This is a genomic window from Empedobacter sp. GD03861, assembly GCF_029840885.1.
GTDB lineage: Bacteria > Bacteroidota > Bacteroidia > Flavobacteriales > Weeksellaceae > Empedobacter > Empedobacter falsenii_B.
Genome location: NZ_JAOCDJ010000008.1, coordinates 1 through 57671 on the forward strand (window position 1 = coordinate 1; position 57671 = coordinate 57671).

53 protein-coding genes, 1 tRNA gene and 1 pseudogene (1 of these 55 running past the window's edge) are annotated in these 57671 nt (G+C 31.5%); 26 read left to right on the forward strand and 29 right to left on the reverse strand.

Annotated features, from left to right (window positions below):
• The first annotated feature begins 319 nt into the window (after nucleotides 1-319).
• A complete protein-coding gene (locus N5D03_RS06115) occupies nucleotides 320-3346 on the forward strand; it encodes a SusC/RagA family TonB-linked outer membrane protein (protein ID WP_280051181.1) in 3027 nt (1008 codons plus the stop codon).
• Between the two features lie 14 nt (nucleotides 3347-3360).
• Entirely contained in the window at nucleotides 3361-4842 is a 1482-nt protein-coding gene (locus N5D03_RS06120; RefSeq protein WP_280051182.1) for a RagB/SusD family nutrient uptake outer membrane protein, read from the forward strand.
• A gap of 59 nt (nucleotides 4843-4901) precedes the next feature.
• On the opposite strand, the gene N5D03_RS06125 is transcribed toward N5D03_RS06120, so the two are convergent.
• Genes N5D03_RS06125 through recF form a run of 3 tightly spaced genes read right to left on the reverse strand, consistent with a single transcriptional unit; the run spans nucleotide 4902 to nucleotide 7234 of the window.
• The gene (locus tag N5D03_RS06125) at nucleotides 4902-5855 is read right to left on the reverse strand and encodes an alpha/beta fold hydrolase (protein ID WP_280051183.1); all 954 of its coding nucleotides are present in this window, start codon (nucleotides 5853-5855) and stop codon (nucleotides 4902-4904) included.
• Nucleotides 5856-6158, reverse strand: coding sequence for a DUF721 domain-containing protein (locus N5D03_RS06130; RefSeq protein ID WP_280049006.1), 303 nt, complete (start codon nucleotides 6156-6158; stop codon nucleotides 5856-5858).
• Nucleotides 6155-7234 carry a DNA replication and repair protein RecF gene (recF, locus tag N5D03_RS06135; RefSeq protein ID WP_280051184.1) on the reverse strand — a complete coding sequence of 360 codons (1080 nt, stop codon included), beginning with the start codon at nucleotides 7232-7234 and terminating at the stop codon, nucleotides 6155-6157. Before recF ends, N5D03_RS06130 begins: the two co-directional genes overlap by 4 nt.
• Before the next feature lie 162 nt (nucleotides 7235-7396).
• Between recF and hisS the strand changes: the two genes are divergently transcribed.
• The 4 genes from hisS (at nucleotide 7397) to N5D03_RS06155 (ending at nucleotide 10483) form a co-directional block, all read left to right on the forward strand.
• Nucleotides 7397-8773 carry a histidine--tRNA ligase gene (hisS, locus tag N5D03_RS06140; RefSeq protein ID WP_280051185.1) on the forward strand — a complete coding sequence of 459 codons (1377 nt, stop codon included), beginning with the start codon at nucleotides 7397-7399 and terminating at the stop codon, nucleotides 8771-8773.
• A 41-nt stretch (nucleotides 8774-8814) separates the two neighbouring features.
• Complete coding sequence (locus N5D03_RS06145; protein WP_280051187.1) at nucleotides 8815-9735, forward strand: PfkB family carbohydrate kinase; 921 nt, start codon at nucleotides 8815-8817, stop codon at nucleotides 9733-9735.
• Nucleotides 9736-9813: 78 nt separating this feature from the next.
• Nucleotides 9814-10038 (forward strand): hypothetical protein, encoded by a 225-nt coding sequence (locus N5D03_RS06150; RefSeq protein ID WP_280049009.1) that lies wholly within the window; start codon nucleotides 9814-9816, stop codon nucleotides 10036-10038.
• Between the two features lies 1 nt (nucleotide 10039).
• Nucleotides 10040-10483, forward strand: coding sequence for a hypothetical protein (locus N5D03_RS06155; protein ID WP_280051188.1), 444 nt, complete (start codon nucleotides 10040-10042; stop codon nucleotides 10481-10483).
• A gap of 42 nt (nucleotides 10484-10525) precedes the next feature.
• Here the strand turns inward: N5D03_RS06155 and N5D03_RS06160 are convergent.
• From N5D03_RS06160 to N5D03_RS06170, 3 genes and pseudogenes are all read right to left on the reverse strand, one after another.
• Nucleotides 10526-10599, reverse strand: a tRNA-Arg gene (locus tag N5D03_RS06160).
• 85 nt (nucleotides 10600-10684) lie between these two features.
• Nucleotides 10685-11314, reverse strand: a pseudogene (locus tag N5D03_RS06165) (LURP-one-related family protein); the annotation flags it as partial.
• Between the two features lie 43 nt (nucleotides 11315-11357).
• Nucleotides 11358-12053, reverse strand: a complete 696-nt coding sequence (locus tag N5D03_RS06170; RefSeq protein WP_125350778.1) for a YjjG family noncanonical pyrimidine nucleotidase — start codon at nucleotides 12051-12053, stop codon at nucleotides 11358-11360.
• 51 nt (nucleotides 12054-12104) lie between these two features.
• Between N5D03_RS06170 and N5D03_RS06175 the strand changes: the two genes are divergently transcribed.
• The 4 genes from N5D03_RS06175 to N5D03_RS06190 are packed head-to-tail and all read left to right on the forward strand — an operon-like array spanning nucleotide 12105 to nucleotide 16543.
• Nucleotides 12105-13364 carry an oligosaccharide flippase family protein gene (locus N5D03_RS06175; protein ID WP_125350777.1) on the forward strand — a complete coding sequence of 420 codons (1260 nt, stop codon included), beginning with the start codon at nucleotides 12105-12107 and terminating at the stop codon, nucleotides 13362-13364.
• Nucleotides 13357-14493, forward strand: a complete 1137-nt coding sequence (locus tag N5D03_RS06180) for a glycosyltransferase family 4 protein (RefSeq protein WP_125350776.1) — start codon at nucleotides 13357-13359, stop codon at nucleotides 14491-14493. Before N5D03_RS06175 ends, N5D03_RS06180 begins: the two co-directional genes overlap by 8 nt.
• On the forward strand, nucleotides 14490-15737 hold the full coding sequence (locus N5D03_RS06185; RefSeq protein ID WP_280049013.1) for a polysaccharide biosynthesis C-terminal domain-containing protein: 1248 nt from the start codon (nucleotides 14490-14492) through the stop codon (nucleotides 15735-15737). Before N5D03_RS06180 ends, N5D03_RS06185 begins: the two co-directional genes overlap by 4 nt.
• A gap of 2 nt (nucleotides 15738-15739) precedes the next feature.
• Nucleotides 15740-16543: a class I SAM-dependent methyltransferase gene (locus N5D03_RS06190; RefSeq protein ID WP_125349542.1), complete on the forward strand. Its 804-nt coding sequence runs from the start codon at nucleotides 15740-15742 to the stop codon at nucleotides 16541-16543.
• Here the strand turns inward: N5D03_RS06190 and N5D03_RS06195 are convergent.
• A complete protein-coding gene (locus N5D03_RS06195) occupies nucleotides 16540-17415 on the reverse strand; it encodes a polysaccharide deacetylase family protein (RefSeq protein WP_280051190.1) in 876 nt (291 codons plus the stop codon). The two genes, N5D03_RS06190 and N5D03_RS06195, sit on opposite strands and share 4 nt — an antisense overlap.
• Before the next feature lie 106 nt (nucleotides 17416-17521).
• Here N5D03_RS06195 and N5D03_RS06200 point away from each other — a divergent pair, with 106 nt between their 5' ends.
• A complete protein-coding gene (locus N5D03_RS06200) occupies nucleotides 17522-18217 on the forward strand; it encodes a class I SAM-dependent methyltransferase (protein ID WP_185144150.1) in 696 nt (231 codons plus the stop codon).
• Here the strand turns inward: N5D03_RS06200 and N5D03_RS06205 are convergent.
• The 6 genes from N5D03_RS06205 to N5D03_RS06230 all read right to left on the reverse strand — a co-directional run bounded on the left by N5D03_RS06205 (nucleotide 18191) and on the right by N5D03_RS06230 (nucleotide 24010).
• The gene (locus N5D03_RS06205) at nucleotides 18191-19078 is read right to left on the reverse strand and encodes a hypothetical protein (RefSeq protein WP_219033877.1); all 888 of its coding nucleotides are present in this window, start codon (nucleotides 19076-19078) and stop codon (nucleotides 18191-18193) included. The two genes, N5D03_RS06200 and N5D03_RS06205, sit on opposite strands and share 27 nt — an antisense overlap.
• Nucleotides 19075-20304: a polysaccharide deacetylase family protein gene (locus N5D03_RS06210; RefSeq protein WP_280051191.1), complete on the reverse strand. Its 1230-nt coding sequence runs from the start codon at nucleotides 20302-20304 to the stop codon at nucleotides 19075-19077. Before N5D03_RS06210 ends, N5D03_RS06205 begins: the two co-directional genes overlap by 4 nt.
• A gap of 27 nt (nucleotides 20305-20331) precedes the next feature.
• A complete protein-coding gene (gene radC / locus N5D03_RS06215; protein WP_125349537.1) occupies nucleotides 20332-21030 on the reverse strand; it encodes a DNA repair protein RadC in 699 nt (232 codons plus the stop codon).
• A gap of 91 nt (nucleotides 21031-21121) precedes the next feature.
• The gene (locus N5D03_RS06220; RefSeq protein ID WP_125349536.1) at nucleotides 21122-22804 is read right to left on the reverse strand and encodes a glutamine--tRNA ligase/YqeY domain fusion protein; all 1683 of its coding nucleotides are present in this window, start codon (nucleotides 22802-22804) and stop codon (nucleotides 21122-21124) included.
• A 129-nt stretch (nucleotides 22805-22933) separates the two neighbouring features.
• On the reverse strand, nucleotides 22934-23458 hold the full coding sequence (gene rimM, locus N5D03_RS06225; RefSeq protein WP_280049017.1) for a ribosome maturation factor RimM: 525 nt from the start codon (nucleotides 23456-23458) through the stop codon (nucleotides 22934-22936).
• Nucleotides 23459-23482: 24 nt separating this feature from the next.
• The gene (locus N5D03_RS06230; protein WP_038336467.1) at nucleotides 23483-24010 is read right to left on the reverse strand and encodes a 30S ribosomal protein S16; all 528 of its coding nucleotides are present in this window, start codon (nucleotides 24008-24010) and stop codon (nucleotides 23483-23485) included.
• A gap of 325 nt (nucleotides 24011-24335) precedes the next feature.
• On the opposite strand from N5D03_RS06230, the gene N5D03_RS06235 reads away from it, so the two are divergent.
• From N5D03_RS06235 to N5D03_RS06245, 3 genes are all read left to right on the forward strand, one after another.
• A complete protein-coding gene (locus N5D03_RS06235; RefSeq protein ID WP_280051192.1) occupies nucleotides 24336-26414 on the forward strand; it encodes a S8 family peptidase in 2079 nt (692 codons plus the stop codon).
• Nucleotides 26415-26498: 84 nt separating this feature from the next.
• Nucleotides 26499-27098 carry an HD domain-containing protein gene (locus N5D03_RS06240; protein ID WP_219033870.1) on the forward strand — a complete coding sequence of 200 codons (600 nt, stop codon included), beginning with the start codon at nucleotides 26499-26501 and terminating at the stop codon, nucleotides 27096-27098.
• Nucleotides 27099-27131: 33 nt separating this feature from the next.
• Complete coding sequence (locus N5D03_RS06245) at nucleotides 27132-28724, forward strand: S41 family peptidase (protein ID WP_280038262.1); 1593 nt, start codon at nucleotides 27132-27134, stop codon at nucleotides 28722-28724.
• Nucleotides 28725-28818: 94 nt separating this feature from the next.
• Here N5D03_RS06245 and N5D03_RS06250 read toward each other — a convergent pair whose 3' ends face one another.
• From N5D03_RS06250 to N5D03_RS06260, 3 genes are all read right to left on the reverse strand, one after another.
• Nucleotides 28819-29430 carry a class I SAM-dependent methyltransferase gene (locus tag N5D03_RS06250; protein ID WP_125349530.1) on the reverse strand — a complete coding sequence of 204 codons (612 nt, stop codon included), beginning with the start codon at nucleotides 29428-29430 and terminating at the stop codon, nucleotides 28819-28821.
• Nucleotides 29431-29690: 260 nt separating this feature from the next.
• Entirely contained in the window at nucleotides 29691-30230 is a 540-nt protein-coding gene (locus N5D03_RS06255; protein WP_280036674.1) for a DUF6705 family protein, read from the reverse strand.
• Entirely contained in the window at nucleotides 30221-31408 is a 1188-nt protein-coding gene (locus tag N5D03_RS06260; protein ID WP_125349856.1) for a hypothetical protein, read from the reverse strand. Before N5D03_RS06260 ends, N5D03_RS06255 begins: the two co-directional genes overlap by 10 nt.
• Before the next feature lie 447 nt (nucleotides 31409-31855).
• On the opposite strand from N5D03_RS06260, the gene N5D03_RS06265 reads away from it, so the two are divergent.
• The 4 genes from N5D03_RS06265 to N5D03_RS06280 all read left to right on the forward strand — a co-directional run bounded on the left by N5D03_RS06265 (nucleotide 31856) and on the right by N5D03_RS06280 (nucleotide 35319).
• A complete protein-coding gene (locus tag N5D03_RS06265; protein WP_280051193.1) occupies nucleotides 31856-33106 on the forward strand; it encodes a site-specific integrase in 1251 nt (416 codons plus the stop codon).
• Between the two features lie 165 nt (nucleotides 33107-33271).
• A complete protein-coding gene (locus N5D03_RS06270; RefSeq protein WP_280036667.1) occupies nucleotides 33272-33628 on the forward strand; it encodes a YciI family protein in 357 nt (118 codons plus the stop codon).
• Nucleotides 33618-34832 (forward strand): DUF6596 domain-containing protein, encoded by a 1215-nt coding sequence (locus N5D03_RS06275; RefSeq protein ID WP_280036665.1) that lies wholly within the window; start codon nucleotides 33618-33620, stop codon nucleotides 34830-34832. The genes N5D03_RS06270 and N5D03_RS06275 overlap by 11 nt, the downstream gene beginning before the upstream one ends.
• A 1-nt stretch (nucleotide 34833) precedes the next feature.
• Nucleotides 34834-35319, forward strand: coding sequence for a DUF6265 family protein (locus N5D03_RS06280; RefSeq protein ID WP_280036663.1), 486 nt, complete (start codon nucleotides 34834-34836; stop codon nucleotides 35317-35319).
• Nucleotides 35320-35359: 40 nt separating this feature from the next.
• Here N5D03_RS06280 and N5D03_RS06285 read toward each other — a convergent pair whose 3' ends face one another.
• From N5D03_RS06285 to N5D03_RS06295, 3 genes are all read right to left on the reverse strand, one after another.
• A complete protein-coding gene (locus N5D03_RS06285; protein ID WP_034979496.1) occupies nucleotides 35360-35641 on the reverse strand; it encodes a helix-turn-helix domain-containing protein in 282 nt (93 codons plus the stop codon).
• On the reverse strand, nucleotides 35638-35934 hold the full coding sequence (locus N5D03_RS06290) for a helix-turn-helix domain-containing protein (protein WP_280049024.1): 297 nt from the start codon (nucleotides 35932-35934) through the stop codon (nucleotides 35638-35640). Before N5D03_RS06290 ends, N5D03_RS06285 begins: the two co-directional genes overlap by 4 nt.
• A gap of 355 nt (nucleotides 35935-36289) precedes the next feature.
• Entirely contained in the window at nucleotides 36290-36790 is a 501-nt protein-coding gene (locus N5D03_RS06295; protein ID WP_093363804.1) for a DUF3408 domain-containing protein, read from the reverse strand.
• A gap of 538 nt (nucleotides 36791-37328) precedes the next feature.
• Here N5D03_RS06295 and mobA point away from each other — a divergent pair.
• The 6 genes from mobA to N5D03_RS06325 all read left to right on the forward strand — a co-directional run bounded on the left by mobA (nucleotide 37329) and on the right by N5D03_RS06325 (nucleotide 43356).
• On the forward strand, nucleotides 37329-37763 hold the full coding sequence (gene mobA, locus N5D03_RS06300; protein ID WP_125349862.1) for a conjugal transfer protein MobA: 435 nt from the start codon (nucleotides 37329-37331) through the stop codon (nucleotides 37761-37763).
• Between the two features lie 4 nt (nucleotides 37764-37767).
• Entirely contained in the window at nucleotides 37768-39027 is a 1260-nt protein-coding gene (gene mobB, locus N5D03_RS06305) for a conjugal transfer protein MobB (protein WP_280051194.1), read from the forward strand.
• 169 nt (nucleotides 39028-39196) lie between these two features.
• Complete coding sequence (locus N5D03_RS06310; RefSeq protein WP_280049027.1) at nucleotides 39197-40753, forward strand: type I restriction-modification system subunit M; 1557 nt, start codon at nucleotides 39197-39199, stop codon at nucleotides 40751-40753.
• 9 nt (nucleotides 40754-40762) lie between these two features.
• Nucleotides 40763-41509 carry a DUF3800 domain-containing protein gene (locus tag N5D03_RS06315; RefSeq protein WP_280036653.1) on the forward strand — a complete coding sequence of 249 codons (747 nt, stop codon included), beginning with the start codon at nucleotides 40763-40765 and terminating at the stop codon, nucleotides 41507-41509.
• Nucleotides 41506-41991, forward strand: a complete 486-nt coding sequence (locus N5D03_RS06320; protein ID WP_280051195.1) for a hypothetical protein — start codon at nucleotides 41506-41508, stop codon at nucleotides 41989-41991. The genes N5D03_RS06315 and N5D03_RS06320 overlap by 4 nt, the downstream gene beginning before the upstream one ends.
• 138 nt (nucleotides 41992-42129) lie before the next feature.
• Entirely contained in the window at nucleotides 42130-43356 is a 1227-nt protein-coding gene (locus N5D03_RS06325; protein WP_280051196.1) for a restriction endonuclease subunit S, read from the forward strand.
• 4 nt (nucleotides 43357-43360) lie between these two features.
• On the opposite strand, the gene N5D03_RS06330 is transcribed toward N5D03_RS06325, so the two are convergent.
• Nucleotides 43361-44530, reverse strand: coding sequence for a restriction endonuclease subunit S (locus N5D03_RS06330; RefSeq protein ID WP_280051197.1), 1170 nt, complete (start codon nucleotides 44528-44530; stop codon nucleotides 43361-43363).
• A gap of 128 nt (nucleotides 44531-44658) precedes the next feature.
• Here N5D03_RS06330 and N5D03_RS06335 point away from each other — a divergent pair, with 128 nt between their 5' ends.
• Together N5D03_RS06335 and N5D03_RS06340 are read left to right on the forward strand one after the other, a co-directional pair.
• Nucleotides 44659-45582, forward strand: coding sequence for a site-specific integrase (locus tag N5D03_RS06335; protein WP_280036647.1), 924 nt, complete (start codon nucleotides 44659-44661; stop codon nucleotides 45580-45582).
• A 104-nt stretch (nucleotides 45583-45686) separates the two neighbouring features.
• The gene (locus N5D03_RS06340) at nucleotides 45687-48560 is read left to right on the forward strand and encodes a type I restriction endonuclease subunit R (RefSeq protein ID WP_280051198.1); all 2874 of its coding nucleotides are present in this window, start codon (nucleotides 45687-45689) and stop codon (nucleotides 48558-48560) included.
• Nucleotides 48561-49021: 461 nt separating this feature from the next.
• On the opposite strand, the gene N5D03_RS06345 is transcribed toward N5D03_RS06340, so the two are convergent.
• The 9 genes from N5D03_RS06345 to N5D03_RS06385 all read right to left on the reverse strand — a co-directional run.
• Entirely contained in the window at nucleotides 49022-50023 is a 1002-nt protein-coding gene (locus tag N5D03_RS06345; RefSeq protein WP_280036645.1) for an FAD:protein FMN transferase, read from the reverse strand.
• A gap of 128 nt (nucleotides 50024-50151) precedes the next feature.
• Nucleotides 50152-52341, reverse strand: a complete 2190-nt coding sequence (locus N5D03_RS06350) for a PepSY domain-containing protein (RefSeq protein ID WP_280051199.1) — start codon at nucleotides 52339-52341, stop codon at nucleotides 50152-50154.
• 1 nt (nucleotide 52342) lies between these two features.
• Nucleotides 52343-52834, reverse strand: coding sequence for a DUF2271 domain-containing protein (locus tag N5D03_RS06355; protein WP_125349871.1), 492 nt, complete (start codon nucleotides 52832-52834; stop codon nucleotides 52343-52345).
• A gap of 8 nt (nucleotides 52835-52842) precedes the next feature.
• The gene (locus N5D03_RS06360) at nucleotides 52843-54306 is read right to left on the reverse strand and encodes an ankyrin repeat domain-containing protein (RefSeq protein WP_280051200.1); all 1464 of its coding nucleotides are present in this window, start codon (nucleotides 54304-54306) and stop codon (nucleotides 52843-52845) included.
• 178 nt (nucleotides 54307-54484) lie between these two features.
• Complete coding sequence (gene hisIE / locus N5D03_RS06365; RefSeq protein WP_125349873.1) at nucleotides 54485-55096, reverse strand: bifunctional phosphoribosyl-AMP cyclohydrolase/phosphoribosyl-ATP diphosphatase HisIE; 612 nt, start codon at nucleotides 55094-55096, stop codon at nucleotides 54485-54487.
• Nucleotides 55093-55845 carry an imidazole glycerol phosphate synthase subunit HisF gene (gene hisF, locus N5D03_RS06370; protein WP_280051201.1) on the reverse strand — a complete coding sequence of 251 codons (753 nt, stop codon included), beginning with the start codon at nucleotides 55843-55845 and terminating at the stop codon, nucleotides 55093-55095. The genes hisIE and hisF overlap by 4 nt, the downstream gene beginning before the upstream one ends.
• Before the next feature lie 90 nt (nucleotides 55846-55935).
• Nucleotides 55936-56292 carry a four helix bundle protein gene (locus N5D03_RS06375; RefSeq protein WP_221410148.1) on the reverse strand — a complete coding sequence of 119 codons (357 nt, stop codon included), beginning with the start codon at nucleotides 56290-56292 and terminating at the stop codon, nucleotides 55936-55938.
• Nucleotides 56293-56367: 75 nt separating this feature from the next.
• Nucleotides 56368-57081, reverse strand: a complete 714-nt coding sequence (gene hisA, locus N5D03_RS06380) for a 1-(5-phosphoribosyl)-5-[(5-phosphoribosylamino)methylideneamino]imidazole-4-carboxamide isomerase (RefSeq protein ID WP_280051202.1) — start codon at nucleotides 57079-57081, stop codon at nucleotides 56368-56370.
• A gap of 75 nt (nucleotides 57082-57156) precedes the next feature.
• A protein-coding gene (locus N5D03_RS06385) for a S41 family peptidase (protein ID WP_280051203.1) crosses the window boundary here: on the reverse strand, nucleotides 57157-57671 show its 3' portion. Its footprint extends 2605 nt past the window's final position; 515 of the gene's 3120 nt are visible here — the last part of the coding sequence; its start codon lies off the right edge, out of view; it ends in the stop codon at nucleotides 57157-57159.

Sequence of the window (57671 nt, forward strand, 5' to 3'; positions counted from 1 at the left end):
TTATTATAAATAACATTTTATTAGATAGGCTACTGTTTTTACAGTAGCCTATTTTTATTGTCTTAAAGTTTAATTTTTAATATTTTTTATCTTTTTGTATCCAACAATATTCTAATATGGTTAATGAGATTTAAGTTGTATTTGATAAATATTGCATCTATTTTCGGCTTTTTATAGAAAATATAGGCTTTATTATTAATAATATACCTTTATGATGAAAAAAAAATTAAATACTTGATAAATAAAAAAAATACTTAACTTTTTGGAAATCTTAAAAAAAAGTTAGAGTTTTGTCTAAAATGTTATAAAAATTAAAACTATGAGGAGAAGATTAACATCTTTGGGTTTACTAGCTTTCCTAGGATTAGGAACAATGGCTTTTGCTCAAGTTACGGGTGTAGTTAACGATGCTAACAATTTTCCAGAGTCAGACGTAGAGGTTACTGTAAAAGGTACAGATAAAGTTGCGTATACTGACGAGAACGGAAATTTTAACATTGATGCTAAAGTTGGTGATACAATTATTATCAATGGAAAAGAATTTAAAGTAACTTCTACTAATTTAGGAGCTTTAAAATATGATACTGAATCTAAAGATATTTCTTTAGGGGAAGTTACTATATTAGGAGGTATTAAATTAGATCCTGCACAAAAGATTGGATCTTACGAAACAGTAAAAAAAGAAGCTTTTGAAAATACTCCTGTGGCTTCTGTTGATGAGGTATTAAATGGACGTGTCGCTGGTTTAAACTTTTCTACAGGAGGAGGGCAACCAGGATCAGCTAATATTATTGCTATTCGTGGAGCAGGATCCTTTGTTGGTACAACAAATCCTTTGTATGTAATTGATGGAGTTGTTGTTGGAAAAGGAGCAGATAATGCTGGTTTAATGACGTCATTTAATCCATTGTCTTCAATTGATCCTAATCAAATTGAAAATGTAACCGTACTTAAAGATGCTTCAGCAACTGCATTATATGGTGCTCGTGGGGCAAATGGTGTTATTGTAGTAACTACTAAACGTGGTAAGTTTAATCAGGCTACTAAATTTAATATTTCTACCGATTTTGCTGTTCAAGACGAAGCTTATAATGAAAATAAGTTCATGAATGCTCAAGAATTTATTCAATGGGGAGGTTTATTAAGATATAATTCTGGATTAGCTACTTCAAGAGAGGCAGGAGAGGAGTACTTTAAAACTTATACTGGATGGGATGGAGTAACTGATACGGATTGGAGAGATGCCGTACAGCGAAATACATCTACGGTTAAAACATATAATTTTTCAGCTCAAGGAGGTGGAGAAAACACTTCATTTAGAGCAGGATTTAGCTACTATGAAAATAACCCTTTAACTCTTTATAGTGGGTTTGATAGATTGAGTACAAGTCTTGCATTTGACCATAAAGCATCAGAAAAATTTAAGTTAGGTGCAAATGTTAATTTTACTACAGTAAAAAATAATACTTATATGGATGGTGGGGCTTTCTCTAACCCTTGGTTAACACAATGGACAGTAAGACCAATTACACCTATTTACAATGCAGATGGTTCATATAACGTTAATCTTGGTGGTGCAGGAGGTCATAACCCTGTAGCAGTACAGGAATATAGTCATATACAAGGTAATATTAATACATTTTTAACTTCTGTTTACGGAACATATAATTTTACTAAAGATTTAACTTTTGATACGAACTTTGGTGCACAATACCAAACTTTAGCAGAAGAACAATGGTATAACCCTTGGTATGGAGATGGTGTTTCTGTGAACGGACGTCTTTACGAAACAGATTCTAAATATTTTGATTGGAACTGGGTTAATACATTAGGATATAGAAAAGTAATTAATGAGGTTCATGATTTTCAAGCTAATGTTGGTATGGAATACCAAGAGCATAAAATGAAATATGCTTTTGCTCATGGAACAGATTTCTTAATTCCCAAGCCTCAAATGTCAAATGCAGGGACAATTATGGAGGCTGAATCATTTGACAGAAAATGGATTCAATATTCATACTTTGCAAGATTAAATTATATCTTTAATAATAGATTAACTGTCTCAGGACAAGTTCGTAATGATAATAATTCAACTTTAGGAGAAAATAATAAAGGAGGATGGTTTTGGTCTGCAGGAGCGTCTTATAATTTTGCAAAAGATATTAATTCATCTGCAATCGATGTATTAACTATTAGAGGTAATTATGGTGAATTAGGAAATATACCTTATGCAGATTCATGGGGGTCAGTATATAATGGAGTTTCTTTTATGGGAGTATCTAGTATATATGATGAAGACAAAGGTTTCATTGTATCTAATGTAGGAAACCCTGACTTAAAATGGGAAACAACAAAACAATTAAATATTGGTTTAGAATATGGATTTGGTAATGGATTAATTAGTGGTTCTGTTGATGTTTATAGAAAGTTAACAACTGATGCTATTTTTCCTTCTGAAATTTCTTATGATACTCCATCTCCAGTTAATAGAAGTTTTGCTAATATTGGAGAAATTGAAAATAAAGGTATTGAAGCAATTTTGACAGTTCGTCCATTTAATAAAGGAGACTTTAGATGGTCATTAACAGCAAATGCTTCTTATAATAAATCAGAAGTAGGTAAAATGTTAGATCCAGATGCCAGATATTTAGCAGGAGGTATGAAAGCTATACAAGAAGGACGTGAGTTTGGAGAATACTATACTTACGGATGGGCAGGTGTTGATAAAGAAACTGGAGCAGGATTGTACTGGACAGATGAGACAAAAACAGCAACTACAAGTGACAGAACTAAAGCACAACAATTCTTTCAAGGAACAACACCTTTCCCAAAATGGATGGCAGGTTTAAGAACAGATATGTCTTGGAAAAATATAACATTAAGCGCATTTTTTGCAGGTTCATTTGACTATCAAGTTTATGACTCTTGGCAATCTTACACTTTATCTGATGGTGCTTCTGTTACATATAACCAAAATTCGAGTGCATTATATGATTCTTGGACTCCAGAAAATACAGATGCTTCAAATCCTATTCAAACATGGGGGAATGGAACAAATTCAAGAGCTGCATCTTCAAGATATTTAAAAGATGGTGATTTTATTCGCCTAAAAGAATTAAAGTTGGCATATAGTTTTGGAGATAAATTAAAAAATGCAGGTATCGATAATTTAACGATTTATTTAAGAGGTCAGAATTTAATCACTTGGGTTTTTGATGATACATTAACATTTGATCCAGAATCTAATTCTAATGCTTACTCTTATGGCTGGCAAGGAAAAGGAGTGTTCGATTATACTTCTCCTATTATGAAAAGTTATTCAATTGGATTATCTATTGACTTCTAAAAAATTATAAAAAAATGAAAAAAAATATATTTGTATTATCATTATTTACTATAACTTTAGGTTTTACATCATGTAGTGAAGATGATTTGAACCAATTTCCTGATTACGGTATTGGTATGCCAAATGGAGGGAATCCTATAACTGATGAGACAACTATGGCAAAAGTATTAACAGGAATGTATCAACAAATGTCAACTGCTGATGCTTTTGCGTCAACAATCCCAGTTGTTGGTAGTGTTGCATCTGATGACTTTTTTGTTAGTACAAACAATAGTGGTTATTATTTAACAACGAGCAATTTATCTTGGACACCATCATCTTCAGATTTTACAGTTGCTTATAATGAGTTGTATGATGTTGTTGCTCAGGCTAATATTGTGCTAAATGCTACTATTGAAGAAACTACTGCAGTTAAAAAATATAAAGCACAAGCATATACTGCAAGAGGAATGGCTCACTTATATTTAGCAATGGGATGGGCAGAGAATCCTACATCTGGAAAAAACCAAGAATATGGTATAGCTATCTATACTGGTAATTTTGATCCAAACTTAAAATCACCTCGATCTACAGTTGAAGAAACATACAATTCTATTATCGAAGATTTGAAAAAAGGGATTGATTCTTCTAATGACACACCTGCAAGTAAAGCATATTTATCAGCTACATCTGCTAGATTATTATTAGCTAAAGCATATTTATGGAAAGGAGATTATGCAAACGCAATATCTATGGCAAATGAAGCTATTAATAGCGCTCCTGCTAGGTTTTCTTTACTAAAAAATAGTCAAGTTGTTAATTATTTTTATGGTGCAACAGGAGCTTCTGAGAGTGAGTTTGAAAATCAACCTGAGACAGTTTGGGAAGTAGGTTTAACAGCTTTAAATAACCCAGGTGTTAATACATCTATGGGTGTGTTATTTGATTATTTAGATCCAACAAATAGAACAGGTGCTGAAGCAGGTTTGAATGCAAGAAGATCAATTTTAGCAAGACAATCATTATATGATTTATACAATGATGGAGATGTTCGTAAATCATTATTTGTAAAAGATACACGTACTTTTGATACTCCTAGTGGTTATTTTATAAACAAGTATAGAAAAACTGTTGGAGGAGTTAATAATATTGGTAATATCAAAATTTTACGTTTAACTGAAGCTAAATTTATCAAGTGGGAGGCAATGGCTAAATCAGGTCAAGGAGCAACTGCTCTAGCTGAACTTAATACATTTGCATTAGAGAGAGGTGGAACTACTTATTCAGGGGACGCCTTAACAGCAGTTTTAACTGAGAAGAGAAAAGAGTTTGCTGGTGAAGGACAACGTTTTTATGATTTAAAACGTAATAATTTACCTATGAACAAAATCTCTAATGTTCCTGCAGGAGCTGTTTCTACTGTAGCGGCTGGAGATAAATTATTTGTTTTCCCAATCCCGTCTTATTCGATTAATGTTAATACGAATATGACACAATATCCTGGTTGGGGTAATTAATAAAATTGATAATCTCACAAAAACCTCGAAGTAGACTTCGGGGTTTTTGTTTTTTTATGTTATTTAACAAACTCCCAAGCTCTAATTTCAGCCCAAGAATGTTTATTGTTTTCTAAAGGGAAACCGCAATGACCACCGTATTTTGGCATTTCAAAAGTGCAGAATTTATGATTTTTAAAACGTTTGATAGGATAACAATCATTTCCTAAAAAAGGATCATTAGCTGCATTTACAATCAAACACGGTGTTTTGATATTGTCCAAAACAGTTGTAGGAGAAGCTTTGTGATAATAATCTTCTTTAGATGAATAACCATGTAAAGCTGCTGTAAAATATTCGTCTACTTCATCAAAAGTTTTGATTTTATCAATCATTTCTTCATTCAAAATACCTGGAAACTGTTTTGCTTTCGTTTTAAATTTTGGAACTAGTGTTCGCTTAAAATTTTTAAAATAAACAGTATTTGGAAATATTTTCAATGTATCGGCACAAGATTTTAGAGAAATAGGTGCAGAAAAAACAACAGCAGATTTTATCTTGTTCGAAACTTCATAACTTCCAAGGTAATTCAAAACCAAAGCACCACCCATCGAATAGCCAATCAAAGAAATTTCTTGATAATTTTCTTTCAACGCTTTTTCTATAACTCTGTGTACATCATCAATAGAACCATGATGATAAAGTCTGCAAGTTTTATTCATTTCGCCTCCACAAGTTCTGTGATTCCAAGCCAAAATATTAAATCCTTTGTTGTAAAAATAATCTGAACAGGAATTAAGATATGTTCGTTTCGAATCACCTTCTAAACCATGAAAAAGGATGATTAATTTGTCTTTATTATTTTGAAATCGCCAATCCAAATTAAGAAAATCACCATCGTCGGTTTTCATTTTTTCTCTTGTGTAATTTGGAATAGGATATTTCTTGAATTTCGCTGGAATAATGGTAGAAAGATGTGCGTTTCGATTAATGAAATTAGGTTTCGGATAACTCGAATGTTCTATGTAAGGCATTTAAAATATTTTTACGTCAATTAAGAAATCCTTTTTAATTTCCTCGTTTATATTAGCTAGAATTTTCGATTTTCCCATCAATAATTCTTGTCGCATTGCAGGAGAATTAATTTTTACATACAAAATCCTTTGCCTTACTTCAACTCGATCTGTATATTTCTCGAAAAACTTTCCCATCACCGTTTGCCAAGCCTCTTCTGCTTTCACTTCCCAAATCAATTCTTCCTTTCCACTTTGTTTAATGAAATGCTCTAAAGCTTGACCAAGCGTTTGCTGATTACTTCTTTTTTCGTACTTTTTCATAAACGGAAAACTTTACTTTCAGAATTAATTTGTTTAATGATTTGCTCCGTTCTTTCGGGATGTGTATCAGTGATAAAAATCTGTCCGAATCGTTCTTCGTTTACTAATTTAATCAATTGTGTCACACGGTGTTCGTCCAATTTATCAAAAATATCGTCCAATAATAACAAAGGAGTGATGTTTAATGAAGATTTGATGACTTCTAATTGGGCTAATTTCAATGCAATTAAATACGATTTTTGTTGACCTTGCGAACCAAATTTCTTGATTGGATAATTGGTAATCGTAAACAATAAATCATCTTTATGTATTCCGGCTGTCGAATATTGCGTCGAACGATCTTTGTACAAAGCTTTTTTCAGAACCGTTTCAAAAGGTGCATCATTTAATTGCGAAACATATTCGATGTTCACTTTTTCTCGACCTTCTGAAATTTCATTGTAATATTTTAGGAAAGCTTCCAAAAAAGTTTGAATAAATTCTTTTCGAACTTCATGTATTTTCTTTCCTAAATGAATCAATTCTTCATCATAAATTTCCAAAGAAGTTGAATCAAATGTATTATTTGCAGCAAAGTATTTTAGCAAGGCATTTCGTTGAACTAAAACCTTGTTGTATCGCATCAAATCAGCTAAATATTGCTTATTCGATTGCGAAATAATATTATCCAAAAATTTGCGTCGAACTTCACTTCCTTCTTTGATTAAATCACTGTCATAAGGTGAAATCATCACTAAAGGATATTGACCAATATGATCAGAAATACGATCATACGATTTAGAATTTCGTTTTAATTGTTTGGGCTGACCAGAACGAACCAAGCAAAAAATCACATCAGCAGATTCATTTCGATCAAAAGTACCTTCTAATGTAAAAAAATCACAATCAAACTGAATATTCATCGCATCCGAATGATTCAGATACGATTTACTTAAAGCCAAATAGTGAATAGCATCCAAAATATTGGTTTTGCCTTTTCCATTTTGTCCTACAAAAGCATTAATTTTTGGTGAAAATTCGAAATTATTTTCATCAAAATTCTTGAATTGTCGCGCTTTAAGTTCTTTCAAATACATGAAAGCAAAATTACGATATTAATTAAGATTTACGATTGACGAAGTTTGATTTATGATTTTTTATAATGATTTTCAATCCTAAAACAATGATTTTGAAACAAAATGTCGAGTTAAAAATCAAAATGATGTATTTTTGCATCTTTAAAAGAAAGATTTAGAAAAATGGCAATTCAAAAACCATCGATTCCAAAAGGGACAAGAGATTTCTCGCCTTTAGAAGTGAATCGTCGTCAATATATTATCAACACGATTAAAAAACAATTCGTGTTATTCGGATTTTCTCCAATCGAAACTCCATCATTCGAAAATTTATCAACTTTAACAGGTAAATATGGAGAAGAAGGAGACAGATTAATTTTCAAGATTTTGAATTCTGGAGATTATTTAGCAAAAGTTGATGAGCAATTGTTAACAGATAGAAACAGTCAAAAAGTAATTGCTCAAATTTCTGAAAAAGCGTTGCGCTACGATTTAACTGTGCCTTTCGCACGTTATGTGGTACAACATCAGAATGAAATTACATTTCCTTTCAAACGCTACCAAATTCAACCAGTTTGGCGTGCTGATCGTCCTCAAAAAGGTCGTTTCCGTGAGTTTTTTCAATGTGATGCGGATGTTGTAGGTTCGGATTCGTTGTTACAAGAAGTTGATTTTGTACAATTATATGATTCAGTTTTTACAGAATTAAAAACGCCAGTTGAAATTCATATCAATAACCGCAAAATTTTATCAGGTTTAGCAGAAGTAGCAGATATTTCGGCTCAATTGATTGATTTTACTGTGGCTTTAGATAAGTTGGATAAAATTGGTGAAGAAGCGGTGAAAGAAGAAATGCGTGGAAAAGGAATTTCTGATTCTGCGATTGAAATTTTATCACCTTTATTCTCAATGAATGGAGATTATAAAACACAATTTGCTCAATTAAAAGAAATTTTAAAATCTTCAGAAACTGGATTAAAAGGAATTGAAGAATTAGAATTTGTTTTTGAAAATACAACAATTATTGGTTTACAATCTGCTGAATTAGTATTAAACTTAACATTAGCACGTGGTTTAGATTATTATACAGGAGCTATTTTCGAAGTGAAAGCGAAAATTGGAGAATTCTCTTCATCTATTGGTGGTGGAGGTCGCTACGATGATTTGACAGGAATTTTCGGATTAAAAGATATTTCTGGAGTTGGAATTTCTTTCGGATTAGATCGTACGTATTTAGTTTTAGAAGAAAATAATTTATTCCCAGCTTTAGAAGATTCAACAAATATTCAAGCATTGTTCATTAATTTCGGAACGAATGAAGCTACTGAAGCAATGAAATTGGTGAAACAATTACGTCAAAGTGGGATCAATACAGAGGTTTATCCTGATGATGCAAAAATGAAAAAGCAAATGGGATATGCTGATAAAAAAGGAATTAAGAAAGTAATTCTTTTAGGAGAAAAAGAAATTGCAGAGCAAAAAGCGACGGTAAAAGATATGATTTCGGGAGAACAAACCGAAGTTGCTTTTGTTGATTTAGCGAATGCACTTATTTCTTAAAAGTTCTATATATTTGCAAACTATTTAATTAAGAATATAAAATGAGTTTATTAACAGTTGGTACAGTTGCCTTTGATAAATTAGAATCTCCTTTCGGGAAAACAGATAAAATCTTAGGTGGTGCCGCTACATATATCGGTATGGCGTCTTCTTTATTGGGCGTGGATACTGCAATCGTTTCAGTTGTTGGTGGAGATTTTCCACAAGAATACATCGATTTATTAATTTCAAAAGGAATTAATTTAGATGGTTTAGAAATCGTAAAAGAAGGAAAAACATTCTTTTGGGAAGGTAAATATCACAACGATTTGAACACACGTGATACGTTAGCAACAGAATTGAATGTTTTAGAAACTTTTAATCCAGTTGTTCCTCAAGATCGTAAATCTCCAGACGTTTTGATGTTAGGAAACTTACATCCATTGGTACAAAAAGGAGTGTTAACGCAGTTAGAAAAACGTCCAGGATTAGTTGTTTTAGATACAATGAACTTTTGGATGGATTGTGCTTGGAACGAGTTGATGGATGTGATCAAAGATGTTGATGTAATTTCTATTAATGACGAAGAAGCGCGTCAAATGTCAGGTGAATATAGTTTAGTGAAAGCGGCTAAAAAAATCATGACTTTTGGACCAAAAACTGTTATCATCAAAAAAGGTGAACACGGAGCTTTATTATTCCAAGGAGAACAAGTTTTCTTTGCACCAGCTTTACCATTAGAAGATGTATTTGATCCAACAGGAGCAGGAGATACATTCGCAGGAGGTTTTTCTGGATACTTAGCTAAAACGAATGACTATTCTTTCGATAACATGAAACGTGCAATTGTTTACGGATCTGCATTAGCATCTGTAACATGTGAAAAATTTGGTACAGAATCATTAGGAGCTTTAACGCGTGATGGTTTAGCTGAACGTTTGAAAGCATTCAAAAAATTAATGGATTTTTCAATTAATTTATAATAGAATTATTCATCAAAATATTTAAAGCCTTGCATTTGCAAGGCTTTTTTGTTTTATATTAGATTGTAAATAATTTATATGCAAGCTATTTTTGAAATAATTTTTATTGTGATTGGTGAACTTATAGTAGAAATTTTTGGAATAAGAGTTCGATATATTATTTTAAAACTATTTAATCCGAAGTTAAATTTTGAGGAATTTTCTCAAAATAAATCGGGTTGGCATAAATGTTATAATGCCGTAGTAGGTATGTTAATTCTAATTGGATTAATATTTGGTGTTGCTTTTTTATATTTTAATTAAAATGAAAAATAAAATTATTCACGTTTTGATCCTCGCATTTTCTTCATTGCTTTCGGGTATATTAATTTCGAAGATGTCTTTTATAGGGAAAATAGGAATCACAATTATTTATAACGAATACACAATTCTTAAATCTTGGTGGAAAACAGCCTTGTTATTATTCGCTATACAAGCCGTTATTTTTATTGTATTATCTATTTGGAATGAGAAAACAACGAAACGTTTTAAACGTTTGTTATTGCCTCTCATTTTCCTTTTTATGGGAATTATTGGATTAATTTATTGCTATTACGATTTTACTGAAACCTCGCATCGTTTATTGAAAAAGACGTTCCATTTCGGATTTTATATTTTTTGGTTCACGTGGTTTGGGAATTGTATATTCTTTATGACAAAAAAATCTCAAAAAGTAGAAGAAATTCCACAAGAAACAGAAGTGTATTAAAATAAAAAAAGCTCATCAAATCTTGATGAGCTTTTGCTTTTGTGACCGAGACAGGATTCAAACCTGTAACCTCTTGAGCCGTAATCAAGTGCGCTATTCAGTTGCGCCACTCGGCCATTCCTGATAAGAAACTATTGTTCTTATTTTGGACTGCAAATATACAGACTATTTTTGAATCTGCAAATATTTTTTTAAATAAAATTATCCTCGATCTCTGTCTGTAATTAACATCAAGATAAAACTCAATACAAAAAGTGTATCATTTTCGGATGATTGATATTGATTTAATTTAAATTTCCGTCCAAAAAATGAAGGTTCTTTTGATACTTCCATCATTTCTCTTCCTTGTAAATCAGTTAAAACATATTTTGGATTGAAAATATAACCTGAGAAAAATCCTACAACGGGAATTTCTCCAACCATTCCGTCCATCATACGTGTAAAACCACTACGTTCGTTGATTGTAAATAAATGATTATCATTTGCGTCGTAAATATGAAAAGTCGCTTTCCAAAAGGATTTGAAAGTTTTTCGTTTTGCTTTACCAACAACATTTCCGTTCGCATCTGTAATGGTAAAAGTTTGTTGAAAATCGATGATTTTATTCGAACGAAGTTGAAAAAGTTCTTCTTTTTTCGATGAATCACGGTAGATTTTAATCACATCTCGCCACGAAAGAATTTTTTCGCGTACATAAAATACAGGTTGATTATTAGCGTCTGTTACAGAAAAATCATTCGAAAAAGTTGCAATATGAAACTTTATATCAAGCGGAAATTTTAGGTTGCTTAAATTCATAAGTGTTGAGTAATTTTTATCAAAAATAGATTTTTTTCGGACATAAAAAAAGGTTCAGAATTTCTGAACCTTAAGTTTATAAATAATTTCTTACTTCATCTAAATGTGTAATCGTTGGAACATCATCCATCGAAAAATTATCATCTAATCGATCAAAGAAAATCGCCGACATTCCGAAAGCTTTTGCGCCAACAGCGTCCGCAATCCAATCGTCACCAATGTAAATTGATTCATCTTTTTTAGCACCAGATTTTTCCATTGCCAAAGAAAAAATACGAGGATCAGGTTTCAAGATTTTGATTTCGTCTGCATAAGTTACCGTATCAAAATAACCATTTAATTCTGATGTTTCAATTTTACGTTTCGAAACTTCGATAAATCCATTTGTGATAATGTGTAATTGATATTTTGGTTTCAAATAATCCAACAATTCCATTGCTCCATCCACCACTTCATTGTAATTGGTAATCGTTTCCATGTATTCTTCTTCAAAAATCTTTGCTAGAGCATCATTATCAATCCCAAGATTATCAAAAGCTTCTTTGAAACGACGAGCACGTAATTCTTCTTTTGTAATTTTTTTGTCACGAATCAAAGCCCAAAGACCTTCGTTGCTATCGTGATAAAATGGATGAAATTCCTCGAATGTAAAACCATATCTATTTTCTACATCATACTTTTTGTAAAGCTCATCTAGCGCGAGTTTTGCATTTTTTCTGAAATCCCAAAGTGTGTTATCAAGATCGAAAAAAACGTGTTTTATTGTGTTCATAAATGCAAAGCTAAGGATTTTATGTAGATTTGCTGATGAAGAAAATATCAATTGAAAGCGAAGTTAGAAAAATTTAAAACGAAGAATGCCAAAGGTGTTTTGTCTTTGTTGGCAGGTAACACAATTGCGCAAGTGATTATGTTTATTGGCGGAATTATTTTGGCTCGAATTTATGGTCCAGAAGCGTCAGGAACGTATAATGCTTTTTTAAGTTTTGTGGCCATTCTTTCTATTTTGACAACGTTTCGTTTAGAGAATATTTTCGTGATTTCGAAATCATCAAAAGCGATTCGAAATTTGTTTACAACCCTATTATTAGTGAGTAGTATTGTAACGATTTTATTCTTTTTGGGTTATGCTATTTTAGAAAAAATTTTCACATTCAAAACCTCCTTATTTATTGTTTTCTTAAGTTGTGTTGCAGGATTATTTACAGCTTGGAATAATGTTCAAAATACATTGTTTACGAAGTATAAATTATTCAAAAGTATTTCAACTGGATTTGTGATTAATGCACTGTTTTCGGTCTTTTTCCAGTTCATTTTTTATTGGATAGGCTACAAAGAAACAGGATTGATTTATGGAACAATTTTCGGAACTATTTTGTCTTGTGCATACTATTTTTCAATTACAAAAGGACGATTTTCTTCGATTGATTTTGGGTTGGCTAAACGAACAATTTCTAAGAACAAAGAAATCCTAAAATATACATTACCCTCAGAATCGTTGAATGCAATTGCGAACAATTTGTTACCAATTATGATTGCGATTTATTTTATGAAAGAAGATGTAGCTTTTGTGGGAAATTCAGCTAAAATTTTGGTTGTTCCTTTGACATTACTTTCCAATTCGATGTCGAAAGTTTTCTTTCAGAAATCTGCTGCAATGATTGATCATCGTTCGCATCAATTATATGATTTATCGAAAAAAGTGGTACTGTACAACGTTGGAGCAATTGCTGTTTTTCTTTTGTTGATGAATTGTATCGGAATTTTTATTCTCGAGTGGATGCTTGGACCAGAATGGCGAGGCCTGCATATTATGACGTGGATACTTTCATTTTGGATTTTGTGTCGTTCTGCAATGAATCCTATTCAGCAAATAGTCGTGGTTATCAAGAAAAATCATTACGCACTATACTTCAATATTTATTTGGTTTTCGTCACATTGATTACTTGTGTGATTGGCGGACTAAATAAAAACATACTTTTGACGTTATCTCTATATTCTTTCTTTGCAGGAATGGGCTATTTGGTTCAACTTTACTTTGTAATGAAAGAACTGAAACGTTATAAAAAGTTAGGTGAATAATTCGAGAAAAAATATTTTAGCTTTAGCATCTTGGTATCCGAGTAGAATTTTTTTAGATAATGGAGATTTTATTCAGCGCCATTTACGTTCTATCTCTACTTTAAATAATGTGACGCTTGTTCATGCAGTAAAAGATGAAAATTTAAAATCTAATTTTGAAATAGATGATTCTATCAACCAAAATGTAAGAGAAATAATTGTTTATTTTAAACCATCTTTTTTTCGCCCGTTTAATTTAATCAAACAATTTATAGCTTTTCTGAAAGGAGTTTCTTTGATTAATAATTTTGATATAATTCATCTCAATGTTGTTTATCCGGCAGGTTTAGTTGCTTTATTTTTGAAAAATAAATACAAAAAACCAATAGTTTTAACAGAGCATTGGACAGGATTTTCTCCAGAACGTTTTATTTCATTTCCATTTTACAAGAAGTTTTTAATTAAAAAAATACTTAGAAAGGTAGATGTTTTAACGCCTGTTTCAAATGATTTAGCACAGAAAATACTTAAAATTTATCCTATAACAATTGTAAAAATTATTCCAAATGTTGTGGATGTAGAATTGTTTTCGGTAAAAGAAGATTGTAAAATAAAAAGAATAACTTTTTTACATCTTTCGCATTTAGAAAATGAACATAAAAATATTTTAGGAATGTTGAATGTTGTTAAAAAGTTAGTTGATAATGGCTATAATTTTGAATTTCAGATTGGAGGAAATGGAGATTTAACTTTGATTAATAATTTTGTTGAAGAAAATAATTTGTCTGCTTTTGTAAAATCTTTTGGGCGATTACAACATTTTGAAGTGAATCAAAAGATGAAAAATGTGAATTGTTTTGTACTTTTTAGTAATTATGAAAATCAACCTTGTGTACAAATAGAAGCTTTTGCTTCGGGAATTCCTGTTATCGCAAGTGATGTTGGTGGAATTAAAGAATTTATGCCAAATAATTTTGGATTTATTGTGAATAAAAATGATGAATCAGCACTTTATAAAGCAATGGTTGAGGTGATAGAAGGTTATGAATTTGCAACACCAAAGGAATTAAATAATTATGTTTTGAATAATTTTTCTAAGGAAGAAATTGCTCAACAATTTGATGATGTCTACACGAAAGTTTTAGAATGAAAGATTTAATCAAATTCATACAATCCTTTTTACAAAACAATGGTTTTTACGTTTTTTTATCTTTTGTGGTAGAAAAATTAGTGATGTTGATTAATACCATTTTCATTGTAAAAATGATTCCTCAAGATGAATTTGGTCGTATAACACTTATCGCATCTATCATTGGGTTTGTTACGCCATGGAATGGATTAGGTTCATTACAGGTTTTGATGAAATTTGGTGCTGGTGAAGAAAATGAACAAACACGTAAAGACCTAAGTCGAAAATTATTTAGAAATGGTGTTATTAATCAGCTTATTTTATGTAGTCTTTTTATTGTAATTGCTAATTTTTATGCCATAAAATTTGATCATTTATTGTGGATTATTCTCTTGTTTTCTGTTCGTCTTTTGGGCTTATTTTTCCAATCACATCTTACAATTGATTATCGTATAAATGGTTTTAATAAAAAGTTTGCTTCATTAAATATATTGATTAACTGTTTGGGACTGATTTTTACATTTTTCTTAACCATCAACTTTGGAGCAATTGGTTATATGATTTCGCTGGCGATTACACCTTTTATTAGTTTATTTTTCTATTCTAAAACAATTTTACAACAATCAATAAGTGGTTTAAGTGAAATGAATTGGAAAATGATGTGGAAATATGGAAGAATGGAATCTTTGGCTTATTTCGCTTCAGAGTTATTGTTTTCGATTGATATTGGAATGATTGCGATTTTTATGACAGATAAAGATATTGCTTTGTATAAAGTTGCGATTCTTTTGCCTATGAATTTATTATTTATTCCGACTATATTATTTCAAACCGATTTTCCTCGAATTATTAAAAATAGTCAGAACAAGGATTTTCTGAAATTTTATATAAAAAATTATTATAAGCTATTCATTCCTATAGGAATTAGTATTCTTTTAGGAAGTTATTTTCTTAGAGATTTTATAATCGAGTTATTTTTCAATAAAAGTTATTTAACTGGTGGTACAGTTTTTTTTATTGCAACAATAGCAGTTGTTTTAGCAATGTTGTTTAGAGTATTATACATTAACTTGAATAGTACAATAGGAAGATCAGATTGGAATGTAAGAGTATCAATCCTCTCAATTGTTTGTTTAGTTATTTTTGATGCGCTATTAATTCCTTTTTATGGAATAGAAGGAGCAGCTTTAGGTATGTTAATAACTTTCTTAATTTCTGGATTATACGCATATTATTTGTTTAATAAGTATTTAAAAAATATTTAAAAATGTCATTATCAAAAAAAATATCAAAATTTATAAATGGATTTTTTCAAATTTGTAAGAATCCTTGGTTATTAAATATTATCATTGACCAAAATGAAAATTGGGAAAAGAAAACGCCAAATCATTATAAGAAAGGACTAAATCAAGTTTCTTTAGATCAATTATTTCCAAATTTTGACGGAAAATTAGATACAGTTGCTTTTTTAGATGGCGGTTCTTTGATTACAGATTTATTACTGCTGAAAAATGCGTGTAAAGAATTTGAACAATGTAAATATTTCGAAATTGGAACTTGGAGAGGAGAAAGTATTGTTAATTTGATTGATGTTGCTGATGATTTGAATACGTTAGATTTAGATACAAAGGATTATAAAACGTATAACTTTTCACAAGATTATGAAAATGCACATGGTTTTTTTATAAAAGATAAATCTAAAATAAAACAACATTTAGGAGACTCGACTAAATTTGATTTTTCAGGATTGAATAAAAAATTTGATGTAATTTTTATCGATGGAAATCATCGTTTTGATTTTGTAGTTTCGGATACAAAAAATGTTTTTGAACATCTGATTCATGAAAACTCTATCGTTATTTGGCATGATTATGCATTCTCGCCAGAAAAGATACGTTTTGAAATATTGAATGCAATTATAAAAGGAGTTCCTAAACAATTTCATAAAAATCTATATCATGTAGAAAATACAATGTGTGCTATTTATACACCAAAGAATTATGAAGGAAATATTCTTAAACTTTACGATAATCCAAAGAGAATTTTTTCTATAGATTTAAAAATTAATTAATGAGAAACAACATGCTTCTGTAGTAGTTTCTGAATATAAAATTTATAACGATTCTTTTTTATAAAAATTGCTGGGTTAGAAATACAATTATCCATCGGAAGTCGCTGAATATTTGTTGAAATCTCATCGTTTTTTATTCCTGCCGTACCAAATGTAAAATCGGATTTTATAGTATTAAAAAAGTTTATAGAAACTCCATCATCTGTAAAAGGAAAAGAAAAAACTCGATAATCCAAATTAAACTTTTGTTGGATAAAATCTAAACTTTCATTTGTCTCTATAAGTTGTTGTTCAAAAGAAATATCGCGATAATAAGGATGATTCATTGAATGTGCGCCAATTGTAAAGCCTTGATGAATTAATGCTTTAATTTCATTTTCATTCAAATAAATTTCAACATCATTTAGTTTTATTTCTTGTTTTAAAATTAATGAATTAATTTTTTTAAGATCATGAATAGAATAATTTAAAAGTTCTTTTTTAAGGTTATTGTCTGTAATGTTTTCTAAAATGAAAGCAACTTTATACCGATAAAAAACTTCTTGATTGTCAATAAAATTTGGATTGATAAAAAAAGTTGCATCTAAATTTCGTTCTTTTAATATTGGAGCAATTATAGAGTAACATTGTTTCAAACCATCATCAAAACTAAGATGAAAGTAATTTTCTTGAGGAATAGAACCATTTTTTTCGTATAAATCAATTAATTCAATCATAGAAATATTGACATAATTTTTCTGAAAAAAATCTAATTCACGTTGAAATTGATCAATAGATTTTAATGGATATAATTGATCGATATGAATTAATCTTTTATCTGAAACTGTATGGTAAAAAGGAAATATATTTTTTTTGAATAAATTTAATATCATAAAATAGCAGTCTTAACGTTTGTAAGTAATGAATGCAATTAAAACATTTTATAAAAAAATATTTTCCGAAAAGATAAGAATTAATAATAGAAAAAATTTAAAGAAATTGAATGGATTATTTCTGAAAGGAAATAATTTTTATTGTAATTGTTGCGAACAATCTTTTTCTAAGTTTTTGGATAAATCAAACGGTATAGATAACCGAGAAAATGCTGAATGTCCAAATTGTGGTTCATTAGAAAGGACAAGAGTTTTGTTAGAGTTTATAAAAAATGAAACAGATTTATTGGTTAAACCGAATAAATTATTGCATATTGCTCCAGAAGACGCATTGAAAAATATTTTTAAACAGACCGATAATTTACGTTATATCAATGCTGATATTAACATTAATCTTGCTGATGAAGAAATGGATATTACTTCAATAAATTATCCTGATAACACATTTGATTATATAATTTGTTGTCATGTTTTAGGGCATATTCCAAACGAAAAAAAGGCAATTGATGAATTGTTTCGCGTTCTAAAAAAAGGAGGAAAAGCTTTGATTCAAACTCCTATTCATCCAATAAATAATACGTTTGAAAATGCTGAATTTAAGACAGAAGAAGAACGATTAAAAAATTATGGCGAAAAAGATTTATTGAGATTGCATGGACAGGACTTTCAAGAAAGATTAAAACGTGAAAATATAATTGTCGAAAAAATAGATTATCGAAATAAAATTGATCATAATTTAGCAAAGAAACTTTCTGTTGGAAATGGCTATCGTGAATTAATTTTTCTTTGTCAAAAAGTCTAAATTAGAATAGTTTGTATAATGATTTTTTATAGCACCAAAACCTTGCATAAATTTAGCTATAGAAGGAATCATAGAACCTTCGAAATCAAGTGTTAATTCTGAATTAGAAAAGTTTTTGATAATGTAATCTATTATGTAAGCTGATCCAAAATTACTTTTTGAATTCTTATTTCTTGCAAAAGCAAAATTATAAACTCGATTTTTAGAAATCATGATTAGTTGACAACCAATTAAATTTTCTTCTTGATCAAAAATTTCATAAATATTAATAATTTTTTGATTAAATAAACTTTGAATTTTTTCTTGCGAATAGTTTATTAAATTATTTGCGATCAAATATTCATAAGATGAATTTATTTTGAAAAATCGATTTAATTGAGTAACTTTTTCAATGTTATAATTGGATTTTTCTACTTTACGAATTTCATTTTTTCTATTTCTACTGTAATTTGAAAATAAAATTTCATAATCTTGATTCAAATCTAAAATATAATTAACCTTTTTCTGTCCCTTCGGTTCAAACATCTCTGTATTTTCCTCATTAAAAGCATAAGCTCTCACTAAATTTCGATGTAGTTTTTTCTCAAAAAGTTGAAAAGTTTCTTTTGAGAAATTTTCTTGATGAAAAACTCCTAATTGTTGACAATAAATTGGTTGTGTAATAAATTTTATACCAATTTTTTTTGTATATGGCAAAGGCATTATGGCTTCATAATCGTTCAAAACATAACAATCCCAATTGTTTTCAACTAAAGCATCCAAATAAAAAACTTCGGCATAAATGCGGTAATTCACCGATTTGTTGAGACATTCGGTATATTTATTAACATCTAATTTTTTTCGAGAAACTCTTTTTATCATTTAAAAATACTTTCGTAAACTTTTCGCCATTCAGTCCAATCTTCGTTCAAGTTTGATTGGTGGAATAATGTTATAAACGTTCCGTTTGTGGCTTTAATTGTTTGTTTCAATCGTTTTATTTCCTCTAAAGCTTGTTGCGGTGTTAATTTTAAATAATTTTTCAATGTAACATCCATTGCGACAAAAGGATATATTTTTAACAATGTTTGTTGATTTGTTGATAAGTCAAACCATTTGAATGGAGTAGAAGTGCCAGCTCTAAAGCCTAATTGATGAGGGAATCCCATGGTATAATCTTCTAAAATTTCATTTATTAACAATTGTTGATAAGTGAGAGGAATGCTCAATTTAATGAAATGTTGACGTGATTTTTTTATAGGTTGATTGATGATTTTTTCTAATCGATTAATTTCAGTTGTTAATTTATTTTGTTCGAAATTAGATTGATAAGAAGGGTGAATTCCAATTTTTGCCCAAGTTGAAATGTTATTTATTAAATTTTTTTGAGCATTATTTTTCCAATGATGATTTTTATCGAAAGTAGAATAATCGCCCAATAACCAAAAGAAAACTGTTTCGATTTGATGTTTTTCAGCTAAAACTTTCAAATAATCAAATGTATCGTAAGGATCTTTTTTTTGCTGATTTAAAATTTTGATTTGATTCTGAAATTCTTTGAAATCACCTTTTAAAATTTTCTTTGAAAGTGAACCAAATTTTATTTTAGGAGAATGATGAAGATATTTCCATGCATAATCTACGTCATGAGTATTAATCTGTTTGAAAACTCTCTGTTTAAAATAAATTTCAGGAAATTTAGACTTTATCTTTTTTTGAATTTCAATACAAATTTCATCTACAATTGGTTTCGAATAATCTAAATCCGAACCTAAAAAACGATTGTGTTGATCAAATTTTTCTGGTTTTGCAATGTATTCTTCATAACGAGAAAGCCAATAAAAACATTTCCCAAATTCGTTTAAAATTGAATAATCAACATTTTCTTGAATGGTAGTTTCCAATAAAATATCATCAACTTTATAATTGATTTCATTTTCTAAAAATTGATTTGAAAAGTTGATTTTTGGTAAAATTGATTGTGAAAACTCATCAAAATCTGTAGTCGTTTTGTAGTCAATTCCAGAAAAATTATGAAAAATAAAATCGAAAATATATTCAATTCGATTCGTTATTTTTTCTGTAAATATGATGATTTTTTGACTCAAAATAGTTTTCAATAAAGCTTAAAGATATCAAATTAGACCATCATCCGCAAACGAATAAAAATCTTTTTGAGAAACAATAATGTGATCTAAAACTTGAATATCTAAAAGAGTGGCACCTTCTTTTATTTTTCGAGTAATGTGTATATCAGACTGACTTGGAGTAAGATTTCCAGAAGGATGATTGTGAGAAAGTATCATTCCAGTTGCCATTAACTCTAAGGCACGTTTAAAAATTACTCGAATATCGACAGCGGTTTGATTAATTCCACCTCGTGAAATTTGCTCAGTTTTAATGATTCGATTTCCTTGATTGAGAAACATTACCCAAAATTCTTCGTTTGGTAAATCACCAATTTGTTGTTGTAAAATTATGGCTGCGTCTTTGCTTGAAGTAATTTTGTCGCGTTCTAAAATCTCTTGCGAATTTCGTCTTCTTCCAATTTCCATTGCTGTGATTATCGAAATTGCTTTTGCTTCTCCAACTCCTTTGAATTTGCATAAATCTACAATTGAATATTTTGCTAATTCATTCCAATTATTGTTTGCAGAATTTAAGATTCGTTTTGCTAACTCTACAGCGGATTCATCACGATTTCCACTTCCCATGATAATCGCTAACAATTCGGTATCAGAAAGTGACGAACGCCCTTTTAAAGCTAATTTTTCGCGAGGACGATCATCTTCATTCCAGTTTTTTATCGAATTTTTATTCTCTAAGTAATCCATTTATATAAGGGATTGATTTTGTATTTTACAATATAATAAAAAAAGCTCGAACAAATTTGTTCGAGCTTGATATTTAATGAAATAGTTTTTTTTATTTATTGACTTTTGCCCAAGTATCTTTAAGGGTAACTGTTCTATTGAAAATTAACTTTTCTGTAGAAGAATCACGATCTAAAGCAAAATATCCAATACGTTGAAACTGGAATTTATCCTCCACTTTGGCTTCTTTCAAAGCAGGCTCAGCAAAACCTTCTTTTACAGTTAAAGAATTTGGATTGACAAATTGTAAAAAGTCAACATCTTTCTCTGCATCTGGAGATTCAACTGTAAATAAACGATCATATTCGCGAACTTCGATCGGAATATTCTCTGTTGCAGAAACCCAATGCAACGTACCTTTTACTTTACGTTTAGAAGCTTCAGTTCCACTTCCAGACTTCGTTTCAGGATCGTAAGTTGCATAGATTGTTGTGATATTTCCTTCAGCATCTTTTTCTACTCTTTCAGCTTTAATGAAATATGCACCTTTCAAACGAACTTCGTTTCCTAATGATAAACGGAAGAATTTTTTAGGCGCTTCTTCCATAAAATCTTCACGTTCGATGTAGATTTCTCTTGTGAAAGGAACGATACGAGTTCCAGCTGTTTCATCTTCCGGATTATTCTCAATTTCTAATTCCTCCACTTGTCCTTCTGGATAATTTTCGATTACCACTTTCACTGGATCAATAACAGCAAAAACACGAGGAGCAATTTTATTTAAATGATCACGAACAGAGAATTCTAATAACGAAATATCCAATACATTATCACGTTTTGCAACACCGGCTGTATTCCAAAAATTCTTAATCGATTCTGGCGTATAACCGCGACGACGCAAACCTGAAATAGTAGGCATACGTGGATCGTCCCAACCTGTTACAACTTCTTCTTGAACCAATTTCATCAACTTACGTTTACTTGTAATCATGTACGAAACATTACCACGAGCAAATTCGCGTTGTTTTGGTTTTTGAGGTTGATTTGGTAGTTCCACATTGTTCGCGTACCATTCGTATAAATCGCGATGATTTTTGAATTCTAATGAACATAATGAGTGTGAAATTCCTTCGATATAATCAGATTCTCCATGCGTCCAATCGTACATTGGGTACATTTTCCAAGTGTCTCCAGTACGGTGATGAGGACGTTTCAAAATACGATACATAACAGGGTCGCGCATGTTCATATTAGGAGAAGTCATGTCTATTTTTGCACGTAAAACATGTGTTCCTTCTTCAAATTCTCCCGCTTTCATTCGTTCGAAAAGATCTAAATTTTCTTCAACAGAACGATTTCTATAAGGAGATTCAATTCCTGGTTCAAAAGGTGTTTTACGTTGTTCATTAATCACTTCTGAAGACTGGTCGTCGATGTACGCTTTTCCTTCTTTAATTAATTGAACAGCCCAATCGTAAAGCTGCTGGAAATAATCAGAAGCATAGCGTTCTTCAGCCCACTCGAAACCTAACCATTTCACATCTTCGCGGATAGAATCTACGAATTCTTGCTCTTCTTTGTCAGGATTAGTGTCATCAAAACGTAAGTTTACAGGCGCATTGTAACGCTGTCCTAAACCGAAGTTTAAGCAGATTGCTTTTGCATGCCCGATATGCAAATAACCATTTGGTTCTGGTGGGAAACGAAAACGTAAATTTTCTTTCGGCATCCCGTTGGCTAAATCATCTTCGATGATTTGCTCAATAAAATTCAATGATTTTTTTTCTTCTTCCATTTTTTAATTACGATTGAGTTTGCAAAGGTACGAAATTGACAATAAATATAATGTCGAAAATTCCGGATTTTACAATTAGAAAAATTCAATCAAAAAATAGAAGTAAATAAATGATTTATAATGGATAAGTTACCCCAAATAAATTTCCAATAATCCGTTTGGAATTTGGATAAGCATTGCTTTTTCGTTACGATTAACTTCTAAGATCCACTCATCAATCATCGGGATTAAGATTTCTTTTCCGTTTGCATCTACTTCAAAATAAGCTTGTGCAGCAGAATCGTTAACAGATTTTATCGTTCCAACTTCTGTATTTGTTTGATCATAAATCGTGAAACCAACAATTTCGTGGTAATAAAAATCTGTTCCAGAAAGTTCTGGTAATGATTTTAGAGGTAAATAAAGTTCGCGATTGATTAATTTGTCGACATCTTCGTCTTCAACATCTTCAAATTTTACTAATAATTTTGTGCCTTGATAAGGCTGAGAAGTTTCGAAAAAAAATGGAACCAGTGTACCATCTTGCTCGATGAACACTGCTTCCAAAGTATCGTATAATTCTGGTTCGTCTGTATCCAAGTGAATGATTAAATTACCTTTGAAACCATGTCTCTTTGTAACTTTACCTAAATAGTAGCAATCATTTTTTGTCATTTGGAACGTCTCTGAACTTAAAAATTATTCTTCTGTAGCAACTTCTTCAGTTGTACCTTCTGCTTCTTCAGCAGGAGTTTCTTCAACTTGTGCAGCAGCTTCAGCTTCCTGAGCAGCTTTTACACGAGCTTCATTAACAGCTTTTTCAGCTTCTAATGCAGCAGCTTTAGCAGCAGCAGCACCTGAAGTTAAACCGTCTTTTTTAGCTTGAACTTTTTCACCTTTAGCTTCTAACCAAGCGTCGAAACGTTTGTCAGCTTCTTCTTGAGAAAACGCACCTTTAGCAACACCACCTAATAAGTGTTTTTTCATAAAAGCACCTTTGTAAGATAATAAAGCTTTAGCAGTATTAGTTGGCTCAGCACCAGTTTGTAACCATTTTACAGCAGAATCAACATTTAATTCAATTGTAGCTGGGTTAGTAATTGGGTTGTAAGTACCTAATTTTTCGATGAAACGACCATCACGTTTTGCTCTTGAGTCAGCAACTACGATGTGAAAGAATGGTTTTCCTTTACGACCATGTCTTTGTAATCTAATTCTTGTAGCCATAGTATAACTAATTATTTTGGGAACTCGTCCCGTTTTACAAATTTGAGGTGCAAATATACAAAAAAATAATAATATGAATTAGAATTAGTATTCAGATATTAATTCTAATTTTGTATAAATCAATTTCATGAAATATTTAACATTAATGATACTTACATTATTATTGTCATGTAAGACCAATTCTACTGAGCTTAATAAGAAAAATGATATAGACTCGGTGATTATTAATGATGACCATATTAAAATTAATGATACACTAATTATAAGAGATTCAACAATAACTCCTTCAATAATTAGTGAATAAAATTACATAAATAAACATAGTATGAAGAAAACATTTATTTTATTATTTACATTATTTGGATTGTCAGCTTCTTTTGCGCAGGATAATAATGCGATTTTTTATAAAAAACTGGAAGAGCAGCAATTAAAGAATGAACAGAAGTTTAATAGTCTACAGAATAAGAATGCTAAATCTGTAATTGTAGATCAATCAAAAGGAATTTCTAATCTCGCAGGTTTTATAGAAGATTCACCTTTTTTTTACCAAACTGATGATATTAGAGCAAATACAGGAGCGGGTATTACTGAGTTACAAAATGAAGGTATTAATGGTTTTGTTTTGAATGGGAAAGATGTTAGTGTACTAGTAATGGACGGAGGGGCAGCGCTAGGAACACATATTGAGTTTAGAGATCTTGATTATGGAAATTCAAGCAGATTATTTGATACCGAAAATGGAGCAACTGCAATATCTGATCATGCAACTTCTGTATCAGGTTTTATTGCAGCCGAAGGTAGAGCTTCATTTAATGGATACCCACAATATGCAGCTAAAGGAGTATTAACAAAAGCTAAAATAAAAAATAGCAGTTTTAATACAACAACAAATGGAAACAATATACAGAAGCTTTTAAATGCAAAAGAAAATTTATCTAATCATTCTTATGGTGTAAATTTAGGATGGGATAATTATTATTCTAAGACAGATAAATTAGGTCCTGGATGGTATTTTAATATGAGAAATTATCAAGATTTAGTTAAGGACGCCAGTGCTACTTTGAGTGGATCTTATTATAGTTCTGATGCTGATTTTGACAAGACGGTTTATAATAATCCAAATTATATTGTTGTTAAATCAGCAGGTAATTATTATGGTTCGGGACCAGATGCCTCTGATACTAATCCAAAATTCCAATACAAAGATGGGATTTGGACACCTTTTACTGCATCGGAAGTAATACCTTCAAAAAATTGTATTAATGATGCATATTGTATTGGTTGGGGGTCATTGGCTAAAAATATCATTGTTGTAGGAGCGGTTAAATTACCGAATACTACTGATTATAAATTTACGACATTAACAAAAGATAATAGAGCAACATTTTCAAGTGTTGGACCTCGTAAAGATGGAGCAATTAAACCAGATATTTCTACTTATGGAGATTCTTTGATTGCTCCTTCATATGACTCATCAAATCCTACACAAAATAATGTATTTATTATAGGAAGTGGTACATCTTTTTCTGCACCAATTGTGACGGGGGCAATGGGAATGTTGACTCAGTTACAAAGATTAGTAAATAATAATTCTACATTTACTTTTTTTGGAGATGAAGCTAAAACACTACTTTTACATACTGCTGATGAGGCTGGAGATAATGATGGACCAGATATTTATTTTGGTTGGGGATTATTAAATACTAAAAAAGCAGCAGAGGTTTTATTAGATGATACAAAATTGTTTGAAAGAAAATCAAAAGTTTCAGGTACAGATATAGTGTATGAAATAACTTCCGATGGAACACCTTTGAAAGCAAGTATTTCCTGGATAGACCCAGAAGCAGCTTATTTTAAAAATATAAATGATTTATTTTATAATCAGTCTTCAAGATTGATTAATGATTTTGATTTAAGAGTAGTAGAAAGTTCTACAAATGTTACTTATTTTCCATGGAAATTAGATTTAAATAATGTTACTGGTCCTGCAATCAAAGGAGATAATACAGTAGATAATTATGAACAAGTTCTTATAAAGACTCCAACAAAAGGAGCAAAATATAAAGTTATTATTTCAAATAAAGGAAATTTAATAGATAACGCAGGAGTTAAAAAGAATCAGGATGTTACTGTATTGATAACAGGTAGAACAACTGGAGCTCTTAATACAGATGAGTTAGCTGTTGATAAATCGATTTCTGTTTATCCAACATTAGCAAAAGATATTGTAAATGTACAGACAACTGAAAAAATAACAGTTGTAGATATTTTTGATATGACCGGAAAAAAAGTTTCGTCTTCGGATAAGAAACAAATTAATATTTCAAATTTACCGACAGGTGTTTATATTATTAATATCAAAACAGATAAACAATCGGTTTCTAAGAAAATTGTAAAACAATAGAACAGTATTTTTTCTATTAATTTAAAACTTCAATAACATTGTTATTGAAGTTTTTTATTTTAGCGTGAAATAGATTATTAAAAAATGAACAAACAAGAAATACTTATTCAGACACAAGCTTATATCAAAAAAACTTTTTTAGATGAAGGAACAGGACACGATTATTTTCACATAGAACGTGTGGTGACAAATGCGAAGAAGATTTTAGAAACTGAAAATGCAGATTCTTTTTTGGTTGAATTAGCAGCTTGGACACATGATATCGGTGATTATAAATTGCATAATGGAGTTGATAAATCGGAGGAATTAATTAGAAAATTTTTAGAATCAATTCATGTAGAGGAAGAATCAATTCAGAAAGTATTGGAAATAGTCTCGCAAGTTTCATTTAGTAAAGGAAATAAACCAACAACTATCGAGGCTGAAATTGTGCAAGATGCTGATCGTTTAGATGCAATTGGAGCGGTTGGTATTGCGCGTTGTTTTGCATATGGCGGAAGTGTAGGTAGTATTTTATATAATCCGTACGATAATTCGAAAGACGCTTCTAGCGTGCAACATTTTTATGATAAATTATTTAAATTAAAAGAGTTGATGAATACCAAAACAGCAAAAGAAATTGCTTTAAAACGTCATCAGTATATGGAAAATTTTATCGAAGAATTTTATCAAGAAGTGAAATAATATTGTAACTTATTATTCATTTAATTATCCTCAATGCAATTAAAATCTACTCTAATTTATTTGTCATTTTTGTTGATATGCAGCTGTGTTTCTGTAGAGAAATACAATGCACATATTGATAAAGAGATTCCTGCAAATAAATTGAAAAAAGATGTAGATTTTGTTTATAAAAAACTAAAAAGATATCATCCAAAATTAGATTTATACACTTCTCAAAAACAAATTGATTATAAATTTGATAGCCTAAAAAAAACAATTCATCAACCATTGAAACCAAATGATTTTTATGTCAAGTTTTTTCCGATTTTCGAAAGTTTAGAACATGGTCATACAGATATTTATCCGATATATAAACGAATAGAAAAGAGTAAGGAAAAAAAATACAAAGAATCTAAATCTGCTTTTAGTGATTATAGTTTTTTTTGGCAAAATGATTCAGTTTTTTTAGTGGCAGATTACAGTAAAATCAATCCGATTAATCAAGGTTCGGCTTTGCTTTATATAGATAGTGTTTCTACAAAGTATTTATACGATAAATATAAAAAAAGTATTTATGGAGATGGTGAAAATCAAACTTTTTCGGATAATGTGTTTAACAGAACTTTTCTTAATTATTTTACTTTAGAAAATGGAATTAAAGATTCGGTTGAATTAACCTTTAAAATGGGAAATTCAATCATCCGAAAAAAAACATTTCGCACTTATCCCAAACCTAAAAGTGAAAAGGTTGCAGAAACACCAAAAATTACAAAAGAGCAGAAAGAAGTTGAGCGAAAAGTAAGGATAAAACAAAAGAAATATGGTTATTCTAAAAGCTCCAAAACCTATTCTAAAGATTTGGCTTTTCCTACGAATGATAGTACGATAGCGGTATTAAAAGTAACAGATTTTAGAAAAGGTAAAATACGCGAACTATATAAAGAAGTTTTTACGGATATCAAGAATCATAAAGTCCAAAATTTAGTTCTCGATCTACGCAACAATGGTGGTGGTTACCTAAAAGATTCACACTATTTATACGCTTATTTGGTCGATGATTCCAAGGCATTTTTAGGTGAAAAAATCGTCGCGAACAAAACCTCTTTTGGCAAGTCGTTGTACAATCTTTTTCCCGTTTATTCCTATCCGTTGCTTTGGTTGGGATCGGGTTATACTTATTTTTCGACGTCAAAAAATGCTAAAAATGAATACGAATTGCACATGCCTTTTTCGCATGTCAAAATAGATAAAGAGCTCGTGTATCACCACAATTTGTATGTCATTATAAATGGTGGTTCTTACTCTGCTTCGGCGTTGATTTCGGCTAATCTTCAACTAAAAAATCGAGCATTTTTTGTAGGTGAAGAAACGGGAGGAGATTTTAATGGAACGGTTGCTGGGTTGATGCCAAAATTTACGTTGCCCAATTCCAAACTCAAAATTTCAGTAGGTACAGTTTATCTTTCTCCAACGGAAAAACGAGAAGAACAGGCACATGGTGTTTATCCAAACCAACTTATTCAGCCTAATTTGCAAGATAAAATTAAACGTACAGATGCTGAACTGAAATGGATTTTAAATGATATCAAAAAAGGAAATATCAAATACAATAAAGTTTTAAAAAAAGAAAATCATCTCCTGAATTAAGGAGATGATTTTTATATTCTGGGCGTTCGAGCGGGCTTTTCGTTTCAATATTTGCTCAACAGCAAAGGATTTCCACTGCAATCCCTAACGCATTTTATTTTCTGTTAAAACTACAGAAAATAAAATTTTGTATTGTATCAAACGGCGTTTTATGATCAATTGTAAAACAATCTATTTTCTCAAAATTATTTTCAAAAGTAGAAGTTAAAGAAGTTTTATCATTTTGTTTTATTTCCAAACCACTACATTTTAATGGTCCGTTTTTCGAAAAAGTTCCAATTACCATATTTCTTTTTACAGCTTTCGCGACCAAATCTTGGTACTTTTTGATGTCATTTTCTTCTATTAAAAAATGAAAAACTGCTCTATCGTGCCAAATATCGTATTGTTCCGTAGGTTCAAATTCGGTGATATCAGCAACAATCCAAGTTACTTTTTCTGCATTATTTCCTAAACGCTTTTTTGCTCTTTCCAACGCGTTTGCAGAAATATCCAAAACAGAAATATTTTCATATCCTTCTTCCAATAAAAAATCGACCAACTTACTATCTCCACCACCAATATCAATAATTTTAGCTGTTTTATCAGCTCCAAAAGAATGAATAAAATTTAAAGAAGTTTCTGGTTTTTCTTGTGTCCAACTCACTTCTTCTGGAGTTTTTACTTCGTATATATGTTCCCAATGAGATTTTTTATTGTCGTTCATAGCTTTTGTATTTTGTTTAGGTGCAATTTCGACTTTTTATTTAAAATGAAGCATAACAAAAATTACAGAACTGTGAGTCTATTTTTTTCTATAAAAAAACACCTTTTACTTTAACATAAAAGGTGTTATAGTCTTTATATTAAACCTGTTTAAACTTTTATTTTTCTAGAAAGCAAAACGATAAAAGCAATATAATGTAAATTCGTCCAATTAATTACAGAAGTTTCAAACCTAAGCCAAAAAAAATGTATTCAATGTGACTATTCTTTTGTTAAAATAATATTTTGAGGTAAGTCAATCTCTTTGCTGATTTTTGATTGATTAATTCTAATTCTATTAATATTCTCTAACATTTCTAGTTTTATATGTTTTGAATCTATATATAATATTTTAAATTTTAAACTTTTATTTTTAGAGACATGTTTTATTGTTCCTTCTAATTTATTAGATGATTCATAAGTAGTTCCTAAAATAGTAGACTTCTTATCAGTAAAACGACTGTTAATGTATTGAGTGGAATTTTCAACAACTATATTATTAGAAATGTATTTATGAAAACCTATTAAAACATCTGTTTTTACATTGTCATACATAGGAAGATCTATATTATCTTTTTTAAAAATTATTTTCAAAGATTTACCATTATCTTTCCAATACCAAGTCCCTATAAAGTTATCTATATTATTATTTAGGTTATTACTATTAGATGTTGTTTTTAAAGTTTGAGAATGAACTTGTAAAGATATTATCATAATAATGATAGATATAAAAAATTTAATTTTATACATAATTAATTGCATTTTGTTTCATTTATTTTACCATTTGTAGCACTTGATAATAGTTTCCAATCATTTAGTTCTGAATCGGATTTAAGTAATTTCAATCCTGATTTTTGAGCTTCTAGATATTTAAGAAATAAATATTCATTCGTAGAAACACTATTAGATTCTTTAATTCCAGAGCTTTGATATACAAGATTGTAGTAGTCGTACACAGAGTCACTTATTTCATTTCCGCCCATCATAACGATATTTGAAAAATTATCAAAACTTTCAAAATCATCAATTATAATATAATATTGAGTATTTTCTGTTACAAGACCAAAAACAAAGGAATTTGCATCTTTAATAAATCCATTTTTATATAAATATGTTAAATTTAAAATATCATCAGCTGAAAAGACAGGGGGTAAACCTTTAAAATGAGAATGTAAAAAACCATCTATTTGACCATAAAAATTAAAATCTACACCAGCTTCTCCTTCATTTCCTTCAAAATGAGTTTCATTTATATTATTTCCATCAGCATTTAAAATATAAACATGTTCCTTATTTTCAGAGGTTTTAATTTTTAAATCTTTCATTAAACTTTTACTTTTATCATTTTTTCCAATAGGTTTTATCTTATCACATGGAGTTTTAAATGGACTAATAATTCCACCTCCTCCACCGCCTGGAGGATTGTCAATACACTCAACAAATTGAGAACAACCACTACTTCCTCTGTTTTCAGGAGGTGTAGTATAACAATTTGAACAACCACTTCCACCTGGATTAGGAGTTATTATTACCTCGTCTAAATCACAAGAAGGCAAACCTTCAAAACCACAATTATCTCCATTAGCTTTTTTGTTAATTGAATTATTGATTTGTTTATCAAATTTTTCTTGAAATAACTTTACGTTCGAAATATACAATTCACTATCCTTTTTCACATAACTAAAAAAGACATTGGTCCCATTATCAGTATAGCTTGCAATTAATAAACCATCTACTGAGTTATTTTTAATTCTAGGATACATCACCCATATATCTCCATTTTCATCAAAAATAGTTTGTGAATGTAATCGATTTTCGATGTAAAATTCTTTACTTTCTACAATAACATTTTGTAAAGAGTTCTTTTTATGTTCGACAATGTTCGTAGTGTTTACAAGTCCTGATATATTAGTATTGTGTATACTATCATATCGTTGCATTAAGATAGAAAAACCATTTGCATAATCAATAGCAGATTTATTACTTTTTCCTTGAATGTTTGAAGATTGTGAAAAAATAGCAAACGTTTTCTTTTCTTGTTCTGTTTTTTCAATTTGAATAGTATCTTCCTCTAATACACAGCTATTAAAAATAAGTAAACAGAGAAGAAATAATAGATTTTTAAAATAAAGTTTCAGTAAAAATACATCAAAGATTAATAACAGTCAAAACGGTTGTAAATAAAGACTTTACAGCCGTTTTATGATTTTTTGGTAATGAGGTAAAAAGCAGTAAAAAGCGAGGTTTGGCAAAAGTAAGGTTACTAAAACGTTACTTTTAAACATTAGAAATAATCGTTTAAAATACTGTATTTCAGCTTTCTGCATAGTTTTTCATATTGTTCCGTAGCTCACATAGGTTTAATTTTATCATTAAGAATTGTGAGTATGGAAACGACAAAAAAATCAACGTTTAAGGTATTGTTCTACCTTAAAAAGAACGCCCCAAAGAAAAACGGAAAAGTTACGGTTATGTGCAGAATTACCGTAAACGGCAAACAGTCTGCATTCAGTACCAAGCTGGATATTTCCGCAACAAATTGGGATTTGAAGTACGGCAGGGTTTTGGGTAAAAGCCGAGAAGCACAAGACACAAACAGGAAACTTGACAAAATTCGTTCGGGTATTGAGGAATGCTATTCCAAAATTCTAAAGAATGAGGGGGCTGTAAACAGTGCTAAACTTAAAAATGCCGTTCTTGGGATGGAAAGCGGAGAACTGACCTTTTTCAAATTCTATGAACAGTTCCTATTGGACTATGAGAAAAAGGTTAATAGTGGACTTCGGGTAAATGGCACACGCAGTAAATACAAAATACTTTTAAAACACCTACGAAATTTTGCACTTACAAAATACGGTTATTCCGATTTGTCCTTTAATGACCTTACACCTGGTTTTGTACAGGACTTTGATTACTACCTGCGTGACGACCAAAGCTTGACACACAACACCATTTGGCTGTATATGATTGGATTTACTACGCTTTGCCGATTGGCAATGAGTAGAAAACATCTTGCTTTCAACCCGTTCAGCGAATACAAGAATACTAAAAAGGACAAAGACCGTGGCTATCTGCTACGGAACGAATTGGAACAGCTCGTAACGTTCAACTGCGAGAAAAAGAAAGACGAATTGGTTAAAGACCTGTTTGTTTTCAGTTGCTTTACAGGTCTTTCCTATTCAGATATGAAAGGACTTAGAAACAGCAATATTCAGGATTTCTTTGATGGCAACCAATGGATTATCATACGTAGGAAAAAGACAGCCACATCGTCAAACGTGATGCTGTTGGATATTCCTAAAATGATTATTGAGAAATATGCGGGATTTTCAAAGGATGGAAAGGTATTCCCTGTACCATCAAACACAGTCTGCAATGACAGCCTAAAGAGAATATCCCAACAGATTGACTGTCTAAAAGAAAAGAGAGTAACGTTCCATTTGGCACGTCATACATTTGCTACCTTGTTTTTGAGTGAGGGTGTTCCCTTGGAAAGTTTGAGCAAGATGTTAGGACATAAGAATATTGCTACCACACAGATTTACGCCAAAATAGTCAACGAGAAAGTTGGTAAGGATATGCAAAAGGTATCACATAAATTTAAGGGAATGGAACAGTCATTTGTTTCGCAACTCTGAAACTGATAAAGCAATTAAAGAAAGTCAATATAGTTTTTGTATTGGCTTTTTTTATAATTTAGTAGTTGATAAATATTTATAAATTTCAAGGAGAAAAAAATCACAAAAAAATGTCCAAAACCGAGGTACCAAAATGTCTTTACTGAAATTTTAAAACAATTTACAATGAAACAGTTCTTATTATTACTTCACGAAGACGTTGAAAAACTAAATGAATTATCTCCTAAAGAAATGGAGGAGTTGGCTAATGCTCATATGAATTGGGCAAATAAATTAGCCGAAGCAGGACATTTAATTTCTGGAGACGGATTGCACGAAAAAGGTGTGTTCATTACAGGAAAAGATAGTGTAGTCAAAGACGGACCTTACCTGGAATCGAAAGAAATTATTGGTGGATATTACTTATTGCAGGCTGACGATTTAGAAACGATTGTAGAATTGGCTAAAGAATGTCCTACTCATCATTATGGAGGAACTACCGAAATCCGTCCGATAATGGAAATGGAAGACTATGAGCAATAATTTTCTTCCCAACGAAGAGATAAATTACAGAGCGATTTATGGAAAGCTGTTTTCGGGATTATTAAATCAATTTGGCACAAATTACGTTTCTGAAATTGAGGACGCTATTCAAAATTCGTTTTTGAAATCCTTAAAAATCTGGAATCAAAACAATGTTCCGAATAATAAAGAAAACTGGCTTTTCATCGTGGCTCGTAACGATGTATTCAACCAAATTAAAAAGCAGAAAGAAAACCATAATTTTTCAGTAGAACAATTTGAAGATACTTCGTCAACCAGCAATGAAACAGATTTACGGCTTCAAACCATTATCTTCATTTCGGCATTAAAAAATGTTTCCAATCAAGCCAAAATACTTTTCGTTCTCAAAAATATCTTTGGTTTGAGCATTCCCGAAATAAGTGACAGTACTTTAATCAATCAGGAAGCAATTTATAAAAACATCAACCGAACAAAGAAAAATATTCAGCTTGAATTTAACGGTAATGATATTGACCTAAATTCAATTACAGCCAATCAAAAAGAGGTTTCAATAATAGAAGAAATATTTTATGCGGTTTTCAATATCGGTTTTGATTCTTTTAGTGAAAAGACAGAAAATATTGTAAATGAAGATTTATGTTTGGAAGCATTTGCTTTGACAAAACTTTTATTTAATCAATACCAATCCAAATCAACAAGCAACTTATTGGCACTTTTTTGCTTTCATACAGCAAGGATTCCAGCAAAAATTCACGATGGTAAACTCATTTCTTTTTTCAATCAAAATCGTGAAAAATGGAATAAAGAATTACTCAATTTAGCTTTTAATTATCTCAATAAACCAAAAAAAATAAGCAAGTTTTATCTTGAAGCTATCATCATCAGCAAGTATATGTCCATAAATGAACTAACGCAAAATGATTGGAATCACATTGCGAAATTATACGAGATGATGCAAAAAGTTTCGCAATCGCCAATTGTAAAACTGAATTATTGTTTTTGTTTGAGTAAAATAGGCAAAACGGAAAAGGCTTTAATGATTCTTTCAGAAATTGAAAAAGAATTGCCTAACGAACACATTTATTTTTCTTTGGTAAAAGCTAAAATCTTAAAAGAACTCAATCCCAAAGAATCTGATGATTTATTCATCTCGGTCATGGATAAAGTGAATCAAAAAATCAGAAAAGAATATTTATTAGAAAACGAACTCATACAATTATAAAATGAAAACAACATTGAAATTTATAGCTATCATACTAACTGCCTTTGCTTTTACAATGTGCAACACCAAACAAAATGAAAACAAAGAAACTACAACGACAAAATCCGAAAACTTTGATTGGCTGTTAGGTAAATGGCAACGGACAAATGAAAAACAGGGCAAAACTACTTTTGAAAATTGGGAAAAAATCAGCGATTCGGAATACAGTGGGATTGGATTTACCATTCAAAAAAATGATACGATAAGCCAAGAGACAATGAGGATTTTGGAGACCGATGGAAAGTGGAATTTACTTGTTAAAATCCCCAAAGAAAAAGAGTTTATAAAATTTGAAATGTCGGAAATAAAAGAAGACAAATTTGAATTCAAAAACGACACGTTGGATTTCCCAAAATTGATAAAATACTGGAAAAAGGGAGACAAAATAAATGCTTTGGTTTCGGGAGACAGTTTGAAATTATCATTTGAATTTAAACGACTTGAATAAGAACCTGAACAAAATTGAAGCATTAACTACCGTTAATCGGCTAACGCTGATAGTTATCTTCCAATACCTTGATAATATCGCTTTCACGAAAAAGGATTTTCCGTTCGAGTTTGATAAAAGGTATCAGTCCGTCATCTCTGTACTGTTGCAACGTCCGTTTGCTGATATGCAACATCTCGCAGACCTGTTCGCCCGAAAGGTAGATTTCCCCTTTTAGTAATGGGTGGAAATATTCCCTGATATACAGCAGTTCGTTTTTGATACCTACCACAGCTTCGAGCAGGGCAAGCATATCCTCGTTTGAATTTCCAATCTGTTTCATTTCTTTTGCTTTTTTAATGTTCGCTCTCCCTGCATAAGTAACTCCACTTCGGACAATCTGAAATATGTTTTCCGATTGATTTGCGTTGCCCCAAGAATTCCTTTTGCCCTATATGTCTGCAATGTTCTTTTACTGATATTGAGTAATTGGCAGGCTTCCTGTTGGTCGAGCCATTTCGTTGCCTGTTGCAGTGCTTTGTAGGGTGCAGTTATTTCCAAAATCAATTGAGAAACTTCCTTTACTTCCCTGTGCAATGCATTTAAAATCTGAATGTCTAAAACTGTTATTTCCATATCACGTCGTTTAAGCCTCGAAAGTAGAAGCTATTTTAATAGATAGCTTTGATGTTGCCGTCAAAGGTTGCATTTGGCGTTCAGAGGCATTATGTTCCCAAAAAAGAATAAAAAGGTAGCAAAATTAAGGCGGACAGCCACCGCACTGCCCAACCAAAAGCTTACGGCATAATAGCAGGGCAAAAAAAGGTCGCTTTGGCGAGTTGCTCAGTTGCCCTGCCACCCTTCGGGACTTATTCCGTTTCCTTTTGGTTTTTCCCCTGTCCACCTTGATTGAACGGCTTTCTTTTTTTCTTTTTTTTTCTTTTGGAAACAATTTAAAAGGGAGTTAGGCATCCTGACCAAAGGACGGTCATCAAAACAATGGCTTGTGCTTATCGTTATAGATTTCCTTAATCAGTTCTCCGAACTCCTGAAAATGGTATTCGATAATGTTGTCCAGATACGCATAAATCGTGAGCTTGTCGATACCCATAATGTTTGTAAGCCTGTTAAATGTTTCGTGATGTTCCTGCCGTACATAGACTGATTTTCCTTTGCTTGCAATCCTGTTGGAGATTTTAAAGAACTGCCCGCAGTAATCCTCTTGCGTCATCTTCTTTGGCTTTGAGGTACTTTTTTTCGTGGTGTTCGCTGACGGTTTGGTTTGTCCCATTTCTGTTGCTATTTGCACGGGTTCTTCCCCTGGAATTATGTTCATCAGTGCTTCCTCGTCTACTTCGGGTTTGGCAAAATCTTCCCGATGTGTTACTGCCTGTTGTTCCGTCAAGGGTTGTTTCTTTTCATTACTTAGGAAATTTTCTATAGAGAAATCCTTTTTTTTGGGTTGCTGATTTTTGGTTTCTTCATTTATCATATCTATCGTTTTTAATATTATATCAAATTAGCTGTTTCGCTAGCTGAACAATCAGTCATAAATATCATAGCACGTATGTAAGTTGCTATGCACCTATATACCCTTAATCAACTAGTTCATTAACTCAAAAATTTGTAATTAGTCTGCATTCAATCACGCAGATTAGCTGTCAGGATTTATGCTGTTTAGTTACTTGATTAAGCACATAACCAATCAGCCAACTAACCAGTTACAAAGGAAATAAAAGCAGTCCCAATGCGTATAGAGGTGGCACTATTTGGCGTCCATTGGCTTTATTTGGCGTAATTGTAAGTGAATGTTATTCAGATAGTCTTGTCGAAATTTGTAATCGGAAACGATGAGGTTTTTCCTGCTAACTCCAATCCGTTTGCAAAACGGATTTTCTGAACTCCTGTTCAGAGCAAGTTATCTTTTGAGGTACTCGAAATGAATTTCGGCACTCAAAAGCACTTGCCCTTGCAGGGAGCTGGAAACGGCTCCGAAGTCGCACGTTTATTAAAAATTAAAATGGATTATTATGGAAGAGAAAAACAGAAAACAGATTAGGAAAACAGGAAGGGAACCAAAGATTGATCCTGCGGTACATCGGTATTCCATCAACCTGAATGCAGAGGGAAACGCCAAGTTCCTTGCCCTCTTTGACCAATCGGGGATAAGTGTAAAGGCACATTTTATTACGGCTTGCATCTTTCAAAAGACGGTAAAGACCGTAAAAATTGATATGGATGCAATAGATTATCACGAAAAATTGACCCGATTTTTTAGCCAATTCCGAGCAATCGGAACAAATTATAATCAGGTTGTGAAGATATTGTACCGCAATTTTTCAGAGAAAAAAGCAGGAACATACCTTTTTAAATTGGAAAAAGAAACCATTGAATTGGTAAAAGTCACTAAGGAAGTCATCCGTTTAACACAGGAATTTGAAGAAAAGTATCTGAAAAAAGAATAAAGTTATGATCGCAAAAATCGGAAAGGGAAGCAATATGTACGGAGCGATTTTGTACAATCAGCAGAAAGTGGACAGGGAAAACGGATCGGTTTTGTTGCTGAACAAGATACCCGACACAATGAATGGCAGATATTCCGTAACGTATTTTAACAAGTGCTTTGAGCCGTACCTGTCGGCAAACATCAAAACGGAAAAGACTGTACGCCATATTTCGCTGAACCCAGATCCTGCGGATAAGGTCAGCGATGAGCAGTTTACCGAAATGGCTCAGGAGTACATGGAGCGTATGGGCTACGGCAATCAGCCATATATCGTTTTCAAACATACGGATATTGACAGAACACATATACACATTGTTTCGACTTGTGTAGCTATTGACGGAAAGAAAATCCCCGATGATTACGACCATCCACGCTCAATGGCTATTTGTCGGGATTTGGAGCAGAAATACAACCTGAAAAAAGCTACCGAGCAGGAGCAGAAACAAACCAATAAAGTTTTCAAGCCTGTAAATCATGAAAATGGAGATATCAAAAGTCAGATTGCTTCGGTAGTACGGCATCTGCCAAAGTATTATAGCTATTCTACTATGGGTGGTTACAATGTTTTGCTGTCACTTTTCAACATTACAGCTGAAGAAGTTAAAGGAGAGCGGAACGGACAGCCCGTAAACGGATTGGTATACGTGGCATTGGACGAGAATGGAAATAAGGCAAGCAATCCGTTCAAGGCATCACTATTTGGAAAAGATGCAGGCGTTGCAGAACTTCAAAAACATTTTGAGCACTCCAAAGAGAAAATGAAAACCAACCCTGCGAGGTCAGTATTAAAGAATACCATCGAATTGGCTATACATACTACAAACAGCGAAACGGATTTTAAAAAGCAACTTGTAGAACAAGGTATCAATACCATTGTCCGCAGGAACGACAGCGGACGGATTTATGGTATAACTTTCATCGACCACGAAAGCCGTACCGTTTGGAACGGCTCACAATTAGACAGAAATTTGTCGGCAAACGTATTTAATGATTGGTGGAACAACGGAAATAAACCCGAACTGAAAACACAGGATAACCCTGTTTCCAATACGGACACATTAGACCACCAACCGACAAAAGACCTTTTCGAGTTTATCTCGCATGAACATTCGCACAGCTCCGATTTGGGATTGTTCAGTCTGTTGCCAGATGCACAGGGCGAGGATTACGAAGAAGGACAGTTTACCAAACGGATGAAGAAAAAGAAAGGCAGAAAGTTATAACAGATGACATCATTGTCAATAAAGAAATTTTTAAAAAAAATCTAAAGTAAGTTTACCAATTTAAATATCCATCATTTTTATAGCAAGCATAATGTTTAGAATCTAAAAGTTTACTATTTTAGTAGATTCTTAAGGATAATAAATCCCTAATCAAATAACGCTTATTTCAATGTCAGAAGAACAGAAGAAAATATTAGAGCAACAGCTCTGGAATATAGCCAATACACTGCGTGGAAAAATGAATGCTGATGAATTCCGAGATTATATTTTGGGATTTATTTTTTATAAATATTTGGCTGAAAAAATGGAAATTTATGCGAACTCCATTTTGGAAAAAGATAAAATCCAATTCAGAAATATTGATGAAAACACAGCCGAAGGCTTAGAATACATTGAAGCTATTAGAGAAGAATCTCTTGAAACCTTAGGGTACTTTTTAAAACCATCTGAATTGTTTAGTGAAATCGCTAAACGAGGAAATAGCGGGAGCAACAATTTTATTCTTGAAGATTTACAGAAGATATTGACCAATATTCAGTTAAGTACAATGGGAACACAAAGTGAAGAAGACTTTGAAGACCTGTTTTCTGATATGGATTTAAATAGTAATAATTTAGGAAGAACAGCAGATGCCCGAAATGCTATTATTGTAAAAGTGTTGGTGCATTTAGACGAAATTGATTTCAAATTGAATGATACAGAACTTGATGTATTGGGTGATGCTTACGAATATTTGATAGGTCAGTTTGCCAGTGGTGCAGGAAAAAAAGCGGGCGAATTCTACACCCCTCAGGAAGTATCTAAAATTCTCGCAAAGATCGTTACGACTGGTAAAAACCGTTTAAAATCGGTATATGACCCAACCTGTGGTTCAGGTTCATTATTACTGCGTGTAGCAAGAGAAGTAAAAGATGTCAATAATTTCTATGGACAAGAAATGAATCGAACAACGTACAATCTTGCCCGAATGAATATGATACTTCACGGCGTACATTATCTGAAATTTGATATCAAACAGGAAGACACTTTAGAACATCCTCAACACGAAGGTTTGTTAGCAGAAGCCATTGTAGCAAATCCACCATTTTCAGCCAACTGGAGTGCTAATCCTCTGCATCTTAGTAACGAACGTTTTAGTCAATACGGTAGATTAGCCCCTGCAAGCAAAGCAGATTTTGCCTTTGTACAACACATGATTCATCATCTTGCTGAAAACGGAACAATGGCTATTGTATTGCCACACGGTGTCTTGTTTAGAGGTTCGGCAGAATTACATATTCGAAAATATCTTATTGAACAGAAAAATTATTTAGATGCTGTAATTGGTTTACCTGCCAATATTTTTTACGGAACTGGTATTCCGACTTGTATTTTGGTGTTTAAGAAATGTAAGGAAGATCCTGACCATATCCTATTTATTGATGCAAGTAAAGAATTCGAGAAAGTTAAGAACCAAAATATGTTACGTGAAGAGCATATCAATAAGATTGTGGAAACTTATCGTAATAGAACCGAAATTGAGAAATACAGTCATTTGGCTACTTTACAAGAAGTTGCAGAAAATGACTATAATCTTAATATACCTCGTTATGTAGATACTTTCGAAGCTGAAGAAGAAATCGATATCCAAGTTGTAATGCAGGAAATTAAATCTTTGGAAGCCAAGCGAGCGGAATTGGACAAAGAAATTGATGTGTATTTCAAAGAATTGGGACTTGTTTTTTAATTTTTTATAATGAAGCCAACAATCAATATATATTGCGATGAAAGTTGTCATTTACAGAATGACAAAGAGCCTGTTATGGTTATCGGGGCTGTTTATTGTCCGATTGAAAAGAAGGAAGAAATTTTTGAAAGATTGTATAGTTTTAAACTCAAACACAACCTTATTCCTAAAAATAAAAAGAATGATAATGACAATCGAACCTACTATGAGCTAAAATGGAACAAAGTTTCAAAATCAAAAATCGAGTATTACAAAGATGTAATCAATTATTTTTTTGATGATGATGACTTGCAGTTTAGGGTGCTTGTAGTTTCTAATAAATCTGCAATAGATTATGAAAAGTTCAATCATACACACGATACATTTTACTATAAGATGTATTTTGGAATGTTGAAAGCTATCTTGAATCCTGAAAACTCTCATCATATTTACATAGACATTAAAGATACCAGAAGTAAAGAAAAAGTTCACAAACTGGAACAGGTTTTAAGGAATGACAAATACGACTATTCTAAAGAAATTATTAAAAAAGTACAACAGGTAAGATCTCACGAAGTGGAAATTTTGCAATTAGCCGATTTATTAGTAGGTGCTACTGCTTATGTAAATAGAGAATTATCAAATAGTAAAGCTAAAAATGAATTAATCAATCTCATTAAACATCGCTCTAAATATTCTTTAACAAAATCTACTTTATTGAAAGAGCGAAAGTTCAATGTTTTTATTTGGAAACCACAAAAACCTTATTTTGTATGAGTTTAGTGTTTCCTGCATTGATATCTTTTGGCGAATATGGTGGAGTTTTTTCAACCTATTTTGACGCTGTTTATTCGGTTTTTCATAACGATTTTATCAAAGCACACCCTATTTATGAAGGTCTAAAAGTATCTGTGAGAAAATACCCGGAAGTAGACGGAATGCATCGTACATTTTATCACATTACGCACGAAGGAGAAGACGAAGCTAATAGACAACCTGATTTTAGAAGAATGGAACGGATACGTTTTCCAAAGTTTGTTATAGAAAACTGTGAACACGAAGAAATTCTCATCTGGAAAAATGTAAGAGGAAAAGATGAACGTACTGTTTTGTTTAATGAATCTGAAAATTATATTGTGATTTTAACCGACAGAGGAGAATATTATATGTTCATAACGGCTTATTATATTGAAACAGAACATAGAAAAAGAAAGCTATTAAAAGAATACGAAGCGTATATAAAAGCCAAAACCGCTTAGCGGAACTAAACGGCTTCTTATACTCCTTTAACACTTACATCCAATAAAGAAATGGTTACTGAGCTTTTGCAAAGATACACAATAAAAATAAAAAAGCAAATAGATTAAATCCCTAATGCTGAATAAGAAGATAATACTATGACCAAGATACAAAAAGATAATAAAAATTTAGCTAAGTTCCCAAATTTGAGATTTCCAGGGTTTGAGGGAGAGTGGGAAACGAGGAAGTTAGGGGAGGTTTGTGAAATAAATCCTAAAAATGGAAATCTTCCACAATCATTTATTTATATTGATTTGGAAAGTGTTGAAAATGGACGGTTAATGAAAGAAGATGTTATTTCCATAGATGAAGCACCAAGTCGAGCCCAAAGAATATTATTGAGAAATGATGTTCTTTTTCAAATGGTTAGACCTTATCAAAAAAATAATCTATTTTTTGATAAAGAAGGAAAATATGTGGCATCCACAGGATATGCACAGATTAGAACCAAACAAAATTCTCAATTCATTTTTCAATATTTACATAATCAGAAATTCGTTGATAGAGTTATTGAAAGATGTACAGGCACGAGTTATCCTGCAATCAACTCCGCCGATTTAGGGAATATTAGAATAGATTATCCAAGTTTAGAAGAACAAGAAAAAATCTCAACATTTCTGTCGCTTGTTGACAAAAGAATTCAAACCCAAAACAAAATACTGATACATCTTAAATCCTTAATTGAAAGTCTTAATGATTCTTTATCGGAACAAAAAATAAGAATTAATTCTAATTTCGAAAATTGGAAAAAAGTAAGACTTGGAGATTTGGGATATACTTTCACTGGTTTGTCTGGAAAAACAAAAGAAGATTTTGGTAATGGAAAAAGGTACATTCAATACAAGCAAATTTTTGATTCTTCCAAAATCGTAATTGAAAACTGTGGATATGTAAATGTTTCAGAAAATGAAAATCAAAATAGTGTAAAATATGGGGATATATTTTTTACAATTTCTTCTGAAACGCCTGATGAAATTGGGATGAGTTCAGTTTTGTTAGAAGATGTGAAAAATGTGTATCTCAATAGTTTTTGTTTTGGATTTAGACTTAATTCCTTTAAGGAATTACTCCCTGAATTTGCTCGTTTTTTATTTAGAAGTAAAGTCGTTCGGAATGAAATAAAAAAGTTAGCACAAGGAAGTACAAGATATAATATGTCGAAAACAGAAATTTTAAAATTAGAAATTTTATTGCCATCAATAAAAGAACAAAAAGAAATTTCGGCATTTCTTTCTTCCCTATCCCAAAAAAGCCAAACCGAAAAAGCCATTTTAGAGCAGCTGGAAATGCAAAAGAAATATCTATTACAGCAAATGTTTGTTTAACATTCTAAACAAACATATTTTGCAGCAAAAACTTTTTCTGTTCTTCTAATTTTTGCAAAAGTTGGTTCTCCATATCAATTTTTGAGTCTATAGCGGAAAGGAAATTGGCGATTTTGGCTTGTTCAGGAATACTTGGTAGTAAAATATTAATTGAATTAATATCCGAACTATTAACCGCAGTAAAAGTACTTCCTTGTTCAATAGATTTCCATTTATCCTCAAAATATAATAAAAATTGATAAATAAATTCGAGTATAGATTTATCATTGTTTTTTACTGAGCAAATTCCCCTACCAATGCAGGCGTAATGTTTGGATTTTCCTACATAACCAACTGGAGCTCTTACGGTTAACAAAAGATCACCAACGTCACAAAATTTAGTGGGTTTACTCGTGTATTGTCTAGGATTAGATTTTCTATTTAAAATATCTGCATTTCCCTGTATTAATGGTATTCCGATATTTTCAAAGTTATATGAAGAAGAATCTGGAGATTGTCCCATTTGAATAATAACAATGTTTTTTAACTTCATTTCCTCCCATTTCGAAAAATCATTCCCATTATTATCTTTAAACCTAAATTCTTGCGAAAATATTTTTTTAGCAGTTGCAACCTTTAATTTTTTTAAACCCTCAATTATTTTGCTTTGGGCTTGGATTCTTTCGTCAATTTTAGAGAGAAAAAACGCAATTTCGGATTGTTCTTCAAACGACGGAAGAGCTATTGGCAATAACTTATATTCTTCCGCATTAATTCCTGGTTGCCCTGAACGCATTGACATTGTAAGTACCCATTTTTGATATTTTTCGGTCAGTGTTTGTGAAAAAATAAAATATGGATTTTCAGTTTTTACGTTAAGACGGATTAAAAAGCCCGCAAAGAAAATTTTGCCATCTTTTTCACTATATAAATAAGACTTTCCAACGCTTGCTCCAGTTCTTGCAAAAAGAATATCTCCTTTTTCTAATAAATATTTATCCTCTAATTCTCCATCTGGTGATGACAAAGGATTTGGAGTGAATAATCTAGTTCTTTCATCAATATCCGTGATTCGGATATACTGATTTTCACCATCATAAACTGTTGCAGCAGTATTCATTCCATACATAAAATTAGTTGCTACTTCCCCCAACTTCTTCACTTCCCACGCATCTTCAAACCCTGGAAATCTCAAATTTGGAACACCAAGATTAGAAATCTCTTTTATGAAAATTAAGGAGAATATTATCCGCCGATTGAAATACTAACGCATTTATTTACTTTCTACTTCCTTTGTTCTTTTAAATCTTTAATTCAAAAAAAATGGACAAAAAACAACTCTCAGAAGTCATTTCTTTATGGAAAACAGACAAAAAAAACTATGTGAAAAAATCAACCTTTTCGGCGTATGTGTTACTCATCGAAAATCATTTATTACCCTCTTTTGGCAATCAATACGAAATTCAGGAAGCCGATGTACAAACTTTTGTATTGCAAAAATTAGAAGCTGGTTTAAGCCAAAAAACCATCAAAGACATTTTAATCGTTTTGAAAATGGTGCTGAAATTTGGTGCTAAAAACAAATGGATTGCTTATGAACCTTTCGAAATTCAATATCCTACCATTCGCGAAAATCAGCAAATAGAAGTGCTTTCCAGAACGCATCAGAAAAAAATAATGAATTACATACAAGAACATTTTACCTTTCGGAATTTAGGTGTTTTAATCTGTTTATCCTCAGGAATGCGAATTGGCGAGATATGTGCTTTAACTTGGGAGGACATTGATACCGACAACGGAGTAATCAGCGTGAATCGTACCATTCAAAGAATCTACGTAATAGAAGACGGAACCCGAAAAACAGAACTCATTTTAGACACGCCAAAAACCAAAAACTCCATTCGCGAAATCCCGATGAACAGAGATTTAATTCGATTGATAAAACCCATCAAAAAAATAGTAAATCCTTCTTTTTTTGTGCTGACCAATGATGCTAAACCTACAGAACCCAGAACGTACCGCAGTTTCTATAAAAACTTAATGCGACATTTAGAAATTCCCAAAATAAAATTCCACGGTTTGCGACACAGTTTCGCCACACGTTGTATCGAAAGTAATTGTGATTACAAAACAGTTAGTGTATTATTGGGGCACTCAAATATAAGTACAACATTAAATTTATATGTTCATCCAAATATGGAACAAAAGAAGAAAGCCATTGAACAGATGTTTAAAGCTTTGAGGTAAGTTTATATTATGAATTAGGAGGCGCTAATGAATTGAGATCACTTTATTTTGTTAAATTTGTGTGTAGATAAAAAAACACGGTTAACTCCTAATTCATAATTATTTTGAGCAAACAGTCTGAGCAAATTTTAGAAGAACAACTCCTTATCCAATTACAAAAATTGGGATATAAATATATTACTATAGCTGATGAAAAATCTTTGTTGGCAAACCTTAAAACGCAATTAGAAAAGCACAATCATATACAATTTAGCGACAGTGAATTTGAAAAAGTATTAAACATTCTCAATAAGGGATCTGTCTTTGAAAAAGCCAAGGTATTAAGAGAAAAGAAGCATCATATCATTAGAGATAATGGCGATAATCTATATTTTGAATTTCTTAATGTAGAACATTGGTGTCAAAATGAGTATCAGGTAACCAATCAGATTACACAGGAAGGAAAATATCAAAATCGCTATGATGTTACGCTGTTGATAAACGGTTTGCCATTAGTACAAATTGAGTTAAAGCGAAGAGGTTTGGAAATGAAGGAAGCATTTAACCAAATCAACCGCTATCAAAAACATAGCTTTGGTGCTGGAAAAGGTTTGTTTCATTTTGTACAATTATTCGTTATCAGTAACGGGGTAAACACCAAATATTTTAGCAATTTCGGAATAAACAAGCAGGAATATCTTCAGACTTTTCACTGGACAGACGAACAGAATAATCCACTCAACAACATACTGAATGGTTTTACGGATGCTTTTTTAGAACCTTGTCATATCAGTAAAATGATATGTAAGTACATTGTGTTGAATGAAACTGCCAAAGCATTAATGGTGCTTCGACCGTATCAGTACTATGCGGTAGAAAACATAATCAAAAAGGTAAAAGAAAACGAAATTCTGAACGGTTATAATATTGAAAAAAACGGATATATTTGGCATACAACAGGAAGTGGTAAAACTTTAACCAGTTTTAAAGCTAGTCAGATTTTATCTAATATTCCAGCCATCAAAAAGGTGGTTTTTGTGGTAGATAGGAAAGATTTAGATTATCAAACCAATCAGGAGTATGATAATTTCAGTAAAGGCTCTGTTAGTTCTGCTACTAATACAGATGATTTAGTTCGAAAATTTAACGATCCGAATGTTCGAATCATTGTTACAACTATCCAAAAGCTGAACAATGCTATTTCCAGTCGAAATTTAGCCAAAATGAAAGCTATTCAGAATGAAAGAATGGTCTTTATCTTTGATGAATGTCACCGCTCGCAATTTGGTGATACGCATAAAAACATCGTAAATTATTTCACTAACATTCAGTTGTTTGGTTTTACAGGTACACCAATTTTAGAGAAGAATTCCGATGGAATGAAAACCACGGCAAGTCTTTTTGGAAAATGTCTGCATAAATATGTAATTACTGATGCCATACGTGATGAAAATGTTTTGAAATTCTCGGTTGAATACATTCAGACTTTTAAACAGAAAGAACACATCATTGATTTAAAAGTGGAGCAAATCAATGAAACAGAAGTCTTTGAAGCCCCTGAACGTAAAGAAGCAATCGTAGATTATATCATTCAACATCATGATCAGAAAACACAAAACAAGAAATTTTGTGCGATGATGTGTGTACAAGATATTGATTCGGTTATTCAATACTATGAAATTTTTAAACGTAAAAAATTAAATGGGGAGCATAATCTTAAAATAACAACTATTTTCAGTTTTGCTCAGAATGAAGAAGAAATGGAAGAACAAGTAGCTGCTCAAATCAATATGGCTGCTGAACCTCAAACTGAATACGGATATAAACCGCACCGTAGAGAGTTATTGGAAAATTATGTTGAAGATTTTAATGAGATGTTTGGTGAAAAGCAAAATATCAAAGACAACGAAGGATATTACAATTATTACAATGCCGTAGCTAAAAAATCGAAACACCCAAAACACGAAGCGGATATTTTATTAGTTGCTAATATGTTTTTGACAGGATTTGATAGTAAATCTTTGAACACCTTATATGTTGATAAAAATCTTCGATATCATGGACTGATACAAGCTTTTAGTAGAACCAACCGTATATTAGATAAGAATAAAACCCAAGGAAATATTATCTGTTTCAGAAATTTAAAAGACAAAACTGACGAAGCTATTGCTTTGTTCAGTAATAAGGAAGCTATTGATGAAATTATAGTTGAACCTTATGAGATTTATGTTGATAAATTTAACGAAGCAACACAAAAATTATTAGAAATCGTTCCAGAAGTTACGTCTGTTGATGGATTATATTCAGAAGAAGATAAATTGGAGTTTATCTTAGCTTTTCGTGCTTTGATGCGCCTACACAAGAAGATGAGTCATTATACAGAATTTACTTGGGATGATTTACAGATTGAAGAACAACTATTTGCAGATTACACGAGTAAGTATTTGGATTTAAAAGATGGACTGGGAACAGATCCTTCACCTGAAAAAACATCCATTCTCAATGATATAGATTTTGAATTAGAATTGATAAGACGTGATACGATTAATGTTACGTATATTATCCAATTGTTGGTCAAATTCAAGTCCAAACACAGTGCGAAAGATAAAGAAAGCATTGAAAAAGAGATTGCCAACTTATTGAATACTGAGGTTTCATTAAGAAGTAAAAGAGACTTGATTGATAAATTTATTCATGAGAGTCTACCAAATATTGAAGATACGGATACTATTCCCGAAGAATTTGAAAAATTCTGGAATGTAGAGCAACAAAAAGCACTTCAAGAATTAGTTAAAACGGAAAATCTATCTGAAGAAAAAACTGAAAGATTGATCGAAAACTATCTTTTTACGGAACGCGAACCTTTACGAAAAGAAATTTTAGCACTTCGAGAAGAAGGAAGACCAAGCGTTTTAAAATCAAAGGAAATCGGAGATCGTATTCTAAATAAGATTTTAGGTTTCGTGGAAACTTTTGTTACTGGAATATCAGGAAATTAATGTTTTATACAAGTGGTATTCATAAGAATCAAAAATATTTAAAAGTGATAATTAAAGGATAGATAACTTGGAACCTATCCTTTGTTTTTTTTTGTATATTTGCTATGAGCTAACGGAAACACGTTGAAAAGTAAAGCAATAAGCACCGTTACCAAATCGTTACCTGACTTTTTTGATAATCTTTATAAAAGCTTAGTATCCAACCAATACAGCTTTTTCCTGAAAACTTTAAAATAAAGTTTATTCATAGTATTTTTAGTGTTAAAAACTAATTTACAATAAATTATAAGAAAATAAAATAACTTTACATAATCATTATTATCTATCTAAATAATTTAGGTTAAATTATTGATATTGTGAAAGTGCTGTTTTGGATAAATAAAATTGATTCAGAAACTTCTTTGTAAGGCGTATTTTATCGTTGAAACTGCATATCCAAATTAGCTATTTTGTAAGTGTTATTACCCAAGTTTTCGTTTAATCTTCTTGTAGTTTTTTGAGCGAATAATTTTTCCTTTATCTGTAATCAAAAGAGCAGCGTAATCTTTTTGCTGATTGATCAAATTCAATCCTTTTTCTTTTCCTAAAACCATGATAGAAGTGCTAAAACCATTACACATTTCAGCATCCGGACCAATAACTGTAACCCCTGTTAATCCTGTTGAAGGAATTCCAGTTTTGGGATTAATAATGTGTGAATAACGGACTCCATCAATCAAAATAAATTTTTCGTAATCACCAGAAGTTGTAACTGCAGCATTTTTCATTGAGAGAATATCCAACATTTTATGACGATTAAATGGATTTGTAATTCCAATTTTCCAAGCTTCTCCATTAGGTTGATTTCCCCAAGTTGTCATATCACCAGAAGCATCTATTATACCAGCATTAATTCCTAAACTTTGCATAAAAGTTCGTGCTTTTTGTGCTGCATAACCTTTTCCTGTTGATCCAAAACCGATTTTCATTCCAACTTTTTTTAAGAAAATAGTTGAATTTTCTTCATTCAAAATAATGTTTTTATAACCGATTTTTTCGATGGCTTTTGAAATCTCTTCCTGAGTTGGAATCTTTTCCATTGAACCATCAAATTTCCATATTTTATCCATTGCCGCAAAGCTAATGTCAAAAGCACCATCGGTTAGTTGCGAAAAATAAATCGCACGCTTTGTTAAGTCAAAAACTTCTCGATCTACTTTTATCGCCTTTATTCCTGCATTTTGATTGACAAGAGAAACTTGCGAAGTTGGTTTCCAGTCAGAAATCAAATTCTCAATTCTAATCATTTCATCAATTGCTTTATTGATGTTTTTTTCAACGGAAATAGAATCGGAATCAACCAATGTAATTTTGAATTTACTTCCCATTAAAATTGTATCTCTAACTCCAACCGTTTGAGCATTCATCGGAGTTAGAACATACAATAGTATAAAAGTGAATATATTTTTTAGAATGAATTTCATTTTGGTTTATTCATTTGTTATTCTGAGTTTATCGAAAAGTATAAAGCTTAAAGATACCTCGACAAGCTCGGTATGACAGGTATTAGGTTATTCTGAACTTGTTTTAGGATTGCATCAAAATTATTTTTCTAGTAACAATCCGTCAAAAATTGCCCATTTGTTTTGAATTCTTCGAATGATTTATTCAAATGTTCTTGACAGATTTGTTCCAAAACTTTCTCTACATCATGTTGCATTGTGAGAGCACCACAAATCATAAGAATTCCACCATTTTGTAATGTTTCAGCAAAGAATTTAGCATCACGATTGACTAAATCCATCACATACTGTTTATTTTCTTCACGAGAAAATGCAATGTGAAATTGACTCAAATGATTCGTAAAAATTTGTTTCGTAGCAAATTCTTGATAAGATTTTGTTGTTTCATTATCATGTCTGAAACCACAGTATAAATGCGTTTCAATATTTTTTGAATTCTCATCAATCATCCCAAGAAAAGGTGCAATTCCTGTTCCGTTTGCAATCATCACAACTTTTGAAGCTTTTGGAAATCTAAAGGCTTTATTTTTTACAATTCGAGCTTTAATCGTAGAATTTTGAACCAAATTATATAAATATTGAGAACCTAATCCAAACTCATGCAATTTTACAATTAACTGTAATTTATTATCTACTTTTCCAACCGAATATAAGCGTTCTTTGTGATCACTTTCGGGATAAATTGCTAATAAATCTCCAGATTTGAATTTCTCTTTTACATCTAAAATAACTTTAAATGTAGCATCTTCTTGTGTGATTTTAGTGGTAGAAATAACCTTAACATTTTTCAGTTCTAGTGCTTTTCCAACATACATCGCAGGCGTTGTTGCTAACGGAATATCTGTCGTTTCTTTGTATGCAATGACCCAATTTGTGAATTCTTCCGGCGATTTATCATTTACTGTTTTCAAATCCAATAATTGAGTAGCCCATTTTTGATCATTCAACCATTTGTCAACTTTAATTGCATAGCCACAATAATCTGAATATGCTCTTGATCCAAATCCTACAACAGAAAATTCGATGGATTGGTTTTGTGGAAATTGTGTGATTAATTGTTCAAATTTCTTAGCATTCGCAGGCGCATCACCAATTCCATAAGTTGAGGTAAAAATGATGAGTTGTTTTGCTTTTGGATAAATTTCATATTGATTCATCTGAGCAATGAATGATTTTTTTCCGTTTGCTAAAAATTGCTCTTGAATTTTTGAAGCAAAACCAACAGTTGCACCATTTTCTGAACCAACTAAAAGAATGATTTCAGCTTCGTTGGCTTTATATTTATTTTTACCAATTTTCGTTTTTGTACGTTTGAACGTAATCACAAATCCTGACCAAATAAAAAATAAAATATTAAGTGAAGCAATTCCTAAAATCGCTGCCCAAATCACATTGGTGCGACCTGTATGTAAATCGATATTGAATTTTTCTACAATTGCTGAATAAGGATTCAACGATTCTGAAATAATCGTTCCATTTACTTGATTAACCGAAACCGATTTTTTTCTTAAATGGACTATAAATGGTTCTGCTTCATCATCTGGAATAAAAGGAAATTCAATCTTTTCAACACTACTTAATTTCGTATTTTTGAAAAATTCAATGTCTTTTAAATCTTTTGGTTGTAAATTTTCTTTGACTTGATGCTCAATTTCTTTTGGTTGACCAACTAAAGGTTCTAATCGCGCTAAGAAAATCAATGTTCCTGTTAATGCAATGATTAAAACTGGAATTAATAACCAACGTCCAGTTACAACATGGAAATATTGTGAAAAGGAGTCTTTGTTAACTTTGGTAAAGAAATTTAGAATTCCTTGTTGACGTTTTACGATTAAGATTAATCCACTTATTGAAATTAACATCAATAAAAAAGAGACGACACCAACAATTGCTCGTCCTGTTTCCTTTAGAAATAATGAACGGTGCAAGGCTGTGACCCAATTGATGAAATCACTTTTTGGAACAATCTCACCAATCTTTTTTCCTGTTGTAGGATCAATGTAAGATTTGATCGAATTTCCATCTTCGTCCATTGCATCAATTGTCACAAAATCATTGTGATCAACTTTTACTTCAATTATTTCAAAATAATGCTCGCGCAAAGTTGGTAAAACTTGCGCGAGTGTTATGTTATCGAAATTTTCTACTTTGTATGCGGGCGATTTTTCGTTTATTGCATCAACAGCCAAAATTACTCCTGTGATAGATAGAATAACTAAAAATGCTGAAGATAAAATTGCAAGACTCAAATGCGCATATCTCCAAATAGATAATGTCATTTTATTGAACTTTTATAAAACGTACGGCTTTAATATAAACTGAACCTTTGATACCTGCTTTGTTGTCTAAATCCGAAGAATTTAATGCAACTTCAGCATCTTTTGCGACGTATTTTTGAGTTTCTACAGCAGATTCAAAACGTAATTTGTATCCTTTATTCAATTTTGCAGTATCAAACTCGATGACACGTGTCGCTCTCGCTCCTCCAGCAACTGAAGCACCTGTAATTCCGTTTAATTTTTCTTTTTTCTTACTATTAAATTTGTGCCATTCTTTTAACGTGTTATACCACTCGTTATCTGTTCCCAAAACACCTAAAGTTTTTTCGTATTGTCCTTTTGGATTGATTAATGAAATCACTACATAGGCTTCTTTTCCCGTGTAATTATTCATCTGAATCATTGTTTTGTATTTTGTTGTTTGTGCAAAAGTGGCAGTTGCCATTAAGATTACAACTAATCCAACTAATTTTTTGATTAAGTTAAATTTCATCTCCTTTATTATTTTAAAAAGTCAATAGACACATTATTTTTCTTTAAGAATTCGTTTTCTCCAGCCAAATCATAAGCTGTTTCGTCAAATTCTGTTTTAATATCTTTTTTCGCTCCAGCAGCAACCAAAGTTTTTAAGATTGCATCATCTTTCGCAATCAAAGCTGCTTTGTGTAACGCTGTATTTCCGTCTTCATCTTGTGTATTAAGATTCACACCTAATTCAATCGCTTTTTTCACCAAATTTACATTTCCTTTATCAACAGCGATGTGTAACAAAGTTGCACCTTTGCTTTGAGTAGCTTTAAAATCAACTTTTGCATTTGTTAATAAAGTTTGTTTTTCTGCGAATGATTCATCATTTGGTTTGAAAGAATTGAACCAATAATAAGTCAAATTATTTCCATCTTTATCTACAATATCAGCTTTAGCGCCTTTTTCTAACAATAAAGCAACGATTTGAGATGTTCCAGAAGCAACAGCTTTGGTTAAAGCTGACTCACCATTTTTATTAACCGCATTTACATTGTTTGCTTTTGATAAAAATGTATTGATTAAATCTGTATTTTTTCCTCCAGCAGCAATCATTAATGCAGTGTTTCCTTCTTTATCAGCAATTTTAGCATCAACACCTTTTGATAAGATAAAGTTGATTGTTTCTGAGTTTCCTCTGCGAGATAAAGCATGTAATAATGTTTGTCCGTCTGGATTTAACGCTTTTGGATTTAATTTATATTTTGTAATTAATTCTTGGAAAACTTCTACGCTATTTTCTTTTGTTCTCGAACCTTGAGTGGCAAAAAATAAAGCTTGATCTGTAGGTTTTACACCTTTCGCGATTAATTTATCTATGATTGATAAGTTTCCTAATTTTGCAGCATAATCCGCTACAGTACGTCCGTTAGCGTCTTTTTCGCTTAATGATAAACCTTTCGAAATAAAGTATTCTGTTACTTTTAAATCATCATCATTTGCAATCGCTTCCATAATTAAGTTAGTCCCATTTTCTCCTTTCACTTTTGGATTGGCACCAGCTTTAATTAACGCATCGTAAACCGCTATATTTTGATTTCCAGCACTCGCTGCATACGTTATCACATCGTAACCGTGACTATCTTTGTAGTGAACATCAGAACCTTTGGCTAATAAATAATTTACCAATTCTAAATTCCCCGCAGCCGCAGCCCATTGAAGATAAATTCTTGAGTGATGCGTTTTTTTATCAATAGAATTTCCTTCTTGTTCAATTAAAAATTTAGTCACATTAAAATCTGCTTTGTTGTTAATCGCTATCACAACAGGATCAAAGAAACCACCATTTTGAAAAGAAGGACTATTTCCTTTCGAAATTTCAGTTTTTACAGTTTCTATTGTTGGATTATTTTTCCAAAAACCAGCGTCCATCAACGTATTCGTTTGAGCTTGAATAAATGAAGCAACAAGGATAGCAGCAGAAATGAATAATTTTTTCATATGAATAGAATATATTGTAATGATTATTTAGACTAATTTTAATTTGATTTCAAAAGTATTATTTTTATTTATATTAATTCTAATTAAATTAAATAAATTTGGCTAATTCTGCTAAACATCAGTTTTTTGAAAACAAAAAAGATTGCTAATCTGCAATCTTTTATATTTCTAAACTACTTTACTCAGCTCGTCTTGGACCATTTTCTCTTGATTTCAAAACGTTTTCAACATCTTCCAATTTGAAACCTTTGGCTTTCAATAAAATTAAATAGTGATACAACAAATCCGCCGCTTCATTAATAAATAAATTATCGTTGTTGTCTTTGGATTCAATCACCAATTCAACTGCTTCTTCACCTACTTTTTGTGCAACTTTATTGATTCCTCTTTTGAATAATTTATTGGTATACGAATCTGGATCATTGTCTAAATCAATTCTATCGTTAATGGTTTGTTCCAATTCATATACAAATCCATGATTTGTTTCTTCTTTAAAACAAGTCGTAGAACCCGTATGACAAGTTGGTCCAAAAGGTTTTGCTTTGATTAAAACTGTATCGTTATCGCAATCAACTGCGATAGATTTTACTTCCAAAAAGTTGCCTGATTCTTCACCTTTTGTCCATAATCTATTTTTTGAACGAGAATAAAAGGTCACTTTTCTAATTTCTTGGGTTTTGTTAAAAGCTTCTTCGTTCATGTAACCTAACATCAGAACCTTGTTGTTAAGATAATTTTGAATAATAACGGGAACTAATCCGTCGTTACTTTTATTGAAATCGATGTTCATCGTATCGGAATATTTTGTTCTTTTAAATAATTTTTAAGCGTCGGAATTGGAATTTCACCAAAGTGAAAAATACTTGCAGCCAATCCACCACTTGCTTTGGTTTGGGTAAAAACTTCTGTAAAATGCTCCATTTTTCCTGCTCCACCCGAAGCTATTACTGGAAGATTTACAGCATCAGCAACCGCTTTTGTAATATCAATTTTGAAACCAGCTTTTGTTCCATCACCATCCATTGATGTTAATAAAATTTCGCCAGCGCCTAATTCTTCTACTTTTTTGACCCAATCTAACGTTTCCCATTCGGTTTTAATTTTTCCTCCGTTGACGAAAACTTTTTGTGTTCCGTTGACATCACGAGTATCTACTGCAACGACTACACATTGTGAGCCAAATCGAGCTGCTAAGTCAGCAATTAATAGAGGATTTTTAACCGCAGAAGAATTCACCGAAACTTTATCTGCGCCAGCTTTGATGACCGCCGAAGCGTCTTCTACCGAATTAATTCCGCCACCAACTGTAAATGGAATATTAATCGCTGAAGCAATTTTCTCTACCATTTCAGCTAAAGTTTTACGCTTTTCTAAAGTCGCTGTGATATCCAAAAACACCAATTCATCAGCGCCTTCTTCTACATATTTTTTTGCCAATTCAACTGGATCTCCCGCATCTCGTAAACCCACGAAATTAACGCCTTTTACCGTTCTTCCATCTTTGATGTCTAGACACGGTATGATTCTTTTTTTTAACACGTAGTATATTTTAGATTTACGAATTCAGATTTACAATTTAGGAATTTGCGATTTAATGATAATCGACAATCGTAAATCAAAAATCTCAAATCATTTATTTTGTTTATTTCTTAAAGTTTTTATTGAGCTAACAATAATTGATAATATTTCGTTGAGCTCGATTTTTAACTGATTAATTTTAGGTGATTCAAATAATTTAGATTCCTCTAAAATTTCCAACCAATAAATAGTTTCGTCAGTTTCTTCTTCAACGATTTTGAGTTTATTAATAAAATCAGCCGTTGATTTTGCACGACAAGCTGCTCTATAATTTGCTCCAATTGAAGTTGCACTTCGAATGATTTGATTAGAAATAGCTCTTGTTGCAATCGAATTTGGGAATTGATTAATCAAAAGAATAACGTCTATTCCAATTTGTTTTGTTCGTTTCTTAATAATCTCTTGCACTTTGTTTATTTTAGATTTACGATATACAATTTACGAAATCTTAATCGTAACTCGTAACTCATAAATCGTTAATCGCTAAATCAACAATCGTAAATCCTTCAAATCAATTCTCCCTTCATAAATCGCTTTTCCAAGAATTGCTCCTTCGCAGCCTAATTCTTTGACTTTGATTAGATCATCGATTGAAGAAACTCCGCCAGAAGCAATTAATTTGACATCCGAAGCTGCTAAAATTTCAGCGTACAATTCGTTTGAAGTTCCTTGTAACATCCCATCTTTCGCGATGTCTGTACAAATCACATAATCAATTCCTTTGGTTTTATATTCTTTGATAAAATCTATCACATCTACTTCTGAAGTTTCTAACCAACCATGTGTTGCTATTTTTCGATCTTTAGCATCCGCGCCTAAAATGATTTTATCGCTTCCATACTGTGAAATCCATTCTTGAAATAATGTTGGATTTTGAACCGCAATACTTCCTCCAGTAATTTGGTTTGCGCCACATTCAAAAGCAATTCTAATATCTTGATCTGCCTTAATTCCACCTCCAAAATCAACTTTTAAATTGGTTTTAGAAGCAATTAATTCTAACGTTTTATAATTAATGATTTCTTTTGATTTAGCTCCATCTAAATCTACCAAGTGCAAATATTCGATACCGTAATCCTCGAATTCTTTTGCAACTTCCAACGGATTTTCGTTGTATATTTTTTTTGTATCATAATCGCCTTGTGACAATCGAACGCATTTTCCGTCGATAATATCTATAGCTGGGATGATTCTCATAACTGTTATGTTAGATTTACTATTTTGGAATTACGATTAAGAAACAATCGTAATTCGTAAATTAACCTTCGTAAATTATTTTAATTCTTTCATGACCTCTTGGATTGCACGTTCCAATTGTGGGTCTTTATTTTCTAATCGATCTAAGAACGTATTTTTAATATAAATGTCAGGTTTAACTCCAGTTTTTTCTAAATTTTGTCCGTCCAAAGTATAAGTTCCCCAACTTGGTAAACGATAAAATGAGCCATCAACTAATCCTTTTCCAGAAGTGAAAATGATCCAACGATACGTTTCTTGCCCGATGATTTTTCCTAATTTCAAGGCTTTGAATCCTGCAGCTGTCATTTCTGCATCGCTCAATGAGTATTCGTTAATTAATAAAACAATTGGTTTTCCTGAAGGAGCAAAATTTGGTTGAACAGTTAATTGTCCTTCACGATATTTCCATTTCAAATAAGGTCTTTGCGATAAAAAGTTCAAAACTTTATCATGTACATTTCCACCTGTATTGAAACGTAAATCTAAAATGACACCATCTTTTCTATTCTCTTGCTCTACCATGTCCAATAAAAACACATCCAATTCAG

What these genes read in the sequence shown, in the direction of transcription:
- N5D03_RS06115 (WP_280051181.1), top strand. Translation starts at nt 320, where the DNA reads ATGAGGAGAAGATTAACATCTTTGGGTTTACTAGCTTTCCTAGGATTA.
- N5D03_RS06120 (WP_280051182.1), top strand. Translation starts at nt 3,361, where the DNA reads ATGAAAAAAAATATATTTGTATTATCATTATTTACTATAACTTTAGGT.
- N5D03_RS06125 (WP_280051183.1), bottom strand. Translation starts at nt 5,855, where the DNA reads ATGCCTTACATAGAACATTCGAGTTATCCGAAACCTAATTTCATTAAT.
- N5D03_RS06130 (WP_280049006.1), bottom strand. Translation starts at nt 6,158, where the DNA reads ATGAAAAAGTACGAAAAAAGAAGTAATCAGCAAACGCTTGGTCAAGCT.
- recF (WP_280051184.1), bottom strand. Translation starts at nt 7,234, where the DNA reads ATGTATTTGAAAGAACTTAAAGCGCGACAATTCAAGAATTTTGATGAA.
- hisS (WP_280051185.1), top strand. Translation starts at nt 7,397, where the DNA reads ATGGCAATTCAAAAACCATCGATTCCAAAAGGGACAAGAGATTTCTCG.
- N5D03_RS06145 (WP_280051187.1), top strand. Translation starts at nt 8,815, where the DNA reads ATGAGTTTATTAACAGTTGGTACAGTTGCCTTTGATAAATTAGAATCT.
- N5D03_RS06150 (WP_280049009.1), top strand. Translation starts at nt 9,814, where the DNA reads ATGCAAGCTATTTTTGAAATAATTTTTATTGTGATTGGTGAACTTATA.
- N5D03_RS06155 (WP_280051188.1), top strand. Translation starts at nt 10,040, where the DNA reads ATGAAAAATAAAATTATTCACGTTTTGATCCTCGCATTTTCTTCATTG.
- N5D03_RS06170 (WP_125350778.1), bottom strand. Translation starts at nt 12,053, where the DNA reads ATGAACACAATAAAACACGTTTTTTTCGATCTTGATAACACACTTTGG.
- N5D03_RS06185 (WP_280049013.1), top strand. Translation starts at nt 14,490, where the DNA reads ATGAAAGATTTAATCAAATTCATACAATCCTTTTTACAAAACAATGGT.
- N5D03_RS06190 (WP_125349542.1), top strand. Translation starts at nt 15,740, where the DNA reads ATGTCATTATCAAAAAAAATATCAAAATTTATAAATGGATTTTTTCAA.
- N5D03_RS06195 (WP_280051190.1), bottom strand. Translation starts at nt 17,415, where the DNA reads ATGATATTAAATTTATTCAAAAAAAATATATTTCCTTTTTACCATACA.
- N5D03_RS06205 (WP_219033877.1), bottom strand. Translation starts at nt 19,078, where the DNA reads ATGATAAAAAGAGTTTCTCGAAAAAAATTAGATGTTAATAAATATACC.
- radC (WP_125349537.1), bottom strand. Translation starts at nt 21,030, where the DNA reads ATGGATTACTTAGAGAATAAAAATTCGATAAAAAACTGGAATGAAGAT.
- N5D03_RS06220 (WP_125349536.1), bottom strand. Translation starts at nt 22,804, where the DNA reads ATGGAAGAAGAAAAAAAATCATTGAATTTTATTGAGCAAATCATCGAA.
- rimM (WP_280049017.1), bottom strand. Translation starts at nt 23,458, where the DNA reads ATGACAAAAAATGATTGCTACTATTTAGGTAAAGTTACAAAGAGACAT.
- N5D03_RS06230 (WP_038336467.1), bottom strand. Translation starts at nt 24,010, where the DNA reads ATGGCTACAAGAATTAGATTACAAAGACATGGTCGTAAAGGAAAACCA.
- N5D03_RS06235 (WP_280051192.1), top strand. Translation starts at nt 24,336, where the DNA reads ATGAAGAAAACATTTATTTTATTATTTACATTATTTGGATTGTCAGCT.
- N5D03_RS06240 (WP_219033870.1), top strand. Translation starts at nt 26,499, where the DNA reads ATGAACAAACAAGAAATACTTATTCAGACACAAGCTTATATCAAAAAA.
- N5D03_RS06245 (WP_280038262.1), top strand. Translation starts at nt 27,132, where the DNA reads ATGCAATTAAAATCTACTCTAATTTATTTGTCATTTTTGTTGATATGC.
- N5D03_RS06250 (WP_125349530.1), bottom strand. Translation starts at nt 29,430, where the DNA reads ATGAACGACAATAAAAAATCTCATTGGGAACATATATACGAAGTAAAA.
- N5D03_RS06255 (WP_280036674.1), bottom strand. Translation starts at nt 30,230, where the DNA reads ATGCAATTAATTATGTATAAAATTAAATTTTTTATATCTATCATTATT.
- N5D03_RS06260 (WP_125349856.1), bottom strand. Translation starts at nt 31,408, where the DNA reads ATGCAACGATATGATAGTATACACAATACTAATATATCAGGACTTGTA.
- N5D03_RS06265 (WP_280051193.1), top strand. Translation starts at nt 31,856, where the DNA reads ATGGAAACGACAAAAAAATCAACGTTTAAGGTATTGTTCTACCTTAAA.
- N5D03_RS06270 (WP_280036667.1), top strand. Translation starts at nt 33,272, where the DNA reads ATGAAACAGTTCTTATTATTACTTCACGAAGACGTTGAAAAACTAAAT.
- N5D03_RS06275 (WP_280036665.1), top strand. Translation starts at nt 33,618, where the DNA reads ATGAGCAATAATTTTCTTCCCAACGAAGAGATAAATTACAGAGCGATT.
- N5D03_RS06280 (WP_280036663.1), top strand. Translation starts at nt 34,834, where the DNA reads ATGAAAACAACATTGAAATTTATAGCTATCATACTAACTGCCTTTGCT.
- N5D03_RS06285 (WP_034979496.1), bottom strand. Translation starts at nt 35,641, where the DNA reads ATGAAACAGATTGGAAATTCAAACGAGGATATGCTTGCCCTGCTCGAA.
- N5D03_RS06290 (WP_280049024.1), bottom strand. Translation starts at nt 35,934, where the DNA reads ATGGAAATAACAGTTTTAGACATTCAGATTTTAAATGCATTGCACAGG.
- N5D03_RS06295 (WP_093363804.1), bottom strand. Translation starts at nt 36,790, where the DNA reads ATGATAAATGAAGAAACCAAAAATCAGCAACCCAAAAAAAAGGATTTC.
- mobA (WP_125349862.1), top strand. Translation starts at nt 37,329, where the DNA reads ATGGAAGAGAAAAACAGAAAACAGATTAGGAAAACAGGAAGGGAACCA.
- mobB (WP_280051194.1), top strand. Translation starts at nt 37,768, where the DNA reads ATGATCGCAAAAATCGGAAAGGGAAGCAATATGTACGGAGCGATTTTG.
- N5D03_RS06310 (WP_280049027.1), top strand. Translation starts at nt 39,197, where the DNA reads ATGTCAGAAGAACAGAAGAAAATATTAGAGCAACAGCTCTGGAATATA.
- N5D03_RS06315 (WP_280036653.1), top strand. Translation starts at nt 40,763, where the DNA reads ATGAAGCCAACAATCAATATATATTGCGATGAAAGTTGTCATTTACAG.
- N5D03_RS06320 (WP_280051195.1), top strand. Translation starts at nt 41,506, where the DNA reads ATGAGTTTAGTGTTTCCTGCATTGATATCTTTTGGCGAATATGGTGGA.
- N5D03_RS06325 (WP_280051196.1), top strand. Translation starts at nt 42,130, where the DNA reads ATGACCAAGATACAAAAAGATAATAAAAATTTAGCTAAGTTCCCAAAT.
- N5D03_RS06335 (WP_280036647.1), top strand. Translation starts at nt 44,659, where the DNA reads ATGGACAAAAAACAACTCTCAGAAGTCATTTCTTTATGGAAAACAGAC.
- N5D03_RS06345 (WP_280036645.1), bottom strand. Translation starts at nt 50,023, where the DNA reads ATGAAATTCATTCTAAAAAATATATTCACTTTTATACTATTGTATGTT.
- N5D03_RS06350 (WP_280051199.1), bottom strand. Translation starts at nt 52,341, where the DNA reads ATGACATTATCTATTTGGAGATATGCGCATTTGAGTCTTGCAATTTTA.
- N5D03_RS06355 (WP_125349871.1), bottom strand. Translation starts at nt 52,834, where the DNA reads ATGAAATTTAACTTAATCAAAAAATTAGTTGGATTAGTTGTAATCTTA.
- N5D03_RS06360 (WP_280051200.1), bottom strand. Translation starts at nt 54,306, where the DNA reads ATGAAAAAATTATTCATTTCTGCTGCTATCCTTGTTGCTTCATTTATT.
- hisIE (WP_125349873.1), bottom strand. Translation starts at nt 55,096, where the DNA reads ATGAACATCGATTTCAATAAAAGTAACGACGGATTAGTTCCCGTTATT.
- hisA (WP_280051202.1), bottom strand. Translation starts at nt 57,081, where the DNA reads ATGAGAATCATCCCAGCTATAGATATTATCGACGGAAAATGCGTTCGA.